56 protein-coding genes and 1 tRNA gene (2 of these 57 running past the window's edge) are annotated in these 55,877 nt (G+C 57.6%); 35 read left to right on the top strand and 22 right to left on the bottom strand.

Going from position 1 to position 55,877, the window contains the following annotated elements; translation table 11 throughout:
* The 7 genes from ABUK73_RS03130 to sufA form a co-directional block, all read left to right on the top strand.
* Positions 1-187, top strand: partial view of a GIY-YIG nuclease family protein gene (locus ABUK73_RS03130; RefSeq protein WP_353575977.1) — the 3' portion only. Its footprint begins 155 nt before the window's first position; 187 of the gene's 342 nt are visible here — the last part of the coding sequence; the start codon falls outside the window, past its left edge; it ends in the stop codon at positions 185-187.
* A gap of 111 nt (positions 188-298) precedes the next feature.
* Positions 299-1,054 carry a Fe-S cluster assembly ATPase SufC gene (gene sufC / locus ABUK73_RS03125; protein WP_353575976.1) on the top strand — a complete coding sequence of 252 codons (756 nt, stop codon included), beginning with the start codon at positions 299-301 and terminating at the stop codon, positions 1,052-1,054.
* 21 nt (positions 1,055-1,075) lie between these two features.
* On the top strand, positions 1,076-2,347 hold the full coding sequence (sufD, locus tag ABUK73_RS03120) for a Fe-S cluster assembly protein SufD (protein ID WP_353575975.1): 1,272 nt from the start codon (positions 1,076-1,078) through the stop codon (positions 2,345-2,347).
* Entirely contained in the window at positions 2,340-2,732 is a 393-nt protein-coding gene (locus tag ABUK73_RS03115; RefSeq protein WP_353575974.1) for a VOC family protein, read from the top strand. Before sufD ends, ABUK73_RS03115 begins: the two co-directional genes overlap by 8 nt.
* Positions 2,722-3,969 carry a cysteine desulfurase gene (locus ABUK73_RS03110; RefSeq protein ID WP_353575973.1) on the top strand — a complete coding sequence of 416 codons (1,248 nt, stop codon included), beginning with the start codon at positions 2,722-2,724 and terminating at the stop codon, positions 3,967-3,969. The genes ABUK73_RS03115 and ABUK73_RS03110 overlap by 11 nt, the downstream gene beginning before the upstream one ends.
* A 12-nt stretch (positions 3,970-3,981) precedes the next feature.
* A complete protein-coding gene (locus ABUK73_RS03105) occupies positions 3,982-4,365 on the top strand; it encodes an SUF system Fe-S cluster assembly protein (RefSeq protein ID WP_353575972.1) in 384 nt (127 codons plus the stop codon).
* Positions 4,366-4,476: 111 nt separating this feature from the next.
* The gene (gene sufA / locus ABUK73_RS03100) at positions 4,477-4,869 is read left to right on the top strand and encodes a Fe-S cluster assembly scaffold SufA (protein ID WP_353575971.1); all 393 of its coding nucleotides are present in this window, start codon (positions 4,477-4,479) and stop codon (positions 4,867-4,869) included.
* Positions 4,870-5,188: 319 nt separating this feature from the next.
* Here sufA and ABUK73_RS03095 read toward each other — a convergent pair.
* Positions 5,189-5,264: transfer RNA gene (locus ABUK73_RS03095), tRNA-Lys, on the bottom strand.
* A 273-nt stretch (positions 5,265-5,537) separates the two neighbouring features.
* Here ABUK73_RS03095 and ABUK73_RS03090 point away from each other — a divergent pair.
* Together ABUK73_RS03090 and ABUK73_RS03085 are read left to right on the top strand one after the other, a co-directional pair.
* Complete coding sequence (locus tag ABUK73_RS03090; protein WP_353575970.1) at positions 5,538-6,284, top strand: cytochrome c biogenesis CcdA family protein; 747 nt, start codon at positions 5,538-5,540, stop codon at positions 6,282-6,284.
* Between the two features lie 35 nt (positions 6,285-6,319).
* The gene (locus ABUK73_RS03085) at positions 6,320-7,264 is read left to right on the top strand and encodes an AEC family transporter (RefSeq protein WP_353575969.1); all 945 of its coding nucleotides are present in this window, start codon (positions 6,320-6,322) and stop codon (positions 7,262-7,264) included.
* Here ABUK73_RS03085 and ABUK73_RS03080 read toward each other — a convergent pair.
* The gene (locus ABUK73_RS03080) at positions 7,242-8,456 is read right to left on the bottom strand and encodes a UbiH/UbiF family hydroxylase (RefSeq protein ID WP_353575968.1); all 1,215 of its coding nucleotides are present in this window, start codon (positions 8,454-8,456) and stop codon (positions 7,242-7,244) included. The two genes, ABUK73_RS03085 and ABUK73_RS03080, sit on opposite strands and share 23 nt — an antisense overlap.
* 211 nt (positions 8,457-8,667) lie before the next feature.
* Here ABUK73_RS03080 and pcsA point away from each other — a divergent pair, with 211 nt between their 5' ends.
* The 9 genes from pcsA (at position 8,668) to ABUK73_RS03035 (ending at position 20,521) form a co-directional block, all read left to right on the top strand.
* Complete coding sequence (gene pcsA / locus ABUK73_RS03075) at positions 8,668-9,393, top strand: phosphatidylcholine synthase (protein WP_062449926.1); 726 nt, start codon at positions 8,668-8,670, stop codon at positions 9,391-9,393.
* 180 nt (positions 9,394-9,573) lie between these two features.
* Positions 9,574-11,133, top strand: a complete 1,560-nt coding sequence (locus tag ABUK73_RS03070) for an ABC transporter ATP-binding protein (RefSeq protein ID WP_353575967.1) — start codon at positions 9,574-9,576, stop codon at positions 11,131-11,133.
* Positions 11,123-12,211, top strand: a complete 1,089-nt coding sequence (locus tag ABUK73_RS03065; protein ID WP_353575966.1) for an ABC transporter permease — start codon at positions 11,123-11,125, stop codon at positions 12,209-12,211. Before ABUK73_RS03070 ends, ABUK73_RS03065 begins: the two co-directional genes overlap by 11 nt.
* Entirely contained in the window at positions 12,211-13,131 is a 921-nt protein-coding gene (locus ABUK73_RS03060; protein ID WP_062449927.1) for an ABC transporter permease, read from the top strand. The genes ABUK73_RS03065 and ABUK73_RS03060 overlap by 1 nt, the downstream gene beginning before the upstream one ends.
* A gap of 37 nt (positions 13,132-13,168) precedes the next feature.
* A complete protein-coding gene (locus ABUK73_RS03055) occupies positions 13,169-14,242 on the top strand; it encodes a BMP family ABC transporter substrate-binding protein (RefSeq protein ID WP_353575965.1) in 1,074 nt (357 codons plus the stop codon).
* Positions 14,243-14,573: 331 nt separating this feature from the next.
* Entirely contained in the window at positions 14,574-15,932 is a 1,359-nt protein-coding gene (gene glmU / locus ABUK73_RS03050; protein WP_353575964.1) for a bifunctional UDP-N-acetylglucosamine diphosphorylase/glucosamine-1-phosphate N-acetyltransferase GlmU, read from the top strand.
* Between the two features lie 264 nt (positions 15,933-16,196).
* Positions 16,197-18,023, top strand: coding sequence for a glutamine--fructose-6-phosphate transaminase (isomerizing) (glmS, locus tag ABUK73_RS03045; RefSeq protein ID WP_353575963.1), 1,827 nt, complete (start codon positions 16,197-16,199; stop codon positions 18,021-18,023).
* A 189-nt stretch (positions 18,024-18,212) separates the two neighbouring features.
* Positions 18,213-18,896: a DUF502 domain-containing protein gene (locus ABUK73_RS03040; RefSeq protein ID WP_353575962.1), complete on the top strand. Its 684-nt coding sequence runs from the start codon at positions 18,213-18,215 to the stop codon at positions 18,894-18,896.
* Positions 18,897-19,033: 137 nt separating this feature from the next.
* A complete protein-coding gene (locus ABUK73_RS03035) occupies positions 19,034-20,521 on the top strand; it encodes an esterase-like activity of phytase family protein (RefSeq protein WP_353575961.1) in 1,488 nt (495 codons plus the stop codon).
* Between the two features lie 71 nt (positions 20,522-20,592).
* Here the strand turns inward: ABUK73_RS03035 and ABUK73_RS03030 are convergent, their stop codons facing one another.
* Positions 20,593-20,853: a hypothetical protein gene (locus tag ABUK73_RS03030; RefSeq protein ID WP_353575960.1), complete on the bottom strand. Its 261-nt coding sequence runs from the start codon at positions 20,851-20,853 to the stop codon at positions 20,593-20,595.
* A gap of 5 nt (positions 20,854-20,858) precedes the next feature.
* Entirely contained in the window at positions 20,859-22,964 is a 2,106-nt protein-coding gene (gene recG, locus ABUK73_RS03025) for an ATP-dependent DNA helicase RecG (protein ID WP_353576009.1), read from the bottom strand.
* Positions 22,965-23,134: 170 nt separating this feature from the next.
* Here recG and ABUK73_RS03020 point away from each other — a divergent pair, with 170 nt between their 5' ends.
* From ABUK73_RS03020 to ABUK73_RS03010, 3 genes are all read left to right on the top strand, one after another.
* Complete coding sequence (locus tag ABUK73_RS03020; RefSeq protein WP_353575959.1) at positions 23,135-23,452, top strand: FAD assembly factor SdhE; 318 nt, start codon at positions 23,135-23,137, stop codon at positions 23,450-23,452.
* Complete coding sequence (mfd, locus tag ABUK73_RS03015; RefSeq protein ID WP_353575958.1) at positions 23,449-26,946, top strand: transcription-repair coupling factor; 3,498 nt, start codon at positions 23,449-23,451, stop codon at positions 26,944-26,946. The genes ABUK73_RS03020 and mfd overlap by 4 nt, the downstream gene beginning before the upstream one ends.
* A 353-nt stretch (positions 26,947-27,299) precedes the next feature.
* Positions 27,300-27,620, top strand: coding sequence for a hypothetical protein (locus tag ABUK73_RS03010; protein WP_353575957.1), 321 nt, complete (start codon positions 27,300-27,302; stop codon positions 27,618-27,620).
* Positions 27,621-27,642: 22 nt separating this feature from the next.
* Here ABUK73_RS03010 and ABUK73_RS03005 read toward each other — a convergent pair whose 3' ends face one another.
* The 3 genes from ABUK73_RS03005 to ABUK73_RS02995 all read right to left on the bottom strand — a co-directional run bounded on the left by ABUK73_RS03005 (position 27,643) and on the right by ABUK73_RS02995 (position 31,237).
* Positions 27,643-28,587 carry a DMT family transporter gene (locus ABUK73_RS03005; RefSeq protein ID WP_353575956.1) on the bottom strand — a complete coding sequence of 315 codons (945 nt, stop codon included), beginning with the start codon at positions 28,585-28,587 and terminating at the stop codon, positions 27,643-27,645.
* 55 nt (positions 28,588-28,642) lie between these two features.
* On the bottom strand, positions 28,643-29,314 hold the full coding sequence (locus tag ABUK73_RS03000; RefSeq protein WP_113087727.1) for a DsbA family oxidoreductase: 672 nt from the start codon (positions 29,312-29,314) through the stop codon (positions 28,643-28,645).
* Positions 29,315-29,410: 96 nt separating this feature from the next.
* Positions 29,411-31,237, bottom strand: a complete 1,827-nt coding sequence (locus tag ABUK73_RS02995; protein ID WP_353575955.1) for an extracellular solute-binding protein — start codon at positions 31,235-31,237, stop codon at positions 29,411-29,413.
* Positions 31,238-31,551: 314 nt separating this feature from the next.
* Here ABUK73_RS02995 and ABUK73_RS02990 point away from each other — a divergent pair, with 314 nt between their 5' ends.
* Positions 31,552-32,208, top strand: a complete 657-nt coding sequence (locus tag ABUK73_RS02990; RefSeq protein ID WP_113087724.1) for an invasion associated locus B family protein — start codon at positions 31,552-31,554, stop codon at positions 32,206-32,208.
* A 77-nt stretch (positions 32,209-32,285) separates the two neighbouring features.
* On the opposite strand, the gene hspQ is transcribed toward ABUK73_RS02990, so the two are convergent.
* From hspQ to ABUK73_RS02970, 4 genes are all read right to left on the bottom strand, one after another.
* Positions 32,286-32,615: a heat shock protein HspQ gene (gene hspQ, locus ABUK73_RS02985; RefSeq protein WP_062449487.1), complete on the bottom strand. Its 330-nt coding sequence runs from the start codon at positions 32,613-32,615 to the stop codon at positions 32,286-32,288.
* A gap of 64 nt (positions 32,616-32,679) precedes the next feature.
* Positions 32,680-33,612: a DMT family transporter gene (locus ABUK73_RS02980; RefSeq protein ID WP_353575954.1), complete on the bottom strand. Its 933-nt coding sequence runs from the start codon at positions 33,610-33,612 to the stop codon at positions 32,680-32,682.
* Positions 33,613-33,911: 299 nt separating this feature from the next.
* Entirely contained in the window at positions 33,912-35,321 is a 1,410-nt protein-coding gene (glnA, locus tag ABUK73_RS02975; RefSeq protein ID WP_062449491.1) for a type I glutamate--ammonia ligase, read from the bottom strand.
* 69 nt (positions 35,322-35,390) lie between these two features.
* Positions 35,391-35,729: a P-II family nitrogen regulator gene (locus tag ABUK73_RS02970; RefSeq protein WP_007753933.1), complete on the bottom strand. Its 339-nt coding sequence runs from the start codon at positions 35,727-35,729 to the stop codon at positions 35,391-35,393.
* A 348-nt stretch (positions 35,730-36,077) separates the two neighbouring features.
* On the opposite strand from ABUK73_RS02970, the gene ABUK73_RS02965 reads away from it, so the two are divergent.
* Complete coding sequence (locus ABUK73_RS02965) at positions 36,078-37,547, top strand: NAD(P)H-hydrate dehydratase (protein ID WP_353575953.1); 1,470 nt, start codon at positions 36,078-36,080, stop codon at positions 37,545-37,547.
* Between the two features lie 2 nt (positions 37,548-37,549).
* Here the strand turns inward: ABUK73_RS02965 and ABUK73_RS02960 are convergent, their stop codons facing one another.
* Positions 37,550-38,590, bottom strand: coding sequence for a GlxA family transcriptional regulator (locus tag ABUK73_RS02960; protein ID WP_353575952.1), 1,041 nt, complete (start codon positions 38,588-38,590; stop codon positions 37,550-37,552).
* 403 nt (positions 38,591-38,993) lie between these two features.
* Here ABUK73_RS02960 and ABUK73_RS02955 point away from each other — a divergent pair, with 403 nt between their 5' ends.
* A complete protein-coding gene (locus ABUK73_RS02955) occupies positions 38,994-39,422 on the top strand; it encodes a response regulator (protein ID WP_353575951.1) in 429 nt (142 codons plus the stop codon).
* Positions 39,423-39,473: 51 nt separating this feature from the next.
* Here ABUK73_RS02955 and glgX read toward each other — a convergent pair whose 3' ends face one another.
* Together glgX and ABUK73_RS02945 are read right to left on the bottom strand one after the other, a co-directional pair.
* Positions 39,474-41,549, bottom strand: a complete 2,076-nt coding sequence (glgX, locus tag ABUK73_RS02950; protein WP_353575950.1) for a glycogen debranching protein GlgX — start codon at positions 41,547-41,549, stop codon at positions 39,474-39,476.
* 125 nt (positions 41,550-41,674) lie between these two features.
* A complete protein-coding gene (locus ABUK73_RS02945; protein ID WP_113087947.1) occupies positions 41,675-41,890 on the bottom strand; it encodes a DUF1127 domain-containing protein in 216 nt (71 codons plus the stop codon).
* A gap of 176 nt (positions 41,891-42,066) precedes the next feature.
* Here ABUK73_RS02945 and ABUK73_RS02940 point away from each other — a divergent pair, with 176 nt between their 5' ends.
* The 3 genes from ABUK73_RS02940 (at position 42,067) to ABUK73_RS02930 (ending at position 44,221) form a co-directional block, all read left to right on the top strand.
* The gene (locus ABUK73_RS02940; RefSeq protein ID WP_353575949.1) at positions 42,067-43,005 is read left to right on the top strand and encodes a LysR family transcriptional regulator; all 939 of its coding nucleotides are present in this window, start codon (positions 42,067-42,069) and stop codon (positions 43,003-43,005) included.
* A 116-nt stretch (positions 43,006-43,121) separates the two neighbouring features.
* A complete protein-coding gene (locus tag ABUK73_RS02935; protein WP_113087718.1) occupies positions 43,122-43,283 on the top strand; it encodes an entericidin domain-containing protein in 162 nt (53 codons plus the stop codon).
* Between the two features lie 185 nt (positions 43,284-43,468).
* The gene (locus ABUK73_RS02930) at positions 43,469-44,221 is read left to right on the top strand and encodes a phosphodiester glycosidase family protein (RefSeq protein ID WP_353575948.1); all 753 of its coding nucleotides are present in this window, start codon (positions 43,469-43,471) and stop codon (positions 44,219-44,221) included.
* A 12-nt stretch (positions 44,222-44,233) separates the two neighbouring features.
* On the opposite strand, the gene ABUK73_RS02925 is transcribed toward ABUK73_RS02930, so the two are convergent.
* Together ABUK73_RS02925 and ABUK73_RS02920 are read right to left on the bottom strand one after the other, a co-directional pair.
* Positions 44,234-44,587 (bottom strand): hypothetical protein, encoded by a 354-nt coding sequence (locus tag ABUK73_RS02925; RefSeq protein WP_353575947.1) that lies wholly within the window; start codon positions 44,585-44,587, stop codon positions 44,234-44,236.
* Positions 44,588-44,911: 324 nt separating this feature from the next.
* A complete protein-coding gene (locus tag ABUK73_RS02920; protein ID WP_162727756.1) occupies positions 44,912-45,214 on the bottom strand; it encodes a hypothetical protein in 303 nt (100 codons plus the stop codon).
* A gap of 54 nt (positions 45,215-45,268) precedes the next feature.
* Between ABUK73_RS02920 and ABUK73_RS02915 the strand changes: the two genes are divergently transcribed.
* On the top strand, positions 45,269-46,672 hold the full coding sequence (locus ABUK73_RS02915; RefSeq protein ID WP_113087715.1) for an L-serine ammonia-lyase: 1,404 nt from the start codon (positions 45,269-45,271) through the stop codon (positions 46,670-46,672).
* 54 nt (positions 46,673-46,726) lie between these two features.
* The gene (locus ABUK73_RS02910; RefSeq protein ID WP_113087714.1) at positions 46,727-47,161 is read left to right on the top strand and encodes a DUF1489 family protein; all 435 of its coding nucleotides are present in this window, start codon (positions 46,727-46,729) and stop codon (positions 47,159-47,161) included.
* Positions 47,162-47,299: 138 nt separating this feature from the next.
* Here the strand turns inward: ABUK73_RS02910 and ABUK73_RS02905 are convergent, their stop codons facing one another.
* From ABUK73_RS02905 to ABUK73_RS02895, 3 genes are all read right to left on the bottom strand, one after another.
* A complete protein-coding gene (locus ABUK73_RS02905; RefSeq protein WP_113087713.1) occupies positions 47,300-47,911 on the bottom strand; it encodes a transglutaminase-like cysteine peptidase in 612 nt (203 codons plus the stop codon).
* Positions 47,912-48,479: 568 nt separating this feature from the next.
* Entirely contained in the window at positions 48,480-49,091 is a 612-nt protein-coding gene (locus ABUK73_RS02900) for a PilZ domain-containing protein (RefSeq protein ID WP_353575946.1), read from the bottom strand.
* Positions 49,092-49,184: 93 nt separating this feature from the next.
* Positions 49,185-49,739, bottom strand: a complete 555-nt coding sequence (locus ABUK73_RS02895; protein WP_353575945.1) for a PAS domain-containing protein — start codon at positions 49,737-49,739, stop codon at positions 49,185-49,187.
* Positions 49,740-49,971: 232 nt separating this feature from the next.
* On the opposite strand from ABUK73_RS02895, the gene ABUK73_RS02890 reads away from it, so the two are divergent.
* Together ABUK73_RS02890 and ABUK73_RS02885 are read left to right on the top strand one after the other, a co-directional pair.
* Positions 49,972-50,721, top strand: coding sequence for a rhomboid family intramembrane serine protease (locus tag ABUK73_RS02890; RefSeq protein ID WP_353575944.1), 750 nt, complete (start codon positions 49,972-49,974; stop codon positions 50,719-50,721).
* A gap of 158 nt (positions 50,722-50,879) precedes the next feature.
* Positions 50,880-51,314 (top strand): CBS domain-containing protein, encoded by a 435-nt coding sequence (locus ABUK73_RS02885; RefSeq protein ID WP_353575943.1) that lies wholly within the window; start codon positions 50,880-50,882, stop codon positions 51,312-51,314.
* Positions 51,315-51,339: 25 nt separating this feature from the next.
* On the opposite strand, the gene ABUK73_RS02880 is transcribed toward ABUK73_RS02885, so the two are convergent.
* The 3 genes from ABUK73_RS02880 to folE all read right to left on the bottom strand — a co-directional run bounded on the left by ABUK73_RS02880 (position 51,340) and on the right by folE (position 53,616).
* A complete protein-coding gene (locus ABUK73_RS02880; protein ID WP_353575942.1) occupies positions 51,340-52,293 on the bottom strand; it encodes a patatin-like phospholipase family protein in 954 nt (317 codons plus the stop codon).
* A gap of 133 nt (positions 52,294-52,426) precedes the next feature.
* Entirely contained in the window at positions 52,427-52,903 is a 477-nt protein-coding gene (gene hisI, locus ABUK73_RS02875; protein WP_353575941.1) for a phosphoribosyl-AMP cyclohydrolase, read from the bottom strand.
* A gap of 86 nt (positions 52,904-52,989) precedes the next feature.
* Positions 52,990-53,616, bottom strand: a complete 627-nt coding sequence (folE, locus tag ABUK73_RS02870) for a GTP cyclohydrolase I FolE (RefSeq protein WP_113087706.1) — start codon at positions 53,614-53,616, stop codon at positions 52,990-52,992.
* A gap of 261 nt (positions 53,617-53,877) precedes the next feature.
* On the opposite strand from folE, the gene ABUK73_RS02865 reads away from it, so the two are divergent.
* The 4 genes from ABUK73_RS02865 to thrS all read left to right on the top strand — a co-directional run.
* On the top strand, positions 53,878-54,318 hold the full coding sequence (locus ABUK73_RS02865; protein ID WP_353575940.1) for an iron-sulfur cluster assembly scaffold protein: 441 nt from the start codon (positions 53,878-53,880) through the stop codon (positions 54,316-54,318).
* Positions 54,319-54,321: 3 nt separating this feature from the next.
* Complete coding sequence (yidD, locus tag ABUK73_RS02860) at positions 54,322-54,693, top strand: membrane protein insertion efficiency factor YidD (protein ID WP_353575939.1); 372 nt, start codon at positions 54,322-54,324, stop codon at positions 54,691-54,693.
* Complete coding sequence (locus ABUK73_RS02855; protein WP_353575938.1) at positions 54,690-55,130, top strand: DUF2267 domain-containing protein; 441 nt, start codon at positions 54,690-54,692, stop codon at positions 55,128-55,130. Before yidD ends, ABUK73_RS02855 begins: the two co-directional genes overlap by 4 nt.
* 110 nt (positions 55,131-55,240) lie before the next feature.
* Positions 55,241-55,877, top strand: the 5' end (the start) of a protein-coding gene (gene thrS / locus ABUK73_RS02850) for a threonine--tRNA ligase (RefSeq protein ID WP_353575937.1). Its footprint extends 1,376 nt past the window's final position; the window shows 637 of its 2,013 coding nt (coding positions 1-637); its start codon is at positions 55,241-55,243; its stop codon lies beyond the right edge, outside the window.

The raw sequence follows: 55,877 nt of genomic DNA, 5'->3' as shown, positions 1-55,877 counted from the left end.
GACCCACCCGAATATCGTGCTGGCGATCCAGCGGGAGAAATCGTTGAAGCGCTATCTGCGTGAATGGAAGATCAAATTGGTCGAGGGACTTAATCCAACTTGGGTCGACCTTTTCGAGCGAATTGACGAGATCGAAAATGCCTATTTGCCGCATGAAAATACGCTGGCGTCGGGTGACTATAATTGACGTGATTAGATCCTCGGGACAAGCCCGAGGATGACGGACAAAGAGTTGAGAGCGGGCCGTAGTACGGCCAAACAGCGGTCCTTGAAACCGCACTACGGATAGGAAACAAACATGCTTGAAATCATCGACCTGCACGCAAAGATCGCCGATACCGAAACCGAGATCATCAAGGGCTTGAACCTGAAGGTGGCGGCTGGTGAAGTGGCGGCTATAATGGGGCCGAATGGCTCTGGCAAGTCCACGCTGTCCTACATTCTGTCGGGCCGTGAAGATTACGAAGTCACCTCCGGTGACATTCTCTATAACGGCGAAAGCATTCTGGAACTGGACGCTGCCGAGCGTGCGGCCAAGGGCATTTTCCTGGCCTTTCAGTACCCGGTGGAAATTCCCGGTGTTGCCACCATGCAGTTCCTGAAGGTTGCGATGAACGAGCAGCGCAAGGCACGCGGCGAGGCTGAGCTTTCCACGCCTGATTTCATCAAGAAGGTGAAGGAAGCCGCTGGCGATCTGAAGATCGACATGGACATGCTGAAGCGTCCGCTCAACGTCGGCTTCTCCGGCGGTGAGAAGAAGCGCGCTGAAATTCTGCAGATGGCGCTGCTGGAGCCGAAGCTTTGTGTGCTTGATGAGACTGACTCCGGTCTCGACATCGATGCGCTGAAGATCGTTGCCGATGGCGTCAACGCGCTGAAGTCCCCGGACCGCGCCACCATCGTCATCACCCACTATCAGCGCCTGTTGGACTACATCGTGCCTGACAGTGTTCACGTTCTCTACAAGGGCAAGATCATCCGTTCCGGCGACAAGAGCCTGGCGCTCGATCTGGAATCCAACGGTTACGCCGACATCATCGGTGAAGCAGCCTGATTGGCTGGGAAAGGTGATGTGATGAACATGCAAACCACAAACCGGCAGACGCCAGCGGAATTGGCGCTGGTTGAAGCCTTTACCGCCAAGTTCAGCGAACTGCCGGGTGACGGCAATGTCGTTGCTGCGCGCGATGTGCTGTTCGACGATCTGAAGACCGCCGGTCTTCCGACGCGCCGGATCGAAGCCTGGCATTATACCGACCTGAAGACGCTGCTGCGCGGCCTGCCGGAAGATGCGCCTGCTCCGGTCATCGAGAAGCGGGCTGGCCTCGTGGCCGGTGCACCCGTTGCCTATGTCCTGCACGGCAAGGCAATCGATTCACAGATCGAAGGCTTCCAGATCGAAAGCTACGCCGAGAGCCTTTCCGATGGCACGGCTGCCGCAGCTCTCGTTGCCGCCAGCAAGGATGATGCGATTGGCCGCATCAATGGCAGCTTCGTGCGCGATGGCGTCTCCGTCGTCGTTCCCGATGAAGCCGATCTCGAGCAGCCGCTGGAACTTCAGGCGATTCACGGGGCAGGACAGGTTCACACCCGCTTCCCGGTTCGCTTCGGCAAGGGCTCCAAGGCAACCGTTATCGAGCGTCACCTGTCGGTGACGTCTGAGGCCGCTCTCGTATCTTCGGTCAGCGAGATCGAGGTTCAGGACGGCGCGGAAGCGACCTACGTCATTCTCCAGCAACAGGGTGCAGCCGATACGCATCTCGGGCAGTTGCGGATCGTCATGGGTGCGGATGCCAAGCTGCGTCTGTTCGTCATCAATGCCGGTGGTAAGTTGGTGCGTCAGGAACTGCGGGTCGATGTGAACGGCGAGAACTCCGATCTTTCCATCCGTGGCGTCAACCTGCTGGGTGGCGAAACGCATACCGACGTGACCATGGTTCTCGGCCACAATGTGCCGAACACCAGCTCCACGGAAGTCTTCCGTAACGTGGTGTTCGACCGCGCCAAGGGCATCTTCCAGGGCATGATCCGGGTTGCGCCCGATGCCCAGAAGACCGATGCCAAGATGGCCTGCAACACGCTGTTGATGTCTGACGATGGCGAGTTCTCGGCCAAGCCCGAGCTTGAAATCTTCGCGGATGACGTTCAGTGCGGTCACGGTGCGACCGTTGCCGATATCAGCGACAATCACCTCTATTATCTGATGGCGCGTGGCGTGCCACGGGCAAAGGCGCGGGCCATGCTGGTCAATGCTTTTGTCGATGAGATCATCGAAGAGCTGGAAGACGAACACCTGGTCGAAGCGCTGGAAGATATCATCGCCAGCTGGCTGGAACACCATGCCTGATCGCGCTGTCAGCCTCGACCATTCCGTCATCCACGTTTTCGATTGGGAACGGGCGCGTGATTTCTACACGCGGGTGATCGGGGCCGAGGCTATCGCGCGCGATGGCGGTGCATATGTCTTTCGGCTGGGCGAGCAGCAGCTTAATGTACATGGCCCTGGTGCCATGGCAACGCCGGTGGCCCGTATTCCCGTGGCACCCGGCAATAGCGATCTCTGCTTTCGCTGGCACGGGCCGATAGCCGGTGCCAAGGCGCATCTGGAGGCTGAGGGCGTGGAGATCGAACTGGGGCCAGTGCGCCGCTTCGGCGCAAAAGGTCCAGGCACCAGCCTTTATTTCCGTGATCCGGACGGCTCTCTCATGGAGTTTATGAGCTATGACGATTAAGCCGACGATTGGGTCTGGGCATTATGATGTCGAAACAATCAGAAGGGATTTTCCGATCCTTTCGCGCGAGGTCTATGGCAAGCCGCTGGTCTATCTGGACAACGGCGCGTCCGCGCAAAAGCCGCAGGTCGTCATCGATGCGATCTCGAACGCCTATTCGAACGAATATGCAAACGTGCATCGTGGCCTGCATTTTCTCTCCAATGCCGCAACCGATGCTTACGAAGCGTCGCGCGAAAAGGTGCGTCGGTTTCTGAATGCCGGTTCGGTAGACGAGATCGTCTTCACCAAATCCTCGACCGAGGCCATCAACACGGTGGCCTATGGTTATGGTATGCCGAAGATCGGCGAGGGTGATGAAATCGTTCTTTCGATCATGGAACATCACTCCAATATCGTGCCATGGCATTTCATTCGCGAACGGCAGGGCGCAAAGCTCGTCTGGGTGCCGGTGGATGATGAGGGCGCTTTTCACATCGAAGACTTTGAAAAGAGCCTGACGGAAAAGACCAAGCTCGTCGCCATCACCCATATGTCGAATGCGCTCGGAACGGTCGTTCCGGTCAAGGAAATCTGCCGCATTGCGCATGAGCGCGGCATTCCGGTGTTGGTCGATGGCAGCCAGGGTGCGGTTCACATGCCGGTCGATGTGCGCGATATCGAGTGCGACTGGTATGTGATGACCGGCCACAAGCTTTATGGCCCCTCCGGCATCGGCGTGCTCTATGGCAAGGCCGACCGCTTGAAAGAGATGCGTCCATTCCAAGGCGGCGGCGAGATGATTCTCGACGTGTCCGAGGACGAAATCACCTATAACGAGCCACCGCATCGTTTCGAAGCGGGCACCCCACCCATCGTGCAGGCCATCGGTCTCGGTTACGCGCTGGATTATATGGACGGCATCGGCCGTGCGGCGATTGCGGCGCATGAGGCGGATTTGGCGGCTTATGCGGGGGAACGTCTGCGCGAGATCAACTCGCTGCGCATCATCGGCAATGCGCCGGGCAAGGGCGGAATTTTCTCCTTTGAGCTTGAGGGCATTCACGCGCATGATGTGTCGATGGTGATCGACCGTCGCGGCGTTGCCGTGCGTGCAGGCACCCATTGCGCCATGCCGCTCTTGAAACGCTTCGGTGTCACCTCCACATGCCGTGCATCGTTCGGCCTCTACAATACGCGCGCGGAAGTGGACGCTCTGGCCGAAGCGCTGGATTACGCCCGCAACTTTTTCGCCTGAAGGATCAGGATCATGACGACCGACATCACAGAACAGACAGACGCCGTTACCGAGGCACCGGCCAAAGTTTCCGCCATCGCCCCGGATGAGCTGGCGCGCATCAGCGATGATGTTATCGCGGCTTTGAAGACCGTCTACGATCCTGAAATTCCAGCCGATATTTTCGAACTCGGCCTGATCTACAAGATCGATGTCGAAGACGACCGGATGGTGAAGATCGCAATGACACTGACCGCACCCGGTTGCCCGGTTGCCGGTGAAATGCCGGGCTGGGTTGAGAACGCCGTGGGTGCCGTCGAGGGCGTATCCGGCGTCACCGTCGAAATGACCTTCGATCCGCCATGGACACCGGAACGCATGTCGGAAGAAGCGCAGGTCGCTGTCGGCTGGTATTGATGCAGTCGCGTCTTTAACGGACGCGCCTATTGATACCGCGTCGCGGTAGGACTAGATTCAAGACCATGAAGCATCGGGCCTTGAACCCGATTGTCGAAGGAGAATGGGCCCATGGGCTTTGCCATTATGACCGTAACCGAGGCTGCCGCCTCCCGCGTCAAAGCAATCGTCGCAAATTCCGGCCCCGAGGCAAAAGGCCTTCGCGTCGGCATCAAGAAGGGCGGCTGCGCGGGCATGGAATACACCATTGACCTCGTGACGGAGCCGAATGCCAAAGACGATCTGGTAGAGTTCCAGGACGCAAAGGTCTGGGTAGAGCCTTCCGCCGTGCTTTACCTGCTGGGCACCCAGATGGACTTCGAAACCACCAAACTCCGCTCCGGCTTCACCTTCAGCAACCCCAACCAGACATCTGCCTGCGGCTGCGGTGAGTCCGTCGAGCTAAAACCGGCAGACTTGGCCGCTCTTGCCAAGCAGCGGGAAGAGGCTGGCGCGAGCGCTTGAGCACGCGGGTGATCCAGGAGCCCATTTTAGAGGGTTCTGGTCCGTGCGTCATCTAGCTATCAATTGATCGCTGTCTGGAGCTTTGTCCAGCGTGGGCGCTGGCAGTTCCGTGCTGTTCCCACAGAGCATACGTTTGGACCGTTGGTGCGCTGTTGGTGTTGTGTCCACCTTCAGTATGCGGCGAGGAGCGCTTAGAGGGCACTGCTAACAACTACGCACAGCCTAAGGCTTGCGCCATCTGAAGTCCGTTTTGCCTGAATGATCAGCGACTGATAACGATAAAGCGATGCGAAAAAATAAGTGTCGATTGGGAGGGGAGTGGTGAGAGGCGTGGGACTCGAACCCACGACCCGCGCATTAAAAGTGCGCTGCTCTACCAGCTGAGCTAGCCTCTCTCACCATTTTCGTCCTGCGCGTTTCCCTGACGTATCAACACACAGCATGTGTTTCGGTTCAGTTGCCGTATTGGCAGAATTGCGCTTGTCCCGGTTGGCGGCGAAGCGCCCTTCGGAAGTGGGCGGAACATAGGGAGGGGCAGGTCTGCGGTCAACCCATAAAAACAGGAATATTTCACCTTCCCGCGTTTTTTTGTCGCTGATACAAAAAGGTGATTGGTCGCAAGGGGTTGGCGGCGTTAAATGCGTTTCGAAATGTAGCGGAGTCCTGCCTTGTCCATCGCCGATATATCCCTTTTCACAGCGCTTCTGGCGGGAGCCCTGTCGTTTCTGTCGCCTTGCGTGCTGCCGCTGGTGCCGCCTTATCTGTGTTACATGGCAGGCATTTCCGTCGAGCAGTTTCGTGATGAGCGCTACGAGGCAAAGCCGCAGGTTCGCAAAGCCGTCATGCTGGCGGCGCTGTTTTTCACGTTGGGCTTTGCCACGGTTTTCGTGGCGCTGGGGGCTGGTGCATCCAGCATCGGCATGGTGCTGCGCCAAAATCTCGATATTCTGGCCAAGATCGGCGGCTTCATCATCATTCTGATGGGCTTGAATTTTCTCGGCGTGTTCCGAATCGGCCTGTTTTCGCGCGAGGCGCGGTTTCAGAGCGGTGGTAAGCCTGCGACGCTTTCCGGCGCTTATGTGATGGGTCTTGCCTTCGCCTTCGGCTGGACGCCCTGCATTGGGCCGGTGCTGGGTGCCATTCTGGGCGTTGCCGCATCGCGCGAAACCGTGGGTGAGGGGGCGATGCTGCTGGCGGTCTATTCCGCAGGACTTGCGATTCCGTTCTGGATTGCGGCTGCGTTTTCGGGAAGCTTTATGCGGTTTCTGACGCGCTTTCGCCGCCATCTTGGTGTCGTGGAAAAGGCCATGGGCGTGCTTCTCATTCTCACCGGCATCGCCTTCATGTCCGGTTTCATCACCAATGTGGCGATCTGGTTTCAGGAAAGCTTTCCAATCCTCATGCAAATCGGCTAAATCCGCCCAGGCATCGCATAGGGCGAGGGGGAGCCATGGCTGAGATCGCCGGATTGCTGTTTCCGTTTTTCGGACTAATTTTCGTGGGCTATCTGGCCGGGCGCATCACGAAACAGCCTGCCGAAGCGATGGGGTGGCTGAACACCTTCATCATCTATGCCGCTTTGCCCACATTGTTCTTCAAGCTGGTGTCCAAGACGCCGGTGGAGCAACTGGCGCGGGTGGATTTCGTGGGCCTCAGCCTGCTGGCGACCTATTCCATTTTCGCGCTTTTGTTCGTCATCGGTTACGTCATTCGCCGCAATAGCCTTGCGGATTCCACCATTCAGAGCTTTGCCGGAAGCTACGGCAACATCGGTTACATGGGGCCGGGGCTGGCGCTGCTGGCCTTCGGAGAGCGGGCGGCGGTGCCGGTTGCGCTGATCGTCTGTCTGGAAAACGCCATGCACTTCGTCACCGCACCGGCGCTGATGGCAGTGGCGGGTGGAGATAAGCGTTCACCGCTAAGGCTGGCGGGAGATGTGGGGAAGAAGGTGCTGACGCATCCGTTCATTCTCTCGGTGATTGCCGGGTTTCTGGCCGCTGTCATCGCGTGGCAACCACCGCAGCCGGTGCAGCAACTGGTGGATTATCTGGCGCAATCGGCAGCACCTTGCGCGCTGTTTGCCATGGGGGTGACGCTGGCTCTGCGGCCTTTGAAGCGCGTGCCGGTGGAGATCAGCTATATCGTTCCGGCTAAGCTTCTTCTGCACCCGCTGCTGGCCTACGCCATTCTGTCGTCGTTCGGTTCGTTCGACCCGATCTGGGTCTCGACGGCGGTCCTGCTCGCCGCCTTGCCCACGGCAACGAATGTGTTCGTCATCGGCCAGCAATATCAGGTCTGGCAGGAGAGGGCGTCAGCCACGATCCTGATCTCGACCGTGCTTTCGGTTTTCACCGTTTCGCTGGTGCTTTACGTCATCCGTTCCATGAGCGTCTGAGGCTGCCGACCAGAAGCGAAGGCAGCGCCTTCAGTCCACGACCGGGCTCGATGCCTTCGCGCATGACCAGTCCGCGCAACGGCGCGACGTTAGAGAGTACATGGAGGCCAGCGGCGCGCGCTACCTGCATCGGCAGGAAGCCTGACAGAAGCGAGCGGTTCAGAAGATCGACGCTCAGGGTGCGGCTCACCACATCGGCGCGGCGACGGCGGTCGAACCGATTTCCTGCATCGGCGGGAATAGGCCCGCCCGTCAGCGTGCCCAGAAGCTCGGTCAGCACAATAATATCACGCAGGCTGAGATTGAGGCCCTGCGCGCCGATGGGCGGAAAGCCATGGCCTGCTTCGCCAATCAGCGCCACGCGACCCTTGCCGAAACGATGCGCCGTCATGCTGGACAGCGGCCATGTCTGGACGCTGTCTTCGACGGTGACGGAGCCGAGCATGGATTGCATGCGCTCTTCCACGCGTTGGCTCAGTTCCTCCAGCGGCAGTGCGGCGAAGTCAGCTGCCTGCTCGGGCGTCACCACCCAGACGAGGCTGGAGCGGTTGCCGTTCAGCGGAACCTGCGTGAAGGGGCCGGTCGGCGTGTGAAACTCAGTCGAGACATTGCCATGCGGGAGGGTGTGGGCGAAGTTCAACACCAGCGCCGTCTGCGGATAGGACCATGAGCGCACGCCGATATTGGCGACATCGCGCACCTTGGATTTGCGACCATCAGCGCCAATCAGGAAGTTTGCGGAAATCTGCTCGCCATGATCAAGCGTGATGGTGGCGTCATGTTCGCCGATGTCGATGGTTTCGGCCACGCCATCGATGAGGGTGATGTTGTTTTCCTGCGATACAGCTTCGCCAAGCGCCTTCAGCAGTGCTTCATTCGGCATGTTCCAGCCGAATGCGGGGAGGCCGATTTCAGACGAGCGGAACGCGACGGTCGGTGCGCGCAGCAGGCGGTCGGTGCCATCGATGATCTGCATGGTGGAGAGCTTTGCGGCGGAAGGCTCGATCTTCGACCAGAGTCCGAGGCGGTCCAGAAAGCGGATGGATTGGTCCATCAGTGCCGTGGTGCGCTTGTCCACCTTGTCGGTTTTCGGGGCAATTAGCGCGACGCTGCGGCCCGAGCGCGCAAGGGCAATGGCGGCAATCTGGCCGGCAAGGCCTGCACCAACGATAGCGATCTCGACGTTTTTCATCGTTCCATTCCACTTCACGCGCAAATCTGACTGCAAACATAGGCGTTTAGCTCGGCCAAATCCAGAAGGCAGATGTGTCGTGCTGGCCATGATGCTGATGTAAAATCAATATTAGTCCTAGGATAAGCCCTGAGGAATGGTTGCAAACAGCGGTGAATGGTCGCATACCGGAGGGACTGACCAGATAAAGAGTGAGGCGTCTGCGCTGCTTATGAAAATATTCAAATACAAGCGCGTGCCCTATGCCGAAATGCGGGCCTTTTCGGTCCACATTCTCACTGCCTCTGGCTCTTTTCTTGCCTTTCTGGGCGTCGTGGCTGCGGCAGAACATCGCTTTGTCGATATGTTCTGGTGGCTGGGTTTGGCGCTCGCCGTCGATGGTATCGATGGACCGATTGCGCGCAAGGTGCGGGTGAAGGAAGTGCTGCCGAACTGGTCTGGCGATACGCTCGACAACATCATCGATTATGTGACCTACGTCCTCTTACCAGCCTTTGCGCTGTACCAGAGCGGCATGATTGGCGAGCCGTGGTCTTTCGTGGCCGCAGGCATGATCGTGGTGTCCAGCGCCATTTATTATGCCGATATGGGAATGAAGACGGATGAGTATTTCTTCTCGGGCTTTCCAGTGGTGTGGAACATGGTGGTCTTCACCCTCTTCGTTATCGATGCCAGCGCGACGACCGCGATGATCGTCGTGACGATTTCGGTGGTCCTGACCTTCCTGAATATCAATTTTCTGCATCCGGTGCGCGTCAAGCGCCTGCGGTGGTTGAATATGGCTGTATTCCTGGCTTGGTGCGTGTTGAGTGGATATGCGCTGCTGCTGCACTTTGCCTCGCCGGATTGGGTCGTTGCGGGCGTCGTGATCACCGGCATCTATCTCTATTGCATCGGTGGCATCATGCAGCTTTTCCCGTCCCTTGGTGCGCGTTAACGTCAGTCGTTCAAAACCGTCGTTCGAACGTCTTTTAGAGTTGTGCGCGGCAATAAAACCGGTATTTAGTATCGATTAAGGGCACTGCCCAAATTTAGTGCATCGTTATCGATCCAGTCGTTCAACACTTCGAAGAAAGTGCGGCGGCGGGTTGGAAAAGGGGAACAGGTGACGGGATCGGTGACGTCTGGGGCCACGCCTCTATTGTCCGTTCGCCAGCTGACCAAGCTGTTTGGAACATTCGGCGCTTGCAATGCGATCGATCTCGACATTGCGCCCGGTGAAATTCATGCGCTGCTGGGTGAGAACGGTGCTGGAAAATCCACGCTGGTCAAAATGCTGTTTGGCGTGCTGGAACCATCGGCAGGAGATATCCTGTGGAAGGGTGAGCCGGTTCGCATCGCTTCGCCGGGTGAAGCGCGCAAGCTTGGCATCGGAATGGTGTTCCAGCATTTTTCGCTGTTCGAAGCGCTGACGGTTGCCGAAAACATCGCGCTATCGCTGGACCCGAACATTTCTTTGAAAGAAATTGCCCGCGAAGCCGAAGCGCTTTCCAAGGCTTACGGCCTGCCGCTCGATCCTTATGCCCACGTGGCCGACCTTTCGGTGGGCGAGCGCCAGCGCATCGAAATCGTGCGCGCGCTGCTGCAAAATCCACAGCTTATCATTCTGGACGAGCCGACCTCCGTGCTGACGCCGCAGGAAGCGGATCGCCTGTTCGAAACGCTGGCGAAGCTGAAGTCCGAGGGACGTTCCGTTCTCTATATCAGCCACCGTCTGGAAGAGGTGCAGCGGATCTGCGACCGCGCAACCGTGCTGCGCCATGGCGAAGTGACGGGCGCATGCGATCCGCGCAAGGAGACGCCGTCCTCGCTGGCGCGGATGATGGTGGGTTCGGATGTCGCGGGCATTCAGCGGGATGACACCTGCACTATCGGTGATGTCAGCGTGGAAATGATCGGTCTTTCCGTTGCGGCCCGCACACCCTTTGCCGTTTCTCTCAAAGACATCTCCATGAAGGTTCGCTCGGGCGAGGTTCTGGCGATTGCCGGTGTTGCCGGTAACGGGCAGGGGGAATTGTTCGATGCTCTCTCCGGCGAATATCCGGTGACGAAAGACGACTCGATTTTCCTGCGCGGTAAGCCGGTGGGGCGCATGGGCATCAATGGCCGGCGCCTGCTGGGTGCCGGTTTCGTGCCGGAAGAGCGCCACGGTCACGCCGCCGTGCCGACCATGACACTGTCCGACAATCTTCTTCTGGCCCGTTGTCGCTCTGATAGAAAAGCCTTCCTTAGCGGCGGTTTCCTGAAGGTCATTCGCAGTTCCACCATCAAAAATGCAGCCAAGCGCATTTCCGCCTCCATGGATGTTCGCAAAAGCGGGGATGATCCGCTGGCCGGATCGCTTTCGGGCGGAAACCTGCAAAAATTCATCGTCGGTCGGGAGCTGGATCGCCAGCCATCCGTGCTGGTCGTCAACCAGCCGACATGGGGCGTGGATGCTGGCGCCGCAAGCCGCATTCGCCAAGCGCTGGTCGACCTTGCAAAGGCTGGTTCGGCGGTTATCGTCATCAGTCAGGATCTGGATGAAATTTTTGAAGTGGCCTCCAGCATTGCTGTCATCTCCGACGGGCGTCTGTCGCAATCCTATCCGGCTGGTGACATGAATCGTGAAAAGATCGGACTTTTGATGGGCGGTGTTCACGCGGGACATGCGGAGGCCGTTGCCCATGCGCATTGAGCTCGAAAAACGCACCGGCGTTTCCAACCTCTTCGCCATTCTGTCGCCCTTGCTGGCGCTGTTCCTGACGCTGGTCTTCGGTGCCATCATGTTTGCGCTGTTGGGCAAGAACCCGTTCAGCGCGCTCTACAGCTTCTTCATCGATCCGCTGCTGGAAGTCTGGTCGCTGCATGAACTGGCGATCAAGGCGGCACCGCTGATCCTCATCGCGGTTGGTCTGTCGATCTGCTATCGCTCCAACAACTGGAATATCGGGGCCGAAGGGCAGTTCACCATCGGCGCGATCACCGGTTCCATTCTGCCGGTGCTCTATCCGCAGTGGCAATCGCCAATGATCCTGCCGCTGATGCTCCTCATGGGGGCTGCGGGTGGTGCGCTGTATGCGGGCATTCCGGCGCTGCTCAAAACGCGTTTCAACACCAACGAAATTCTGACCAGCCTGATGCTGGTCTATGTTGCGCAACTGTTTCTGGACTGGCTGACGCGTGGCATCTGGCGTGATCCAGCGGGCTATAATTTCCCGCAGACGACAGCCTTCAACGAAAGCGCTGTGCTGCCGGAAATTCTCGAATCCGGTCGCGCCCATTGGGGCATCGTCTTTGCCATCATCGCCGCCATTGCGCTGTGGTTCATGATGCGTTTTATGCTCAAGGGGTTTGAAGTCACGGTGTTGGGCCAGTCACCAAGGGCAGGGCGCTTTGCCGGTTTCTCCTCACGCGGCATGGTGTGGTTTTCGCTGGTGCTGTCTGGCGCTTTGGCCGGTCTTGCCGGTATTTCGGAGGTCTCGGGCTCCATCGGCCATTTGCAGCCGTCGATCTCGCCCGGCTACGGCTTCACCGCCATCATCGTTGCCTTTCTGGGCCGCTTGAACCCGCTCGGCATCATCGCCTCCGGCTTCGTACTGGCGCTGACCTATCTGGGTGGCGAGGCGGCGCAACTTTCCATCGGTGTGTCCGATAAGGTCACGCGCGTGTTTCAGGGGTTGATGCTGTTCTTCGTGCTCTCCTGCGATACGCTGATAATCTACAAAATCCGCATCCGTTTCGGGCGCGGCAACAGCAGTGAAGGAGCCGCATGATGGATATGTTTCAGGCGATCCTCCTCACCGTCATCACCGCTGCAACACCGCTGGTCATCGCCGCTCTGGGCGAACTGGTCACGGAACGTGCAGGCGTGCTGAACCTCGGTGTCGAGGGCATGATGATCATGGGTGCGGTCTGCGCCTTTGCCGCCGCGCATATCACCGGTTCGCCTTATATCGGCATCGTCGCGGGCATCGCGGCTGGAGCCGTCTTCTCGCTGCTCTTCGGCTTTCTGACGTTGACGCTCGTCACCAATCAGGTGGCTACGGGGCTGGCGCTGACCATTCTCGGGCTTGGCGTGTCCGGCATGCTGGGCGAGAGCTTCGTCGGCCTGCCTGGCGTCAAGCTGCCGCCCATTGTCTTTCCGGTCCTCTCCGAAATTCCGGTCATCGGGCCTGCGCTTTTCCGGCAGGATCTGATTTTCTACATGTCGATTGCGCTCGTCATCGGCATCGGCTGGTTTCTGTTCAAGAGCCGCACGGGCCTGAAAATCCGCGCTATTGGCGATAACCACGGCTCGGCCCATGCGCTGGGCATCAACGTCATCCGCACGCGCTATCTCGCCGTCATGTTCGGCGGTGCCTGCGCGGGGCTTGCCGGGGCGCAGCTTTCGTTGGTCTATACGCCGCAATGGGTGGAAAACATGTCTGCCGGGCGCGGCTGGATTGCGCTGGCGCTGGTGGTGTTTGCCTCATGGCGGCCATGGCGGGTTCTGGCGGGCGGATATCTCTTCGGGGCCGTCACCATCGGTCAGCTGCATGCGCAGGCTCTCGGCATCGGTGTACCGTCCCAACTTCTTTCAGCAATGCCTTACATAGCGACTATTGTGGTCCTCATCATCATCTCCCATAATCGTCGCACAACGCTGATCAATACACCGGCATCGCTCGGAAAACCGTTCGTGCCGGACCGCTAAAAAAACCAGGTTCACGCCTAACCAAGCAGGGGTAAAAATGAAGAAACTCATCATCGCACTGGCCGCCTCGGCCGCCGCAATCATCGGCGTGGTTCCCGCCGCGCAGGCCGCAGACGCCAAGAAGGTCTGCTTCGTCTATGTCGGCACCAAGACCGATGGCGGCTGGACGCAGGCGCACGACATCGGCCGTCAGGAATTGCAGAAGCATTTCGGCGACAAGATCGAAACACCTTACCTCGAAAGCGTTCCCGAGGGCCCGGATGCCGAGCGTGCCATCGAGCGCATGGCCCGGTCCGGCTGCGAACTGATTTACACGACATCGTTCGGTTTCATGGATGCGACCGTCAAGGTTGCCCAGAAATTCCCGAAGGTGAAGTTCGAACACGCGACCGGCTTCAAGACTGCCGACAACCTCGCGACCTACAATTCGCGCTTCTATGAAGGCCGCTATATTCAGGGCCAGATCGCAGCCAAGATGTCGAAGAAGGGCGTTGCCGGTTACATCGCGTCCTTCCCGATCCCTGAAGTTGTGATGGGCATCGACGCCTTCGTTCTTGGTGCACAGTCCGTCAACCCTGAATTCAAGGTCAAGGTCGTCTGGGCCAACACATGGTTCGACCCCGGCAAGGAAGCCGATGCCGCCAAGGCGCTGATCGACCAGGGCGTTGATATTCTGACCCAGCACACCGACACCACAGCGCCGATGCAGGTTGCTGCCGAACGCGGCATCAAGGCTTTCGGTCAGGCTTCCGACATGATCAAGGCGGGTCCGAACACGCAGATGACGGCCATCGTCGATACCTGGGGCGCTTATTACATCAAGCGCACACAGGCGCTTCTGGATGGCACATGGAAGTCCGAATCGATCTGGGACGGCCTGAAAGACGGCATCCTGACAATGGCTCCCTACACCAACATGCCTGACGACGTGAAGAAGATGGCTGAAGAAACCGAAGCCAAGATCAAGTCCGGCGAACTGCACCCCTTCACTGGCCCGATCAAGAAGCAGGACGGTTCCGATTGGCTGAAGGCTGGCGAAAAGGCTGAAGACAAGGTTCTTCTCGGCCTGAACTTCTACGTCGCAGGCGTAGACGACAAGCTGCCGCAGTAACTTGGTTTTACTTCCGTCATCCCGGCCTTGAGCCGGGGGGACGGAGACCAGTGCTCTCTATCGTCATCCTTCGGGCTTGTCCCGAGGATCTAATCACGCTTCTGCGGATGCTACGTAGCAGATGCCCGGGACAAGCCCGAGCATGACGACAGTGAAGTTTCAATAACTAAGCCGCGCCCGGAAACAGGCGCGGCTTTTCCTTGCTCCGCTCACGGCAGGTTTCCAACATTCACGCAATTTCCATGGTTTCTTTATTCCCGAGCGTTTATAGCGGGAAAATGAGCCTGCCCATCGATTTGCGGGCAAAGGAACGATCAAGTCGGAGATACCAATGGAACGCAGTTGCCTTGCCGTCATTCTCGCCGCTGGTGAAAGCACACGCATGAAGTCATCCATGTCGAAGGTGCTGCATCCGGTGGCTGGCCGGGCGATGATTGCGCATGTGATGCAGGCTGTCGCAGGCGCTGGCGTCAGCGCTGCCGCGCTTGTGGTGGGCCGTGATGCGGACAAGGTCGCGGACGCGGCGCGCGGTGCGGGCGTCAGCGTCGAGCCCTATCTTCAGAAAGAGCGTCTTGGCACCGGCAACGCCGTGCTGGCAGCGCGTGCGGCCATCGAAAGCGGTTACGACGATGTTCTGATTGCCTATGGCGACGTGCCGCTGCTGACATCCGAAACGCTGAACAAGGCGCGTCAAGCGCTGAGCGAAAATGTCGATGTCGTCGTCATTGGTTTCCACACCGACAAGCCGACCGGCTACGGTCGCCTGCTGGTGGAGAACGGTGAACTCGTTGCTATCAGAGAAGAAAAGGATGCGACGGAGGAGGAGCGCAAGGTCACTTGGTGCAACAGCGGCTTGATGGCGATCAATGGTCGCCGCGCGCTCGATCTGCTCACTCGCATCGGCAACGATAATGCCAAGGGCGAATATTATCTCACGGACGTAGTGGAAATTGCCCGTACGCTGGGCGGCAAGGCCATTGCCATCGATGCGCCTGAGACAGAACTGACCGGCTGTAACAACCGCGCCGAACTCGCTTACATCGAAAAGCTGTGGCAGGAGCGCGCGCGCCATCAGTTCATGATCGATGGTGTCTCGATGATTGCGCCGGAGACCGTGTTTCTGTCCTGGGACACCAGGATCGGGCAGGATGCCTTGATCGAGCCGAATGTGGTGATCGGGCCGGGCGTAACCATCGAATCGGGTGCCGTCATTCATGCCTTTTCGCATCTGGAAGGCGCCCATGTCAGCGGCGGCGCGACGGTTGGGCCCTATGCGCGGCTGCGTCCCGGTGCAAACCTCGCTGCCAATTCCAAGGTCGGCAATTTCTGCGAGGTCAAGAAGGCCGAGATCGGCGAGGGTGCCAAGGTCAATCACCTGACCTATATCGGCGATGCCTTCGTGGGCGCTGGCAGCAATATCGGGGCAGGGACGATTACCTGCAATTATGATGGCATCAACAAGCACGAAACCCGCATCGGTAAAAACGCCTTTGTCGGCTCCAACTCCTCGTTGGTGGCTCCGGTGACGATTGGCGACGACGCCTATGTCGCCTCCGGCAGCGTGATTACGGATGATGTGCCCGCCGATGCGCTGGCCTTCGGTCGTGCCCGTCAAGAGGTGAAGGAGGGACGCGCAACCGCTCTTCGCGCCCGTGCGCAGGCCATCAAGGACGCCAAGAAGAAGGCGTGACAATCGTAACGGATAGACATTGAAAGTGACCGCGGTTGCAATTGCGATTTTTGCGGAAATCGCTAGAGCGTTTCCGGGTTAGATTGAAGTGTTCTAGCGGAGCAGATTTTCGTCAGGGCGGCGGCAATTGTCGAAGGGCATACCAAAAGGTACGGTCGAGACAATTGTTGCTGATCCTGATGGAAATATGTCCGCCAGAACACTTCAATATAACCCGGAAACGCTCTAGGACTTCGGTCAACATAAAATACCTCGGAGAATTGCATGTGCGGCATTGTTGGAATCGTTGGAACGCAGCCGGTTGCGGAGCGCCTTGTTGATGCGCTCAAGCGTCTGGAATATCGGGGTTATGACTCCGCTGGCGTTGCAACCATCCATGATGGCGCACTGGCTCGCCGCCGCGCGGAAGGCAAGCTTTTCAATCTGGAAAAGAAGCTGTCGGAAGAACCGCTTCCTGGCCTAACCGGCATTGCCCACACCCGCTGGGCAACCCACGGCGTGCCGAACGAAACCAACGCCCATCCGCATTTCGTGGATGGCGTCGCCGTCGTCCACAACGGCATCATCGAGAACTTCTCGGAGTTGCGCGACGAGCTGGCGGCAGAAGGTGCCACCTTCACCACGCAGACGGATACGGAAGTCGTGGCCCAGCTTCTGGCCAAGTTCACCCGCGAAGGGCTGGACCACCGCGCGGCCATGCTGGCCATGCTGAACCGTGTCACCGGTGCATACGCGCTGGGCGTCATGTTCCAGGATGATCCTAGCACGCTTCTGTCTGCGCGCTCCGGCCCGCCGCTCGCCATCGGTTACGGACGCGGTGAAATGTTCCTCGGTTCGGATGCCATTGCACTGTCGCCCTTCACCAATGAAATCACCTATCTAGTGGATGGCGACTGCGCCATTCTCACCGCCAAGGGTGCCGAAATCATCGATTTCTCTGGCAATCCCGTCCAGCGCCAGCGACAAATCTCGCAGGCGACGGCCTATGTGGTGGACAAGGGCAACCACCGCCACTTCATGGAAAAGGAAATCTACGAGCAGCCGGAAGTCATTTCCCATGCGCTGAGCCACTATGTGGATTTCGCTGAAAAGCGCGTGAAGGACGCCGATCCCGCCATCGACTTCTCCAAGCTGACGGGCCTTGCCATTTCCGCCTGCGGCACGGCCTATCTGTCCGGCCTCATCGGTAAATACTGGTTCGAGCGTTATGCGCGCCTGCCGGTGGAAATCGATGTTGCCTCGGAATTCCGCTACCGCGAAATGCCGCTTCTGCCGACGCAGGCAGCGCTGTTCATTTCGCAATCCGGCGAAACAGCGGATACGCTGGCATCGCTGCGCTATTGCCAGGAAAACGGCCTGAAGATCGGTACGGTCGTCAACGTCCGCGAATCGACCATGGCGCGCGAATCGGATGCGGTCTTCCCAATTCTCGCCGGCCCTGAAATCGGCGTCGCCTCCACCAAGGCTTTCACTTGTCAGCTCGCCGTGCTGGCCTCGCTTGCCATTGCCGCAGGCAAGGCGCGTGGCACCTTGACAGTAGAACAGGAAACGGACCTCGTCCGTCACCTGATCGAAATGCCTCGCGTGATGAGCGAAGTCCTGAACGCCATCCAGCCGCAGATCGAAACCCTGTCGCGCGATCTCTCCCGCTTCAAGGACGTGCTTTATCTCGGTCGCGGCACCAGCTTCCCGCTGGCGCTGGAAGGCGCGCTAAAACTCAAGGAAATCTCCTACATCCACGCCGAAGGTTATGCCGCAGGCGAGTTGAAGCATGGGCCCATCGCGCTGATCGACGAAAACATGCCAGTCATCGTCATCGCCCCGCATGACCGTTTCTTCGAAAAGACCGTGTCCAACATGCAGGAAGTCGCAGCCCGTGGTGGCCGGATCATCTTCATCACTGACGAGAAGGGTGCGGCTGCCTCCAAGCTAGAAACCATGGCGACCATCGTTCTTCCGAACGTGGACGAAATCATCGCGCCGATGGTCTTTTCACTGCCCATCCAGCTTCTCGCCTACCACACCGCCGTCTTCATGGGCACGGATGTGGACCAGCCGCGCAATCTGGCGAAGTCCGTGACGGTGGAGTGACCTGATAGGGCGGGCGAGGGCGCAAAATCCGCCGTTGCCCGTTTGTCCGGTTTAAAATAGCTGCGCGGCGGCGGCCAATCATGACGAATATTTCATGATAGCCGGCCTTGCGGGGAGGAACCCCCTCCTGCATTGTCCGTTATCATCCAACCTTCTTTGGTGATACCGAACAACAGCCCCACGGATTGTATGACAGATCACCCACTCAAAGTTTCCTTTGCCACGCGGTTGCGTAATAATTTTCTGACTGGCATCCTCATTCTGGCGCCGGTCACGATTACCATGTGGCTGGTCTGGACATTCCTGCAATGGGTCGATAGCTGGGTTAAGCCTTATATTCCAGCACGTTACGATCCCGAGCAGTATTTCGATGTCGCCATTCCCGGCTTCGGCCTTCTGGTCGCCGTCATCGGCATCACGCTCATCGGTTTTCTCGGCAACAACCTCATCGGAAAATGGATCGTGGGCTTTGGTGAGTCCATTCTCAACCACATGCCGTTTGTCCGGCCCATCTACAAAAGCATCAAGCAGCTTTTCGAATCGGTTCTGAAAGAACATTCCAGCTCGTTCAAAAAAGTCGGCCTCATCGAGTTTCCATCGCCCGGCACATGGGCCATGGTTTTCGTGGCGTCGGATGCCAAAGGCGAAATGGCTTACCGCTTCAACGAAATTGGTCAGGAAATGGTCGCCGTCTTCCTGCCACCGACGCCGGTTCCCACCGCAGGCTTCCTGCTGTTCGTACCAAAAGACAAGATCATCATGCTGGATATGACCCCGGAGGATGGCGCCAAGCTGCTCATTTCCGGTGGTCTTGTTGCGCCGGATTGGTCTCTTCCTTCCCGACCTCCTCTGGCGCCGCCCGAAGGCGTATGAGCGTCATCCGGCTTTCATATCCCTGTCATAGAGACATGTGCGAGAGGTCTATTCCGGCGTACAAAAGCTGAGCATCTATTGGCTTTTGCCCATGGTCGGAAAGCTCATCGTCTCTCTTTCCTGAAGGATATGGATTCATGGCTCATTCTGGTTTCAGTGTTTCACGCCGACTGGCGGCGGTGCTTGCGACTTCCATCTTCGTTATTCCCGTTGCAGCAATGGCCGATGGTGCCGTTGCCGCAAACGGCGTCACATATGCCAGCAAGGGGCTTGTGGCGATCGGGCGCATTCCCGCCACCCAGCGAGACAAGTTCGGCGAGACCTTTGGCTCGGGATCCGGCATGGCACTCGATCCAACGAGCTGGAAGAAAGACGGTGAAGCTTATCGCGGTTCGCTGTGGCTGTTGCCAGACCGTGGATACAATGTTGAAGGCACAACGGATTACAACGCGCGCATCAACAAAATCGATGTAATGCTTACGCCCGCAGCACCGGGTACGGTGCCTGCTGACAAGCAGCAGACAGCGCTGGATGCAAAGCTGGCGGATACGCTGCTGCTGACCGACGACGAGGGCAAGAACATGACGGGTCTCGACCCGGAATCCGGCACGCGTCCGGCAATTGGCAAGTTTCCCGTCCTGCCCCTTGCCAGCACGGGCAAGGTCTCGCTGGATGCGGAGGCGGTTGTGCGTCTCTCTGACGGTTCGTTGTTGATCAGTGACGAGTATGGTCCCAATATCTATCACTTCTCGGCGGCCGGAAAGTTGATTTCAGCGACCCAGCCCCCGAAGGCTCTGCTGCCGATGCGCAAGGGAGAGATCAACTTCTCGTCTAACAATGTTGGTGAGGGCGGCAAGAAGCCTGATCCGAAGGACCCGGAAACGGGCCGCCAGAACAATCAGGGTCTTGAAGGCATGTCGCTGACGCCGGATGGCAAGTATCTGATTGCCGTTTTGCAATCGGCAACCCGTCAGGACGGCGGGGATAGTTCGTCGACCCGCAATAATACCCGCGCGCTTGTTTACGACGCAGCCGATGTCGACAATCTTAAATTGGTCCATGAATATGTCGTGCCGTTGCCAATGTTTGAAAGTAAGGACAAGAAAGTGGTTGCCGCGCAAAGCGAAATTCTGGCTTTGTCCGAAACGGCATTTCTGATGCTTGCCCGCGATAGCAACAACGGGCAGGGGATGAAGGGCGACACATCCATCTACCGCAAGATCAGTCTGGTCGATCTATCGACAGCGACCGATATTGCCGGTGGTGAGTTTGATGCTCTCAAGCCTGTGGCTCCGAAGGGCGTTCTCGATCCTTCCGTCAAACCGGCATCCTTGCACGATTTTATCGATCTCAATAACAACGGCGAACTTGCTCGCTTCGGTCTGCACAATGGTGCACCCAACGACAGGAACAACCTGTCGGAGAAGTGGGAGGCCATGTCGATTGCAAGTGTGCTGGATGCGTCAGCGCCGGACGACTATTTTCTTTTCGTTGCCAATGACAACGACTTCCTGACGCAGGACGGCTTTCAGGTTGGGGCCGCTTACAAGGCGGAAGGCGGAGCAGACGTGGACACCATGTTTCAGATATTCCGCGTAACGCTGCCCGGCATGATGAAGAAATAAGACGCTTTATCGGGTCGCGTGAACCATATCACGCGGCCCGGTCCTAACCTTGCTGACTGCGGTAGATTATTTCACTCATCGTCCTCGTAGAGTTCTGTCGATGCCGCTGTAGAGTGAAACACCGGGACGAACAGGCGCATATAAACGAAGCGCACGCTCCAGCCTTCTTCCTGCGCTTTTGCCCAGGCCTTCTTGCGGCCGGGTTTCTTGAAATTTTTCGCTATGGCTTTCTTTTCGCTTTTGCCGAAGGTTTCAGGCTTCAGCAGGTTGTCGGGCGAGCAGAGTGCATAGCCCTTGCAGAAAGCCGGTGGCGGCAGAGGGGTCTCATTCATGATCGTTAGCCTGCATGGAGGAAACGGATCGCCTCGTCACGACGATGGAGATAGAGGAGAGTTCTGAGGTTCTTTCCGCGCTCGCTGGCAAGTTCCGGGTCGCGCTCGATGATATAGGCGGCGTCCTTGCGGGCGATTTCGAGGAGGTCGGCGTGAGCTTCGAGGCTGGCGATGCGGAAGCCCGGCGTGCCGGACTGGCGGGTGCCGAGAAGCTCGCCTTCGCCGCGCAGTTTCAAGTCCTCTTCTGCAATCAGGAAGCCGTCTTCGCTGTCGCGCAGAATGGAAAGGCGTGCCTTTCCGTTTTCGCTGAGCGGCCCCTTGTAGAGCAGAATGCAGGTGGAGGCCTCATCGCCACGCCCCACACGTCCGCGCAACTGGTGAAGCTGGGCAAGGCCGAAGTTTTCTGCGTGTTCGATAACCATGATCGTCGCATCCGGCACGTCCACACCCACTTCCACCACAGTCGTTGCCACTAGCAGGCGCGTTTCGCCACTCTTAAAGGCCAGCATCGCCGCATCCTTCTCCGGTCCCGTCATGCGGCCGTGGATGAGGCCGATGTCTGCGCCCAGTGACTTCGCGAGAACGGCATGGCGTTCTTCAGCGGACATGAGGTCGGACTCTTCCGACTCTTCCACCAGCGGGCAAATCCAGTAGGCTTTCTTGCCTTCGGAAAGCGCGCTTTTCAGCCTTGCGACGATATCGCCGATGCGCTCGGTTGGGATAGTTACGGTGGTGATCGGCTTGCGGCCAGCAGGCTTCTCCGTCAGCTTGGAAACATCCATGTCGCCGAAGGCGGCCAGAACCAGCGTGCGGGGAATGGGCGTTGCCGTCATGACCAGCATATGCGGCGAGATGCCTTTGGCGGTTAGTCGCAGGCGTTGGTGCACGCCGAAGCGATGCTGCTCGTCCACGACAGCCAGTACGAGGTTCTTGTAGCTCACACTATCCTGAAACAGCGCATGGGTGCCGATCACGATCTGCGCCTCACCCGAAGCGATGCGCTCCTCGATCTCGCGGCGCTCCTTGCCCTTGGTGCGACCGGTCAGAACCGCGCAGGAAATACCGGCGGCAGAGGCGAATTTCGAGATCGTCGCGAAATGCTGGCGGGCGAGGATTTCCGTCGGTGCCATCAGCACAGCCTGACCGCTAGCCTCGACGGCGGTGGCCATGGCCATCAACGCCACCAGGGTCTTGCCCGCGCCGACATCGCCCTGCAACAGGCGCAACATGCGGTCTTCGCTCGCCATGTCGGTCAGAATGTCTTTCACCGCAGCACTTTGGCTTGCGGTGAGTGAAAACGGCAGATTGGCCAGAATTTTGGCCGCAAAATCGCCCTTGGCACGGATGGGCTGGCCGGTGACCTTGCGCAATCTCTGCCGCACCAGTGCCAGCGAAAGCTGACCCGCCAGAAACTCATCATAAGCGAGGCGGCGGCGGGCAGGGGCCTGCGGATCGATATCAGTCTCATCGCGTGGGTCGTGAAGCTCGCGGAACGCATCTCCCACGTGCGGAAAGCTTTGGCGTGCGGCTAGCGTCTCGTCGATCCATTCTGGAAAGACCGGCAGCTTGGTCAGTGCGCCATCGATGGCCCGTCTCAATACCTTGGGCGAAAGCCCAGCGGTCAAGGGATAGACCGGTTCTACCAGCGGCAGATTGTCGGCCTCGGAAACCTTCACCATGAAGTCGGGATGCACCATGGAGGCGCGACCGTTGAACCAGTCTACCTTGCCGCTGACCATTACCTCTTCATCGATGGGAAGCGCTTTTGAAAGCCAGTCGCCCCTGGCACGGAAGAAGGTCAGCGCGATCTCGCCGGTCTCGTCATGGACGAACACGCGGTAGGGTGCGGAACGATTACCCGGCGGAGCTGGCTGGTGGCGATCCACACGTCCCTGAATGGTGACAATGGAGCCCTGCGGCGCATGCGCGATGCCGGGGCGGTTGCGTCTGTCGATGATGTTGTAGGGTGCGTGAAACAGAAGGTCGACAACGCGACTTTCCTCGACGCTTTCCCGGCCCAAAAGCTTCACCAGCAAATCGGCAAGCTTCGGGCCTACGCCGGTCAGCGTGGCGACGGTAGCAAACAGCGGATCGAGGAGGGCGGGGCGCATGGCGAGCAAAATCGTGGAACGTTCCGCGCAATGCAAGAGCGTCGGGACGATAAACACGGTTTATCACCGGCAGATTTTCTGCAACGCGGCATTATTTCCGCAAAAACCGGTTCCCAAGCGTTCCTGTCCTGTTCTATAGGAAAGGCCAAGTCAACAAACGGGTGAATGCGATGACAGGACTGGTGCGCACGAGTGCCGACCTCGACACGAGACGCAGGCGAATTCTCTATCGGTGCTGGCATCGTGGCATCCGGGAGATGGACCTCGTTCTGGGGCAGTTTGCCGAAGAGAACATCACTGACCTTTCCGAAGAACAGCTGGATGAGCTGGAAATCATCATGGATGAAGAGGACCAGGACCTCATTCAGATGGTAACGGGTGCCTCAGTCATCCCGGAAAAATTCCAGACGCCGCTGTTTGAAAAGATCATTTCCTACCGCCCGGATTTCGATCTGGTCACCGCCCAGAACGGACACAGCCCAAAATGATAGCCGGATTCGATGTCAGGCTGGTGGCATCGGCCGATACGCCGTTGACCATCGGCAACGTGCCCTCGGGCACGGAAGCCTTCTTGCTCGCGGATATGGCGCGGCAAGGCACGCCTGTCGCCTACGTTCTGTCAGATGGCCAGCGCGTGGCCGATCTGGAGCAGATGCTGGGCTTTGTTGCGCCTGACATTCCGGTTCTGACACTGCCTGCCTGGGATTGCCTGCCTTACGACCGCGTCTCGCCCAGCGCGCATGTGTCGGCTCGCCGCCTTGCCACCCTGTCCGGCCTCATTCACCATCAGAAAAAGCCGCATCCGGCCATCGTGCTGGTCACCGTCAACGCCATGCTGCAGAAGATGGCCCCGCGCGATGTCATTGAGAGCCTTGCGTTCTCGGCTAAGCCCGGCAACCAGATCCGCATGGACGACATCGCGGCACGGCTGGAGCGTAACGGCTTCGACCGCGTGGCAACGGTCCGCGAAGTGGGCGAGTTCGCCGTGCGCGGCGGCATTCTCGATGTCTTCGTGCCCGGAACGGAAGAGCCGGTGCGGCTGGATTTCTTCGGCGATACGCTCGAGAGCATCCGCACCTTCGATCCTGCCAGCCAGCGCACCATCGGTCAGGCCCGGTCGCTTGATCTTAACCCGATGAGCGAGGTGACGCTGACGCCGGATACGATCAGCCGTTTCCGCAAGAATTACCTATCGCTGTTCGGTGCCGCGACGCGGGATGACGCGCTGTATCAAGCCGTGTCCGAGGGCCGCCGTTACGCAGGCATGGAACATTGGCTGCCGCTGTTTTACGAGCATTTGGAAACGGCCTTCGATTACCTCAAGGGCTTCCGTATCGTCACGGATCATACGGCGCGGGAAGCAGCCGTCGAGCGGTCCAAGCTGGTGCATGATTATTTCGAGGCGCGGCAGCAATCCGGCCAGACTAAGGGCTCCACACAGGGTGCGCCTTACAAGCCCGTCTCGCCCAGCCAGATTTACCTCGGCGGCAAGAGCTTCGATGAGGCGTTGAACGCCGTCAACGCCGTGCGCCTGACGCCGTTCAACGAGCAGGATTCCAAGGACAAGCCCGTGGCAACGCTGGACGCTCATGTCGGTCCGCGCTGGGCGAAGTCGCAGACGGAGACCGAAAGCGAAGACCGCGTGAATGTCTTCACGCTGGCGGTCAAGCACATTGCCGAGCGCCGCTCCAAGGGCTGGAAGGTTCTCATCACCTGCTGGTCAGAGGGTTCTCTCGATCGGCTGTTGCAGGTGCTGAACGAGCATGGGCTTGAGAATATCAAGACCATCCAGTCGTTCAAAGAAGTCGAGAAGCTTGGCAAGGGCGAGGCTGCTGCGGCGGTTCTTAGCCTTGAGGCGGGGTTTGAAACCGGCAATCTCGCCGTTATCGGTGAGCAGGATATTCTGGGCGACCGCATGGTCCGCCGCTCCAAGCGCCGCAAACGCGGTGCGGACTTCATCTCGGAAGTCGCCGGTCTGGACGAGGGCTCGCTCGTCGTCCATGCCGAACACGGTATCGGGCGTTTCGTTGGCCTACGCACAATCGAGGCGGCGGGTGCGCCGCGCGATTGTCTGGAACTGCATTATGCCGATGAGGCCAAACTGTTCCTGCCGGTCGAAAACATCGATCTTCTGTCACGCTACGGCTCGGATGCGGCGGAAGCCAATCTCGACAAGCTGGGTGGCGGCGCATGGCAGATGCGCAAGGCCAAGCTCAAGAAGCGCCTGCTGGATATGGCGGGCGATCTCATCCGCATCGCGGCTGCGCGCATGGTGCGTCACGCACCGGTGCTGGCCGCGCCGGATGGTCTCTACGACGAGTTCGCGGCGCGCTTCCCCTATGACGAGACCGAAGACCAACTGACCGCCATCGAATCCATCCGCGACGACCTCGGCGCGGGCAGGCCGATGGACCGCCTGATCTGCGGTGACGTCGGCTTCGGCAAGACGGAAGTGGCGCTGCGCGCCGCATTCCTTGCCGCCATGAATGGTGTGCAGGTGGCTGTCGTCGTGCCGACGACGCTCTTGGCGCGCCAGCATTTCCGCACATTCTCCGAACGTTTCCGTGGCCTGCCGATCCGCGTGCAGCAGGCATCGCGCCTCGTTGGCACGAAGGAACTGGCGCTGACGAAGAAGGAAGTGGCCGAGGGCAAGACGGATATCGTCGTCGGCACCCATGCGCTGCTGGGCGCTGGTATCAACTTCGCCAATCTCGGCCTTCTCATCATCGATGAGGAGCAGCACTTCGGTGTGAAGCATAAGGAACGGCTGAAGGAGCTGAAGAGCGATGTGCATGTGCTGACGCTGTCGGCCACGCCCATTCCGCGCACCTTGCAGCTTGCCATGACGGGCGTTCGCGAACTGTCGCTGATCACCACGCCACCGGTGGACCGCATGGCGGTGCGCACCTTCATCTCGCCGTTCGATGCGCTGGTCATCCGCGAAACGCTGATGCGCGAGCATTATCGTGGCGGCCAGAGCTTTTATGTCTGCCCGCGTCTCGCCGACCTTGCCGATATTCACGCTTTCCTGCAATCCGACGTGCCGGAGTTGAAGGTTGCCGTGGCCCATGGCCAGATGGCGGCGGGTGAGCTGGAAGACATCATGAACGCCTTCTATGACGGCAAATATGATGTGCTGCTGTCCACCACCATCGTCGAATCCGGTCTGGATGTGCCGACTGCCAATACGCTGATCGTCCACCGTGCCGATATGTTCGGCCTCGCGCAGCTCTACCAGCTTCGTGGCCGCGTGGGACGCTCCAAGGTTCGTGCCTTCGCGCTGTTCACGCTGCCGGTCAACAAGGTGCTGACGACCATGGCGGAGCGCCGCCTGAAAGTTCTGCAATCGCTCGATACGCTGGGCGCTGGCTTCCAGCTCGCCAGCCATGACCTCGATATTCGCGGCGCGGGCAACCTGCTGGGCGAAGAACAGTCCGGCCATATCAAGGAAGTCGGTTTCGAGCTTTACCAGCAGATGCTGGAAGAGGCCGTGGCCGAAGTGAAGGGTGAGGACGAGGTCATCGACAGCGGCTGGTCGCCGCAGATTTCCGTCGGCACCTCGGTCATGATCCCCGAGGCTTACGTGCCGGACCTGCACCTGCGCATGGGTCTCTATCGTCGTCTCGGCGAGTTGACCGATCTCGGCGAAATCGATGGCTTCGGTGTCGAAATGATCGACCGCTTCGGCCCGCTGCCGAAGGAAGTGCAGCACCTGCTCAAGATCGTCTACGTCAAGTCGCTCTGCCGCACGGCCAATGTCGAGAAGCTGGATGCCGGTCCAAAGGGCGTCGTCGTCCAGTTCCGCAACAAGCAATTCCCGAACCCGGCAGCACTGGTCGGCTATATCGCCAAACAGGGCTCCATGGCCAAGATCAGACCTGACCACAGCGTGTTCCTGACACGCGATCTGCCAACACCGGAGAAGCGTCTGGCGGGTGCGGCCATGGTGATGACGCAGCTTGCGGAGCTTGCGAAGACTTAATATCGAGGTTGTAGCAGTTTCTCCCCGTCACCCCGCACTTGCTGCGGGGTCCAGCCGACGCGCGTCTGCGCGGCGAGAAACGTTCTTTCTGCCCAAGGACTTGGGCTGACTGGATACCGGCTCAAGGCCGGTATGACGGAAGCAAGCGGCGTCTCGAATGGCTAAGGTTGGTCTTAACCGGATCACACGGGACGAGCGCGTTGGCGAAACATTCGGCAGGCCAGCTTGAGAACACACTCCCATTCCTTACCGAGATTTAATGAAACGGACATGTGGCGGTAGCCGTTAGAAGCATAGTCTCACCGTGTCGGCGGCATTGGTTTGCTGCCCTCACACACTTAAGGAGCAGGACTATGTGGACGATGAATAGATTTGTCACCGCTGGTCTGGTCGCCTTGACAATTGCGGGTACCACAATTGCCACCACCAGCCAGGCAGAAGCACGCAATAATTTCGGACGCGGATTAGGCGCAGGTATCGCCGGAGCAGTCGTCGGAGGTGCCCTGATTGCCGGAGCATCTCACCATTATTATGGATCTCCCGGCTATTATGGCTACGGCTACGGACCGTACTACGGCCCACCCGTTGTGTATCAACCCGTCTATCACCGCTGCCATTTGGCATGGCGTCAGGATGGATACGGCGACATGTACCGCGTACGTGTCTGCAATTGACGGTAAGTTGAAGACGGGCTGATTAGTCCGTCTTCGCCCCATCACCTTCGGGTGTCATCGCGACGGCAACATTCTGGTCTGCCGCCGCGACCGATGTGGGAAGCGCAACTTGCCTCTGCCGCTCACGGATGAGTGTGATCAGTCCGGAGCCGATGATGAGCGCGATGCCAACGAACATCCAGCCATCGATGTGATCTCCGAAAATCAGATAGCCGAACAGAATAGCCCATAGCATCTGGCTATATTGCGTTGGCCCGATGACGGCTGCGGGCGCATATTTGGCCGCGTACATCACCAGCACGTTGGCGAGCGCACCAAGCAATCCGTAACCGGCGAGGAACATCCATTGTTCCAGATTCGGCGGCGTGAAAGACTTGACCATGGCAATGCCGCAGATGGTGAGCGTTCCCAGCAAGCCAGCGCCATAGAGTGAAATGTTTTTTTCCGACGGCCCCATGGCGCGGAAGATGACGATGGAAATCGCGCCGCAGAGACCCGCGACGATGGCCGCGAAATGTCCGGTCGACAGCTCGCGGAAACCGGGTCGCAAAATCACCAGAACACCGGCAAAGCCGATGATGACCGCTGACCAACGCTTGATGCCGACCTGTTCCTTCAGGAACAGAACCGACATGATCGTGACGAATGCGGGCAGCAGAAAGATCAGCGCGAAGGCTTCCGCCATCGACAGATAGGTGAAGGCGGTTACAGAAGTAATTGCGCCGAGACCCGAGGAGACGAAACGTAAAATCCACAGTGGGCGATTGGTCGTGCGGACGATATCGCGCCAGTCGTCATTGCGCTTGCGAATGAAGGGCAGGGCGCAGAGACCGAAGAGTGCGCCGAAAAATGCGGACTGGAAGGGCGACAATTGCCCTTCGATGAGCTTCACGCTCGCATCGCTCCAAGCGTAGGCGGCAAAGGCTGCGAATGCGAGCAGAATGCCCTTCAACGTGCTATCGGACACGGAAACACCTGAAAATATTAGGGGCCGGAAATCGACAGCGGGGAGGCGCTGACGATCAGTTCATTGCCCTATGCTCTTCCAGCTTCATTCTGGCAATATCCCGCAGTGCATTAATCAGCACTTCCTTGCTTTGCGCACCGCTGACGGCGTATTTCTGGTCGAGGATGAAGAAGGGTACGCCCGCAACGCCCATCTGCTGAGCGGCATCGATTTCGGCAATGACGGTATCCTTGTCGGCGTCGGATGCCAGTAGCTTCTCAACGACCTCGCGGTTCATACCAGCCTTCTCGCCGATATCTGCCAGAACCTTGTGGTCGCCAATGTTAAGGCCTTCCTCGAAATTGGCGCGGAAGAGTTCTGTCACGACCTTGTCCTGAAACTCGCGTCCCTCTGCATGCGCCCAGAGCGACAGGCGGTGGGCATCCAGCGTATTCGGGCCAACCTTGATAGCGTCAAAATCGAAGTTGATGCCAACTTCCTTGCCGAGTTGAGTCAGCATCTCATGTGCCTGCTCGACTTTATCCTTGCCGCCCAGCTTTTTTTCCAGCTCGGCCTTCTGGTCCACACCCTCAGGCGGGTAATCCGGGTTGAGGCGGTAGGGACGCCAATTCACGTCCACGCTGACCTCATCCAGCACTTCGGCCAGCGCCAGATCGAGCCGCGCCTTGCCGAGATAGCACCAGGGGCAGACCATGTCCGAGACGACGTCGATAACAATGCGTTGCATGGTGCTTCCCTTTCGGACCTGAAAATCTGTGCCCCATCTAGGGGCGTTGCTGCGCTTGCGCAAGGCGTTACCTGAAGAGAACCATGTCCCGCAGCGTTACTGAACGCGCCTGTCCCACCACGTCGTTTTCTGGTTGCCCAGAAGCGGTGTGGTTTCTGGCCGCTCGATGTATTTCCAGCGGGCCACCCACTGCGCGCCGATGTAGTAAAGCGGAATGATGTAATGCCCGCCAGTCAGCAGGCGGTCATAGGCTCGCACAGCCGCTTGAAAATCTTCCGTGGAGCGCGCCTGCAACAGCGCCTCCAGCATGCGGTCCACATCAGGATCGGCAACGCCCGCATAGTTGAAACTGCCATTGGCATCGCGCGAATCCGAGCCCCAGCGGTTGAGCTGTTCCGCACCCGGCGAAAGCGAGGAGGGCAGTGAGCGGATGATCATGTCGTAGTCGAAACTGTTGGAGCGTGCCTGATATTGCCCGTCATCGACGGAGCGAATGGCCATATCGACGCCGATCAGTTTCAGCGAGCGTTGATAGGCAAGCGCAATCCGCTCCTGCGCCGGGTTCTGGGTCATGATCTCGAAGGTCAGCGCCCGGCCATTGACGTCCGACATCTTGCCCTTCTTGATCGTGTAACCGGCTTCCTTCAGCCTATCGACGGCAAGCTTCAGCACCTTGCGGTCTGCGCCCGAACCATCGGTGACAGGCATGGCATAGGTGCCAGCCAGAAGTGCCGGTGGTAGTTTCTTGGCAGCATCGCCCAACAAGGCGAGTTCGCGCGCATCGGCTGCATTGCCGAAGGCACCGAGCGCGGAGTTCTGCCAGTAGCTTTGCGTGCGCTTGAAAGCACCACCTAGAATATTGCGGTTCATCCATTCGAAATCGAGTGCGAAAGACAGGCCTTCGCGGACTTTTTCATCCGCAAACATGGCGCGTCTTGTGTTGAAGACTAGGCCGAACATGCCCGAGGGCAGGCGGGATTCGAAAACATCCCGAGCAATTTCACCGCGATGAACGGCGGGGAAGTTGTAGGCCTGACCCCAATGGGATGTGTCGGACGTGCCGTTGATGGCGTCGCCTTCCGGGTAGATGTCGATATCGCCCTTCTTGAAGGCCTCGAACATGGTCGTGACCTGAAGGAAATAGATGATGCTGATTTCGTCGTAATTATCGAAGCCAACCTTGGCGGGAACATCCTTGCCCCAGTAATTCGGATCGCGTTCCCACACAATCCGCTCTCCGGGTCGCAAGGATTTGATTCGGTAAGGGCCGGAGCCAACAACCGGGCCAAGGCCGCTTTGTTCAAACGTGGCCTGATCGATTGCGTGCTTGGGCAGAATCGGCGTCGAAGAGGCGAGGATGAGCGGCGTTTCGCGATTCGCATTCTCGTTGAAGGTGAAGCGAACGCCATGTTCACCAACCTTCTCCATTTTCGCCACGCCATTCAGGCGGCTGTTGAAGGGCGGGCGGCCTTTTTCCTTCAAGAGATTGAACGTAAAGATCACATCATCTGGCGTGACCGGCTGACCATCCTGCCATTTGGCTTTCGGGTTGATGTTGAACTGGATGTAGGTGCGGTCGTCGTCCCACTCGGCGCTTTCAGCCAGCAGGCCGTAAAGCGAGAATGGTTCATCCCCTGAGCGCTGCATCAATGGTTCATAGAGAAGATTGCCGAATTCCGGATCCCATACGCCACGGGCGGTGGTACGCATGCCCTTCAGAACAAAGGGATTGAGGCTGTCGAAGGTGCCGACGACGCCATAGGAGACGCGTCCGCCTTTTTTGACATCAGGGTTCACATAGGTGAAATTCTTGTAGTCTTCGGGCAGGGCAACAGTCCCATGCATCGAAATTCCATGGAGGGGTTCCGCCAACGCCAGACCGGAAAAAAGAAGGGCGGGGATGAACGCCAAAAGGCTTCGCATGGTCATGTCCTGTCGCATTCTGGCCGTCTAATAGACCCATAGGCACGGGCGGCCCATCTTGTATTGATTCCCGCGGGAATGTATCACACCCAACTATGGCAGACATCCGACGAGAGAAAATCTGTCGGCGCTCAAGAAAAGTTCAAAGAAGTGCTGGATATCGCGCCCAACGGGATGTAACAGGGTTGCCGAAACAGTCGGGTCACGCATTTGCCTCATTTAAACGACAGTGGAACGGGCAGACGGATACCGGTGATGTTGAGCAGTTCGATCCGTTCTGCTTCGCATAAAAAATTTTAGGAGACGGAACTCTTATGATGCAAAACGCAAACACATTCACCCGCGCAGCCCTGGCTGCTGTCGTTGCTTCTCTGGGTGCCGTGTCTGCACCTGCCGTGTCGCAGGCTCAGCAGGCAGCTCCTGCCGCCGGTGGTGCTGGTGCACCTCCACTCGGTTGGTTCAAGACATGCAGCAAGCAGGAAGACAATGATGTTTGCGTCGTGCAGAACGTTGTTCTTGCCCAGAACGGCCAGATGATCACGGCTGTCGGCCTCATCAGCGTCGAAGGCAAGGTTAACCGCAAGCTTCTTCAGGTTTCGGTTCCAACCGCACGCCTGCTGCCTCCCGGCGTTATGATGCAGATCGATGGTGCCAAGGGCCAGAAGCTTGACTACGCCGTCTGCCTTCCAGACAAGTGCACAGCTGAAGTGCCGCTTACGGATGCGATGATTGCCAGCATGAAGAAGGGCACGGAAATCGTGTTCACCTCCATCAACTTCCGCCGCGCACCAAACCCGATCAAGATCGCTCTCAGCGGCTTCACGGGCGCTTATGACGGCCAGCCAATCACGCAGTCCCAGCTCGCTGAAAGCCAGCGTTCGCTGCAGGAAGGCATGCAGAAGAAGGCAGAAGAAGCTCGCAAGAAGCTGGAAGCTGCTCAGGACGCTGCAAAGACCAAGCCTGCAAACTAATATCGTTATTCACGACATTAAAAAAACCGGCCTGTCATCAGGCCGGTTTTTTGTTGGGTGACGTTCTGTTTGGGAGATCAGTGCGTCATGGCCGCTTTCGCGCGTAGCTCGCCGGTTGGCGTGGTGTCGAATATTCGGGTAATATTCGGATTTCGCAGCGGCTGGTCGCTCTCGTCATGGATCAGGTTCTGCTCCGAGACATAGGCGACATATTCGGTTTCATCGTTTTCCGCCAACAGGTGGTAAAATGGCTGGTCGCGATCCGGACGGATTTCCGCAGGAATTGCGTTCCACCATTCTTCGGTATTGGCATATTCCGGGTCTACGTCGAATACCACGCCGCGGAACGGAAACACCTTGTGGCGAACAACCTCGCCAATCGTAAATTTTGCGTCTCTTTGTTTCATGGCATGCACATCCTTTCCCCATACAATTTGGGGTCCGGATAAAAAATATCAAGATATTTAGTGGTCAAGCGCGATTTTGTGACTTCAGCTTGCCAAAGGGTGCCGTGGCCAGCACCACGCCGCCGGTGACCAGGACAATGCCGAGCGCATGATAATGCTCGAAACGCTCTCCCAAAAACACCACGGCCATGACGATCGATACCGGTGGCATCATATAAAGCGTAATGCCTGCAGTGGCCGGGCCGAAGACGCGCACCGTGTGGGTGAAGCAGTAAAAAGCAGCAATGGAGGCGAACAGAATGATGCCGCCGATCTTTGCCCATGCCACGACTGATGAAGGCAACATGCCACCATGGGCAAGCTCGATAGCAGCCGGTGGCAGCAGCACCAGCGCGCCTGACAGTGCGATGACTGCAAACAGGCTAAGCGACGCCATGTCTCTGGCGGCTGGGTTTCGCAGCAGTAGAGAGTAGATCGCAAAGGAGATCGACGCGACGAGAATGGCAAGATCGCCGAGATTGAAATCGAGCCGCAGTAATTGCGCCACATCGCCCTTCAGCACGATTGCCGCCACACCAGCAAAGGCGATGACCATGCCCACCACTTCCAGCCGCCGGATCGCACGACCGTAAAGCGCCCGCTGAAACAGGATGATGAAGAGAGACGATGTTGTGTAGATCAGCGTGCCATTGGCTGCCGAGGTCATGGTGAGACCCCAATAAACCACGCCGCCGCAGATGCCCATTCCGAGAAAGCCGAGGATCAGCCAGAGCGCTGTTTTCGTTTGGATGAAGCGCAGGCAGGCTCGCCCATCGTGGATGATGAAGGGTGCCACGAACACCACCGAAAAGGACCAGCGCAGAAATGCGGTGACGAATGGCGAGACTTCGCCAATGACGCCGCGACCGAAAATGACGTTGCTGGAAAAGAAGAAGGGTACGGCGAGGAATATCAGCCAGTCACGCAGGCGAGGGGTGGTGTCGGTGGCTGGGGGCATGGGGCTTTCCGGTATGCGTTGATTTATTATGTGCGGGTTGAGGGGCTGTGCCAAAATAGATTTCGGTGGGTGTGGCTTACCCCCCTCTGTCCTGCCGGACATCTCCCCCTCAGGTGGGGAGATCGACTCGTTGAGGCCTCTCGCCCATCTTGAAAGCTGCGGATAGAGCGGGGAGCATACGCCCAGCTGATCTCCCCCCTTGAGGGGGAGATGTCCGGCAGGACAGAGGGGGGTAAGCCGCACCCGCTGTCATAACAACAAAACAAAAAAGGCGCCCCGAAGAGCGCCTTTTCCGGCAATTACGCCGAGTAGTACATGTCGAATTCGACCGGGTGCGGGGTCATTTCGAAACGCATGACTTCGTGCATCTTCAGTTCAATGAAGGCATCGATCTGGTCGTCATCGAACACGCCGCCAGCGGTGAGGAACTTGCGATCCTTGTCGAGGCTGTCGAGGGCTTCACGCAGCGAACCGCACACCGTTGGGATCTTCTTCAGTTCCTTGGCGGGCAAGTCGTAGAGATCCTTGTCCATCGGCTTGCCGGGGTGGATCTTGTTCTTGATGCCGTCGAGGCCAGCCATCAGCATGGCTGCAAAGCCGAGATACGGGTTCTGGGCTGGATCAGGGAAGCGGACTTCGACGCGCTTTGCCTTCGGGTTGGAGCCGAATGGAATGCGGCATGAGGCGGAACGGTTGCGGGCGGAGTAGGCCAGCAGAACCGGTGCTTCATAACCTGGGACCAGACGCTTGTAAGAGTTGGTCGTTGGGTTGGTGAAAGCGTTGATCGCCTTGGCATGCTTGATGATGCCGCCGATATAGTAGAGGCAGGTCTCGGAAAGGCCAGCATATTCGTCGCCAGCGAAGGTCGGCTTGCCGCCCTTCCAGATGGACTGGTGAACGTGCATGCCCGAGCCGTTGTCGCCAAAGATTGGCTTCGGCATGAAGGTTGCTGTCTTGCCGTAAGCGTTTGCGACCTGATGCACGACGTATTTGTAGATCTGCATCTTGTCGGCGCTGGATACCATCGTGTCGAACTTCACGCCCAGCTCGTGCTGTGCAGACGCGACTTCATGGTGGTGCTTTTCTACGACAACGCCCATTTCGCCGAGGACGGTCAGCATTTCGGAACGCATGTCCTGAAGGCTGTCAACCGGAGGAACTGGGAAGTAGCCGCCCTTGACGCGCGGACGGTGGCCGAGGTTGCCGGTCTCGTAGTCTGTGTCGTCGTTGGACGGCAGTTCGGACGAGTCGAGCTTGAAGCCCGTGTTGTATGGGTCGGCCTTGTACTTCACGTCGTCGAAGACGAAGAATTCAGGCTCTGGGCCAACGAAAATCGTGTCGCCGATACCGGAAGCCTTCAGGTAGGCTTCAGCCTTCTTGGCCGTGCCGCGTGGGTCGCGGTTATAGGATTCGCCCGAGACAGGGTCGAGAATGTCACAGATGATGACCATGGTGGACTGCGCGAAGAACGGGTCCATGTGAACCGTGCCCGTGTCGGGCATCAGGACCATGTCGGACTCGTTGATGGCCTTCCAGCCGCCGATGGAGGAACCGTCGAACATAACGCCATCGGCGAACATGTCTTCGTCCACGCAGGCCACATCCATGGTGACGTGCTGCAGCTTGCCCTTGGGGTCGGTAAAGCGCAGGTCAACGAACTTCACGTCGTTGTCCTTGATCTGCTTGAGAATATCGTTTGCGGTCGTCATTTGAAACTTTTCCTTGAGTGTAATGATAACAAGGTGAAGCCCCAGCTTTTCCTGCTGGGTTCAGTCTTTTTATATGGCGTCTACGCCTGTCTCACCCGTGCGGATACGAATAACCTCTTCCACATTCGAGACAAAAATCTTTCCGTCGCCAATGCGGCCTGTCTGTGCAGCGTTGCGAATGGCCTCGATCACGGCATCCGCATTTTCATCCGCAAGCACGACTTCGACTTTTACCTTGGGCAAAAAGTCGACGACATACTCTGCGCCGCGATAGAGTTCCGTATGGCCTTTTTGACGACCAAAGCCCTTAGCTTCCGTAACCGTTATTCCCTGAAGCCCGACTTCCTGAAGGGCTTCCTTCACTTCGTCGAGCTTGAAAGGCTTAATGATCGCTTCGATCTTTTTCATGAGAAAATATCTCTCCGCTTCTCCCGTTAAAGCGGTCTTTCCGCTCTGCCACAAGAATGCACGTATCGTGCCAGATCGGAAGCGGGTTTGAATAAAAAATCTTCAAAAAATGGCTGGACAAGGCGAAATTTGGCGCAACTTGCCTGTTTTTACGGGTGAAAATACCGTCCATCGCCAGCTATAGAGCGGTTTTTTCACGATTTTGCCAAATTTCGAACGTGTTACGCAAAGGTAAATGCACGATGTGGTCTGGGTAAATTTTGCGCAAATGAATATATTTTATGCAAGTGAATTTGCCTAATTTTGCGCCGATTGCCTTTTGCAAGATTTTGCGCTGAATATGCCCGCATGATGTTTTCAGCCAGCCATGCTTTGATCGACCCAGCCGCCATGGCGCGTATTGATGCGAGTGCGGAAAGAAGCGGCATATCCGTCTCCGCGCTGATGGAACTGGCAGGGCAGGCCGTTGCCGCATGCGCGCTCAAATACTATCCGCAAGCGCTCCGTTATGTCGTCCTTTGCGGCATTGGTAACAATGGCGGCGATGGCTTCGTGGCAGCGCGCGCATTGAGCGAAAGCGGTTCCGAGGTGGCTGTCTTTGTCTTCGGCGATATTGGCAAGTTGAAGGGAGCGGCGAAGCAGGCGTTCGATGGCATGGCACAGTCTTTCGAACCGCTCGATGATTACAAGCCCCGATCCGGCGATGTGGTGATCGACGCGATTTTCGGCGCGGGACTTTCCCGTAATGTCCCTGTTGAGGTGGCTACCCTCATCGATAAGGTCGAGACAGCCGCCATACCCGTTATCGCCATCGATCTGCCATCCGGATTGTGTGGACGGCGGGGCGTGCCGTTGGGACGAGCGTTTCAGGCTGCGCGAACAGTCACTTTCATGGCGCGCAAGCCTGGCCATGTGCTGATGCCTGGACGGTCGCTGTGTGGTGAGCTTGAGGTCTTCGATATCGGCATTCCGCATCGAATTCTGCGGGAACATAGCGGCTTGATCTATGAAAACCATCCCTCGCTTTGGATGAGTGCGTTCCCGAAGGCGGACGAGGATACGCATAAGTTCAAGCGCGGGCATCTCACCGTCTTCTCTGGCCCCTCCCATGCCACCGGCGCTGCCCGCATGACGGCTATGGCGGGTTTTCGTGCCGGTGCAGGCATTGTTACTGTTGCCGCGCCACATGAGGCGATGGGCGTGCTTTCTGCGACGCTGACGGCGGTAATGGTGTCAGGCATCGAAAGCGATGAGGAGCTTGAAGCGTGGGCTGGCGACAAGCGCCACAATACCTATGTTCTCGGCCCGGGATTTGGAGACCTCGAGAAAGCGCGCCGCTTCGTCTCCCTGTTGAAGGACAAGGCGCTTGTACTGGATGCCGATGGCATCACGGCGTTCAAGCAAGAGCCGAAGCGGCTCTTCGATCTCTTCGCTGCGGACGCGCCCCGGATTCTGACGCCACATGAGGGTGAGTTTGGTCGTCTGTTTCCTGACATTGCGGCGGACGACAGTCTCAGCAAGATCGAGAAAGCGCAGGCGGCTGCGGCGCTCAGCAATTCAGTCATTGTCTATAAGGGCGCAGATACGGTGGTTGCGGCTCCGGATGGTCGTGCGCTGGTCAACACCAATGCACCGCCCTATCTGGCCACGGCAGGGTCGGGAGATGTGCTGGCGGGAATAGCGGGTGGTTTTCTGGCCCAGCAGGTTCCGGCTTTTGAGGCCGCGGCTGCCGCCGTTTGGCTGCATGGTGAAACGGCCCAACGTCTGGGCCCGGGTCTCACCGCCGAGGATTTGGCCGCGGCGGTTCGTCCTTTTTAAGGCTAGTGGGCTGGCTTGCCCTGGCTGGCGGCTGCGGCCATGCGAGATGCGCTCATGACCAGCTTGCGCTCTGCACGTTCCTGCTGCGGCGTGCGATTGTAGATTTCGCGATAACACTTGGAAAAATGTGACGCGGAGACGAAGCCGCAGGCAACGGCCACCTCCACCACCGGCATTGCCGATTGCACCAGCAGGTGACGTGCGCGATCCAGCCTGATTTCCAGGTAGTAGCGGGCAGGGGAACGCCCCATTTCCTGCCGGAACAGACGCTCCACCTGTCTGCGTGACAGATCGGCATCATCTGCAATATCCAGCAGGGATAGCGGCTCGGACAGGTTGCTTTCCATGAGTTCGATGATCGATAGAACCTTGTCGTTCTGTACGCCAAGGCGAGCGCGCAACGGCAGGCGCTGGCGGTCATGCGGGTTGCGCACGCGGTCCGTCAGCTGCTGTTCGCAGACTCGGTTGACGAGGTTTTCACCGAAATCCTGACCGATCAGGTTTAGCATCATGTCCAGAGATGCCGTGCCGCCCGCGCAGGTGTAGATGTTGCCATCCACCTCGTAGAGGTCGGCATAGACCTCCACCTGCGGAAAGGCTTCGGAAAAGCCGGGCAGGTTTTCCCAATGGATCGCACAGCGCTTGCCGTTCAACAGGCCAGCCTGGGCTAGCACATGTGCGCCCGTACAGAGGCTACCGACAGCGATGCCGCGATTGTTCGCCTCGCGCAGCCACGCGTTGACAGATTTGTTGTTGTATTGCTCGATATCGATGCCGGAACAGATCAGCACCATGTTCGGGCGGTTTTCACCGCTCACCGATTTGCGCTCTTCAGCCAGTGATGTGTTGGCTTCCAGTGCGATGCCGCTGGAGGAGGCGACCTTCTGCCCATCCGCCGAGGCAAGGCGCCACTCATAGGCTGCGTAACCCAGCATACGGTTGGCAATGCGCAACGTCTCCACCGCTGCCGTGAATGGCAGCATGGTGAATTGCGGAACCATAAAAAAGACGACTGAGCGTTTCTTGGGAGGAGTTTTGCTCATTATGACCATGCTCCATTGCGGAAACGCAATTCCTTGCTTGGAAACCGTCCGCTGTATATCTCATTTGCGACACTCTCGGCGCAAGATACGACGCCGCTGTTTCGCTGTCAAAAAAACTGTGGGTGACCGGGGTTTTGACGGACGTCAAGCCGGGGCTTGCCGAGGAGCCGAGGCCGAACCGCTAATTTAGCCTTAAGCCGATATTTTGCATTTTATTAATATTGTTTTCAATTTTTCGGCGCAGCCTTTCAACACTATCGCCACGTTGCGCGTTCTATCGACGTGAGGAAACGGCGGATCGAGAAAAGACAGAAGACCGCCGCTTCATCTGGTGTTTCAGTGTCGGGTTGCCCAAGAACGACTGTGCCGTTCCTGCCCGATGCCTTCGAGCGGAGTATTGCGTATGCATGAAGCTGGCCTGACCGTTCTGGTCGTAGACGACGAACCGATCCTGAGATTCACTCTTGCCGATGCGCTGGAAGAGGCGGGTTATACCGTTCTGGAAGCGTCCAACGTTCTGGAGGCCGTGGCCGTCATCGGCAAGGTGCCCCAGATTTCTGCCGTCATCACCGACATCGATATGCCCGGCGGCCTGTCCGGTCTGGATCTGGTGCGGATGCTCGAAACCTGCCAGGAGCATATTTCGATCATTGTCACCTCCGGGGGGCATGCACCGGACGCGCTGGATTTGCCGTCCGACGTTCGCTTCTTCAGTAAGCCCTACCATTTCGACGACATCTTCTTTGCGCTCCGCGCTGCCATCTCCAGCAAGGCGAAGTCCAAAAAAAAGCGTAGCGTCCGCGTTGCCGGGTTGCAGTTCACACATCCCTGAACGCAAAAACGCCGAAGTTTCCTCCGGCGTTCAATGAGATCAAGCGCTTTATCAGGCCGCGCGCAACAAGATCAGGCTGCGGCCTTCGGCGGTGTAAGTCTCGCCATTGGCAATGGCGTTGCTTGGTGCATCCGGGTCTGCGGTCGTCAGCTCCGTCATCCAGCCGTGATCGGCATCCGGCAGTTTGAACTCCACCGCGCCATCATGCGGATTGAACAGAACCAGCACGTCCTGCCATCCGTCTGCTTCGTCCTGATCGTCACGCGTCAGGCGAAGACCGAGCGAGGTGCAGCCGAGATCGTCCCACTGTTCCTGCGTCTGTTCCCCGCCACCCGGGTTCAGCCATGTGGCGTGGGTGCTGTCGCGCCAGCTTTCGCGTCTGAGGATCGAATGGGACTGTCGCAATTCGATCAGGCGCGATGTGAAGCTGCGCAGGGCTTCAGCGCTTTCCGGCAGGTTTTCCCAGTGAACCCAGCTGACTTCGCTGTCCTGGCAATAGCCGTTGTTGTTGCCCATCTGACTACGACCGAATTCATCGCCCGCCAACAGCATCGGTGTCCCGTGTGAGAGAAGAAGGGTGGCAAGGAAGTTGCGCTTTTGCCGGTCGCGAACGGCGTTGATATCCTGATCGTCCGTCGGACCTTCGACACCATAGTTGAAGCTGCGGTTGTCGCCGTGGCCATCCTTGTTGTCCTCGCCATTCGCGTCATTGTGCTTCTCGTTGTAGGACACGAGGTCGTTCAGCGTGAAGCCGTCATGCGCGGTGATGAAGTTGACGCTGGACCACGGTCTGCGGCCACGAAGGTCGTAGACATCGCTGGAGCCGAGGACGCGGGCGGCAAAATCACCAGCGGTGCCGTCTTCGTCCTTCCAATATTCACGCACCGTATCGCGGTACTTGTCGTTCCATTCCGCCCAGCCGGGAGGAAAACCGCCGACCTGATAGCCGCCAGGGCCGATGTCCCAAGGCTCGCCAACCAGTTTCAGCTTGGAAAGAACCGGGTCCTGACCCACGGCATCGAAAAAGCCGCTGCGCTGGTCGAAACCTTCAGGCTCGCGGCCAAGAATAGTGCCGAGATCGAAGCGGAAGCCATCGATATGCATGTCTTCGGCCCAGTAGCGCAGCGAATCCGTGACCAGTTGCAGCACACGCGGGTGCGAGGTGTTGACGGTGTTACCGGTGCCGGTGTCGTTGATGTAAAAACGCGGCTGGTCAGGCATAGTGCGGTAGTATGAGAAATTGTCGATGCCCTTGAAGGAAAGGGTCGGTCCAAGCTCGTTGCCTTCAGCGGTGTGGTTATAGACCACGTCGAGAATGACCTCGATGCCGCCATCATGAAACGCCCTGACCATATCGCGGAAGCCAGCCATGCCACGCGGGCCATAATAACGCGATGCGGGGGAGAAGAAGCCGAGGGAATTGTAGCCCCAGAAATTCTTCAGCCCTTTTTCCAGGAGATGCGAGTCATCCGGAAAGGAATGGATCGGCAACAGTTCGACGGAGGTTACGCCGAGGCTCTTGATGTAATCGACGATCTGCTTGTCGCCCAGACCCTCATAGGTTCCGCGCAGGTTTTCCGGCACGCCGGGGTGTAGCTGGGTAAAGCCCTTGACGTGGGTTTCGTAGAAAATCGTCTTCGACCAAGGGACGTTGGGCTTCTTGTCGTTGGCCCAGTCATAATCATTGGGATCGATGACGCGGCACTTCGGCATCTTGCCGGCGCTGTCGCTCTCATCGAAGGAAAGGTCCTTGTCTTCGGCGTCCAGCTTGTAGCCGAACTGCTCGGTGCCCCATTCGATATCGCCCACCAGTTCACGGGCGTATGGGTCGACCAGCAGCTTGTTGGGATTGAAGCGATGGCCCTTTTCCGGGTCGTATGCGCCATGCACGCGGTAACCATAGAGCGCGCCGGGCTTCAGGCCGGGAATATAGCCGTGCCAGATTTCGTTGGTGAATTCCGGCAACGTGATGCGGTCGATCTCGTTTTTACCGCTCTCATCGAAGAGGCACAATTCAACCCGTTCGGCATGGGCGCTGAAGATTGCGAAATTGACACCATCACCATCGAAATTGGCGCCAAGGCGGGTGAAGTCGCCGGGCAAAATGCTGGAACCGAACTGGGCCATAGATATCCTCTTAGCTGATTGGGGCAGTGGGAAATGTGGTGGCCTGTCATTTGTTCCGCAGCGCAAAAAAATGGCTCGCGAGATCCAAGTCTTGCGAGCCATTCAGTTCGTCTTATGCGCTGCTTTTACTTGGAAACAATCCGCATGCGCTTGTTGTCCGTCGTTGGCCATCCGATATCCTTCAATGTGTCTGCAGGCAGGGCTTCAAGGGCACGCAGGTTCTGTCTGCGGCGCCATAATGCGTGCAGTGCACGGCCTGTTTCTACAAGGCGGGATAACCAGTGGAATGACTGCAGCGAAGCCCGTGATGGGCGCCTGGCGTGGGTGGTGATCATGGTCATGTCGTATCTCCTTTCATGCTCCATGTTTGGTTTCAGACGAGAGTGATATGCGCTCAGTGCGATCATCAATCAATTGAATGATTGTCATGCCATCCATGACTTATTGTGATGCTTTTCGGCGCCACCGTCTGGCTTGGATTTGAGGATGAGACATTGTTGACATTCAATCAAACGAAATGATATCGTCTTATCGATCAGAAAAATTGAAGGCATCCGCCATGACAGTTTCCTTCCGCCAGCCGCTGCCTTTGTTGGACAACGACATCCTGCGCACCTTTGTCGCGATTGCCGAAACCGGCAATTTCTCCACTGCTGCCGAGGTGGTGTTTCGAACACCGTCGGCGGTATCCATGCAGATCAAGAAGCTAGAAGAGCAGTTGAAGACGACGCTGTTCCTGCGCGATGCGCGCTCGGTCACATTGACCGCTCATGGCGAGACGCTTTTGACCTATGCGCGCCGCATGATCGCCCTGTCCAATGAGGCGGTGTCACGTTTCGTGATGCCGGAACTATCAGGTGTCGTCAGGCTGGGTGCACCGGAAGACATCGGTGAGCGTGGGCTGCTGCCTGGCATTCTCAAGCGGTTTGCGGAAGCCTTTCCGGCCATCATGGTGGATGTAACCATCGATTCCAGCTCGCAGCTTTACAAGCGCATGGATGAGCATCGGCTAGATCTGGCGCTGGTCAATTGCGCGTCGCTGCCTATGCGCAATACCGGTGAGGTGCTGATGCGCGAGCGGCTGGTGTGGACGGGCGCGAAGTGCGGCACGGCCCATCTGCGTGATCCCCTGCCGATTTCGATCTGGGAAGATGGCTGCATCTGGCGCTCGGAAGCCATCAATTCGCTGGAAAAGCAAAATCGCCGTTTCCGCGTCGCTTATCTCAGCGGCCACACCATGGCGCAAAAGGCGGCCATCGAGGCCGATCTTGCGATCGCGCCTTTGCCGCGTTCCTACGTGCAGAATGACATGGTTATTCTGGGCGAAAAAGATGGGCTGCCGGAGCTTGGCTGCTTCGATATCCGCCTCATTCTGGCGGATAAGCCGTCGCGTCCGGTTCAGGCGGTGGCAGACAGCATCCGCAATGCCTTCCGCGATGTGGCACAGCCGCTTTGAGATCGATAACTTATTTTTGAACGACCGCGGAACCCGTTTGGATTTCCTGCGTTTTATGTGCGCAATTTAGATCATCGTCTGCATTATTGACGCAGACACAAGGGGAGTTTCCACGCATGTCGACACGTTTCTTCGCAAGCATTGCTGCTGTTTTTATCGCTCTCATTTCCCTCAGCTCCTGCGGTAACACGATCCGCGGCGTTGGCAAGGATGTAGCAGGCACCGTAGACGGCACGCAGGCTGCCGGACGAAGCGTAGATCGCGCAGCGCGCCGCTAAACAAAATATTTGGCATCTGCCAAGATCAAAAAGAAGCTGGCGAATCTTTCGCCGGCTTTTTTGTTGTAACGAGATTTTCATGCGGGCATTTGTAAAAACAGCACACTGTGAAATGTGAGCCATATTCTCGTCGCCCTCCGGCAGTTTATCTTGCCAGACAGAATCTCGCTGATTCACGAGGACCGATGAGAAAATTCATTCGATATCTGCTGCCGTTTTTGTTTTCCACCGCAGCCAATGCGTCTGAACTGCCGAGCTATTGTCAGGCGCTCGACCATATGGGCGGCCGCTATACGGTGTGCAGTTTTGATCCGAAGAAAAACGATATCAGGCTTTATCAGTGGGATTATATTGCCGGAAAGCCTTACGGCTCCTTCGAGGCGCTTTCTTCGTCGCTCTGGCGCCAGCACAGCTTCGTCATCTTCGCCATGAATGGCGGCATGTATCACCGCGATCTGTCGCCGGTGGGACTGCATATAGAGAATGGCGTGGAAAAGAATGCCATCAGCACCGGCGGCGGGTGGGGCAATTTCCACATGCAGCCCAATGGCGTCTTCTTTCTGAAGGGCCAGACGGCAGGCGTGCTGGAAACCAGCGCTTATCTCAACGCTAATCTCAGACCGGATTTGGCCACGCAATCAGGTCCGATGCTGGTGATAGACGGCGAATTGCATCCGCGGTTTCTGCCGCAGAGCGACAGCCTCAACACCCGCAACGGTGTCGGCGTCTCTGACGATGGTGTCGTGCATTTCGCGATCTCGGAAAATGCGGTGCGCTTCTACGATTTTGCCACGCTGTTCCGTGATCGGCTGCATGTGAAGAATGCGCTTTATCTGGATGGCAGCATTTCCAGCGTGGATATTCCCGCTGCCAAACGCCGCGACTCCTGGCACCCCATGGGGCCAATCATCGCGGTGGTCGAGCGTGTGCCGGATTAAAGCAGGCGATCCTTAGATCGGTGCTTTCGGATAGGCCTTTTCCAGACCGCCGGACTTCATCAGGCCGTTGCGAAATGCGTTGAAGGCCGCATGCTGGCTGCTCTTGGAGACTTCGTGCAGGCGGATCTGCATGCGGGCCGGGGCATGTTCGCCAAACCACTCACCGCATTTTTCCAGCTTCAGCGTGTTGAGAAACCGTGCCTGCGACTGTTGATCCAGAAACAGATGCAGTCCTTCCAGCAGGTTTTCGTCCTGAAGGGCGTTTTCCAGCAGCAGGGTCAGCCAGGACTGATCCTCGGCATTCAAGGATGCGATCTTGGTCGCGACCGTTTCGCGGTCAGGGAAGGAAGAAGCATTTGCCTGCATGATATCTCACCGCTCTAGCGTGTTGGTTTTCGCCCGATAATGCAGATGCGAGACACGTTCAAGACGGTGAAAAGCCCGTCTACCAAAAACTGTGAAATTGCGGGCGTTTATACACATCTCAGGCACTTATGGTGAACCAAATCTAACCACGTTTACACTTTGGTCCAAATTGAGACGGAGCCTGTGGATAGCCTGTCCCGATATGGTCATCTAACCTATTGTTTTTTATTGCACCTATGCACGCAGTGAATGGCAGGTGGGCGAATACGCCTTGCTTTAGCCGTTTTTAGCAATTGCCTTTGTCACGAGTTTTTAATAAATGGTTCACCCACTGGGCCGACGGAAGAGCGGCCTGGAGAGTGAACACGCTGGAGTAATCATGGAAGAAACCGCACAGAAATCCTGCTGGGCAGTAACAATACGCGCTCTTGCAGGCTTTGCCGCTTTTCTCGCTTTGACATACATTTTTGGCAGCCCGTAAAAATCTCTCTTAAAAGTTTTCAGATATGGCAGCACGGTTTCCCCAAGAAACCGTGCTGTTTTCATTTGCGCCTGAAATATGCCCAGAAAAGGCTTTGCCGCATGTCGCAGTCGGCGTAATTCATGCCCATATTTGATATGGCGCATTTGCGCCTTTCAGATAAACTGGCGCCATAAGTCTATACATAGGGCAGGATACACATGTTTCTTTCGGTCTTCGACGTCTTCAAGATCGGTATCGGACCTTCCAGTTCGCACACGATGGGACCGATGTCCGCGGCGAACCGCTTTCTCGAAACCATCCTGTCAGACGAATGGCCACGGCCTTCCGGTGCTGCGGTTTCCGCCATCAAGGTCAGCCTGCATGGCTCGCTTGCTTTCACCGGCATTGGCCACGGCTCTGGCCGTGCGGTTATCCTCGGTTTGACGGGCGAGCGCCCTGACCGTGTCGATCCCGATGCGATGGACGGCCTTGTTGCCGATGTCGAAGCCTCGGGCCGCGTAACACCGCCCGGCCACCCGACGTACATTTTCCGCCCCGCAGAAGATTTGATCTTCGACAAAAAGAACCCGCTGCCGGGCCATGCCAATGGCATGACCTTCTCTGCTTATGACAATCAGGGACGCATGCTGCTCAAGCGCATCTATTATTCTGTCGGCGGCGGTTTTGTCGTGACCGATACCGAGCTCGAGGCGATGAAACAGCGCGGCAAGACCGTGGATAACGGACCGAAGGTTCCTTATCCCTTCGCCAGCGCCAAGCAGATGCTGGAGATGGCAAACAGTTCTGGGCGCACCATTTCGCAAATGAAGCGCGCCAATGAAGAAACCGTCATGTCACGGCAGGAACTGGATGACCGGTTGGACCAGATTTGGGATGCGATGAATGGCTGCATCGAGCGTGGACTGAAAGGCGAGGGTATCATGCCCGGTGGCCTCAAGGTCAAACGCCGTGCGCGCTCCATACATGACAAGCTGAATGCCGAATGGCGCAGCAACCGGCTCAACCCGGTTCTGGCGAATGACTGGCTGAGCGTTTACGCCATGGCCGTGAACGAAGAAAATGCTTCTGGCGGCCGTGTCGTGACTGCGCCTACCAATGGTGCGGCGGGCGTCGTGCCTGCCACCGTTCGTTATTTCCGCCATTTCCATGAGGATGCGTCGGTTGACGATATCAGGGACTTCCTGCTGACGGCGGCAGCCATTGGCGGCATCATCAAGCACAATGCCTCCATCTCCGGCGCCGAAGTCGGCTGTCAGGGCGAAGTCGGATCTGCTGCTGCCATGGCGGCGGCGGGTCTTGCCGCTGTGATGGGCGGTTCCCCGGCACAGGTGGAAAACGCGGCTGAAATCGCACTTGAGCATCACCTTGGCATGACCTGCGATCCCATTGCCGGTCTGGTTCAGGTACCGTGCATCGAGCGGAATGCTCTTGGTGCCGTCAAGGCCGTTACCGCAGCGTCGCTGGCGCTGAAGGGTGATGGTGAGCATTTCGTGCCGCTCGATGCCTGCATCGAAACTATGCGCCAGACCGGCAACGACATGAGCGAGAAATACAAGGAAACCTCCACCGGCGGTCTTGCCGTGAATGTGGTGGAGTGTTGAACAGCGCAACTTATCCACGCTTGACGGAAGAGCCAAAACGGCCTTGATAGCGCCATGGCTCTTCATCTTATCAAGCTTTGTGTTGGCGCTGACTCCATCGAGGATTTGCGCGAGTGGGTTTCCAACCGGTGCCTGACCGCCATTGCGGCAGGGCTGGAGCCGCACAGTGTGCACACCACGCGCATGTTTCCCAAACGGACGGAGGAGTTGCTGGATGGCGGCTCGCTCTATTGGGTCATCAAAGGCCAGGTGCAGGCCCGCCAGTCGCTTCTCGATATTCGCTCGTTCAAAGGTGAAGACGGCATCAGCCGCTGCGATCTGGTGCTTGGGCCGGAGGTCATCGAAACCTCGCCTGCGCCCAAGAGACCGTTTCAGGGATGGCGTTACCTGAACGCGGAAGAAGCCCCGCGTGATCTCGGTGGCAACGGCCTGTCCGACGACATGCCATCAGACCTTCGCCGCGAACTCGCCGAACTTGGCCTGCTCTAACCAGCAAAACTCCAGACAAAAAAAGAGCCGGTTCCGGGGCAACGGAACCGGCCCGTGGCACGGTCAACATCGGGGACGGGGTGACCTGACCGGCCAATAACTCGGTAGAGAGGGGCGGGGGAGACGCCGCCCGCCTGATTATTCCTTGATACCTGCAACGGCGCTGACGTTACGGCCATCCTGAATTTTGACCCAGCGACCCGGATTGGCGCTGTCCTGACGCTTGAGGTAGGTATATTCGGTCTCGGACCAGTCCATGACCTTGTTGCGCAGGTTGTCGAGAATGAAGTCGCCGCGATCAGTACGCACGGTCAGAACCGCGTGGCCGGAACCGTTTGGCTGAAGAACGACCGTGATCAGCAGGTCGGATGGCGAGATGCCCTTGTTCATCAACATCTTGCGCTTCAGGAGAACATAGTCCTCACAATCGCCAACCGTCGTTGGGTATGCCCAGCGTTCTTCAACGCCGTAGATTTCCATATCTGTCATTGGCGTGATCGTGGTGTTGACCGTGTAGTTCACGTCCAGGATCATCTTCCAGTTTTCTTCCGTCAGTCTCAGTGGGCCACGGTCGCCGGATGTCGGCTGGCATTCGCTCTGATAGGTCTGGCAGAATTCGTAGTGACCAATCGGTGGATTGGCTTTACCCATGATGCGCATGGCTGCTGCTGGAGATGCTTCTGCTTGGCCCGCAAATGCACCTGCGATCATTGCTGCAATCATAAATCCGAAACGGCTGATGTTTTTCATTTCTTGTCTCCCCGTTGTGAGGAGAAGAATGCCATCGATATTTTGAGCGGCGGCAAATAACGGCGCTCAAATTCGAGGTAAAATTTAGGAAAAACAACGCTTTATTTGAGTTTGTTTTGATCTGTATTTGAAGAAAATTTGATTAGAATTTTATCGTTTCGATTATGATTTCTCGGGGTTATAGGTGTTCAAGTTGCTGTTTTTAATTGGTTATGTCGGCGCTTTGGTTAATGCGTGAGGCCGCTTTTGGTGGGTGCGTACTAGTTTAAACTATTCTTTGACTATACTTAAGTTCATCGAACCCGGCCTACTGTAGTCCTAACTCAACCAAAGAGTGCTGAAATCTATCTGTGATTGTGTGTATTTGATCTTTTTAGGGCGATTTTTTTTCGTCATTTTTCTGAAATTTCTTCGTTTTCCCAAGATGGCACAGGTTTTTTCTGTGATTTTTCTGCGGGAGACGAGCGAAATCGGGAAGCGAGCGGTGCCCAAGGTGAATTTCGGGCACAAAAAAACCGGCTAACGCGAGGCGCTGCCGGTTGTCGGTGGCGAAGTCAGAATGACGGTATCAGAGAAACTCGATCAGCGCATCGCGAGACTGCACGGCATCGAATTCGATGGCCACGCCTTCCATGAAGTGACGCACGATGCGACCGGCCATGTTGCCGAGACGCACATTGCTGCCCATGGCAGGGCGGATTTCCGTTTCGACGGCTGCGCCAGATAGCGAAAGGTCGATGATGCGGCATGGCACGATATTGCCATCGCTCAACATCAGATCGGCGAGTGGATTGCGCGGCGTCAGACGGTCATGGCGGCGGTCTTCGGGAAGGCCGAGCGCGTGACGCTTGGCAATCCAGGCCAGCTGTGCAGCCAGTTTCTCACGCTTGCGCTCCGTCGCCATGATGGCGATGGTGAAGCCATCGGCGGTCAGCGCTTTGACGACGCCTTCGACACGACCGATATGCTGCAGATAGGCAATGATGCGGTCGCCATTTCTGGGACGCACGAAGCAGGTGATGCGGGCTGTTTCCGCTGTCATTTCATGTGCTGCGCAATCATACTCATCCTGCGACGGCACCATCAACCTGCCACTCAAAGCTACGGGCAAAACCTCCGCAGGAGGTGTCTCCACGGAACGAGCGGCAAAAGCGACGGTGGTCGAGCGAGATGAGAACATGGGCGGCACAATAAAGAGGAATAATCGCTCTTCTTTACAGCGCCCGAGTTAACAGACCGTTCCGCCGAAAGCTGCGAATATTCACACTTGATCTCATAACGATACGTGCGATGCCGATGGGCGGTTTGTCGCTATTCCATTGACCGCATCATCGCAAGGTTCTTCCAGCAACTGACTGCGTGTCAGTGCCAGCGGCTTGAAGGGCTGGCCGAAGTCCGCAAGCGGCGGATCGGAGACGAGAGCGCCCAGAAGCCGCGGCGGAAAATGCGGCTCGGCCTCCAGCGGCAGAAGCAGCATTTCGAATTCCTGCGCGGCATGGCCGCTCTCGCTTTCCGCCCATAGATCGAAGATGACGGGGCGTTCATGCTGCATCACCCCATGGGCGATGCGACAGGCATAATGGGCTGCATCCGGTTGCCAGATCATTGAAAAGGCCGTGTCGCGCAGCTCGCAGCCGAAAAGATTGTAGAGCCGCGTTCCCGTCAGGCGAAACACCGGCGCGTCTTCGCCGGTGTCAGTCAGCACGAAAAGGTCGGGCAGGACGTGGCGAATATGCGAAGGATCGATCTCACTGCGCAAAGGGGCTGCGCGATTGCCGCGTAAATCGTTCCAGTAGGAGTAAATCTCCAGGCTTGCGTTTGTCTTCATGACACGGTCTCCGAGCCCGCAGGGGTTATGTATCATTTCGATACAGAGCCACGTTCATTTGCGGTGCTTAAAGATATCCATGCGATTTCCATGCCACGCGCTTGCGCAATGACAATCCGTAAGGGCCTGTTAAGTTGCAGCAGCAGTCACGTCTCGGCGCTTCTTTTTCGCGCAACGTTACTATATTGCTCACAGCATACATGCGGAACGCTACGGGAAGGAAAGCTTGCTTATGACGCACAATGAAGGCGGATTGCCGGAAGCCGAAGAGGAAGCCCGTCCCGAGGTTGCGCAGAAATCGCCGGTTTTCAACCTGCCTGGCGCACTTGTTGCCGTTCTCGGCTTCATGATCGTTGTGCACCTCGTTGCGACCTATGTGCTCTCAGATGATGGTTATGGCTGGTTTATCTTCACTTTCGGCTTCATTCCGCTGCGTTACGCCACCGCCCTTTCCGAGCAGGGGCTGGAATGGCTTTGGACGCCCGTTACCTACTCGTTTTTGCATGGTGGCATCGAACATATTCTGTTTAACGGTCTGTGGCTGATGGCCTTTGGCGCGCCGGTGCTGCGTCGAATCGGGACGATGCGTTTCAGTTTGCTCTGGTGCATTTCAGCCGCCGTTGCCGCATTCGGCCATGCATTCCTGCATTGGGGCGATGTCACGGTGCTGATCGGCGCGTCCGGCGTGGTCTCCGCGCTCATGGGTGCGGCCTGCCGCTTTGTGTTTCCATCGCAGGGCGGTCGATATCATCCCGCCGTGGGGCATCTTCTGCCACGCCAGAGCATTCTTCAATCCCTGTCGAACCGCACCGTCCTCATCTTCACGCTGATGTGGCTGCTGGGCAATGTGCTGATTGCCTTCGGCATTCCGCTGGTGGGTGATGTGGGCGGCGAAGTGGCGTGGGACGCGCATATTTTCGGCTTCCTGCTGGGCTTTCTGTTCTTCGCACTCTTCGACCGCAACCCGGTCGGGCGCCGATAGGTTTTCGCGAAGCTACTCAATCGATTGAAGTATTTGGGCGGTCGGAAACATATTGCTTTCCGCTGAGCGCTGGAGCACCATTGCCTTCCAGATTGATCGCGCACCCGTGGAGGAGACATGGCGCGGGATCAAAAGACCAGTCTGACACGGAGGGAAATATGCCGATATTTGTGAAAGAACTGCTCGATCTCAAGGGCCGCGATGTCGTAACCGTCGGGCCTGATATGTCGCTGGGAGATGCGGCAATAACGCTGCACGAAAACCGAATCGGTGCTGTCGTGGTGACCGATGACAAGGGTGCTATTCTCGGCATCTTTACAGAACGCGATCTCGTCAAAGCCATCGCGGCGCAAGCCGCCGCAGCCTTGCAGGCCAAAGTGTCTGACGTCATGACCAAGAATGTCACCCGCTGTCACGAGGGTTCCAGCACGGATGATCTGATGGAACTCATGACTGGTGGCCGCTTCCGCCATCTGCCGGTGGAAGCAGATGGCCGTTTGGTCGGCATCATCTCAATTGGTGACGTGGTGAAAGCGCGCATCAGCGAAGTAGAGGCTGAAGCGGAGCATATCAAGGCTTATATCGCGGGGTAGGGTTGCCCCTGACGTGGCGGAGCAATTACGCCTCAAAAACCTGCTGCATCCGCTTCAATTCCGGAATCCGCGACCGGGTTTCCTCATATCCGCGCTCGATGGATTCAGCCGCACGGTGGAATTCCGACAGGCCGATGTGGTTGATACGAGGGTGCAGCGTCAAATCCGGTGGGTCGCCTGCGAGGCGTGAGCGGGAAATTCTGTCCTGAATGATGTTGAAAGCCTGCACCATCACACCCGGAAGTCCAACGCGTGAGGATGCTTCTGTTGGAGCCTTTGCTGTCGTGTCGAGGCTAGCGGTGCCTGCGCCATGCTTGACCACGGCGGAGCGCCCAAAAATATCGTAGTTGAGGTTCACGGCCACCACCAGCGCCTGTTCATAGGCACGGCAGACGGAGACGGGAACGGGGTTGACCAGCGCGCCATCGATCAGGGTTCTGCCGTTGCAGCGCACGGGTTCGAAAATTCCGGGCAGAGCGTAGGACGAGCGAAGGGCGGTAATCAGATCGCCCTGATGCACCCATACCTCATGGCCGGTTTTGAGTTCGGTCGCGACGGCGATGAAGGGGTGTTCCAGGTCTTCGATATTGAGGCCGACGAGGTGTTCCTGCATGCGCTTGGTCAGCCGCATTCCGCCAAACAAGCCGCCACCGCCAATCGTCAGGTCCAGCAGCCCGGCAATGCGGCGCATGGTAAGCGAGCGGGCGAAATCTTCGAGTTCATCCAGCTTGCCAGCGAGATAGCAGCCCCCGACCAGCGCGCCGATGGAGGTGCCCGCGATCATGCCGATCTTGACGCCTGCCTCATCCAGAGCGCGCAAAACGCCGATGTGAGCCCATCCACGGGCAGCCCCGCCGCCCAGCGCCAGCGCAATTCGGTTCGAAGCGATTTTCGGCATGGGAGATGGCGCCTGCTGTTCGACCTTCTCCAAAGTCGTTGCCGTCGCCGGATTTTCGCGGTTCAGTCCCCAACCCAACATTCTTCTGCTCCCAAGTGCTATGCGGACATTCAAGGAGAGATTCTGCCTTTTTAAGGCATGCATCGCTCCAAGGTGTCAGTCGACCTCCCGACCCCTGTCATATTGGTAGCAAAAGGATAAAGAACCGGAAAGATCAGTCTTTCGGGTGCGAGTGCCCGGCATCCGCCCCGTAGGTCTCGGCAGGATTGAAATGCCTGAAGTCATCGGTAATCGTCGTCACTGCCTTGCCGTCTTCAAGCGAAACGGTGCGGTAGAAGCAGGAGCGACGCCCGGTGTGGCAGGTCGCATCATGGCCCGCTACCGATACTTTGAGCCAGATGGCGTCCTGATCGCAATCGGTGCGGATTTCCCGCACGGTCTGGAGATTGCCAGAGGTTTCGCCCTTCTTCCAAATCTTGTCGCGTGAGCGGCTGTAATAATGCGCAATGCCTGTTTCCAGCGTCAGTGTCAGCGCCTGCGCATTCATATGCGCGATCATCAACAACTCGCCGTCCTTGATGTCGGTCACGACTGCGGTGACGAGGCCGTGCGCATCGAATTTGGGCGTAAACAGACCGGCAGATTCAAGCTCTTCCTTGTCCGCAGGGACGGGCGGAAATGTCGAAGACATGGAAACCTCTGATGAGACGGGCAAAGCACTGCCGTGGCTAAAATCAAAAAGAGCGGCTAGCGCCGCCCTGTCAGACCGGTCTGATCTCAGCGATTGTAGACCATGGTCATGAAGCGGGCCTGCTGGGCAGGCTCGGACTTGAAGGTGCCGGAGAAGCTGGTGGTCAAGGTGGTGGAACCCTGCTTCTGTACACCGCGCATGGACATGCACATATGCTCGGCATCGATCATGACAGCCACGCCACGCGGCTTCAGCGTCGTTTCGATGGCCTGTGCGATCTGCGCGGTCATGGTTTCCTGCGTTTGCAGGCGGCGACCATAGATTTCGACTACGCGGGCGATCTTGGAAAGGCCTAGAACGCGGCCAGCTGGCAGGTAGGCAACATGTGCCTTGCCAACGATTGGGACCATGTGGTGTTCGCAATGGGAGTAGAACGGAATGTCACGCACGAGAATGATGTCGTCATAGCCGCCGACTTCCTCGAACGTCGTGCCGAGAACGTCGCTGGCATTCAGCTCGTATCCGCCGAAGAGTTCGCGGTAGGATTTGGCAACGCGTTTGGGCGTATCGAGCAGGCCTTCGCGTTCGGGATTGTCACCCGCCCAGCGAAGCAGTACGCGCACGGCGTCTTCGGCTTCAGCCTGCGTAGGGCGCTGGTCTGCTGCACCGTTGGGTGTGCCTGCACCGGGGAAATTCTTCACGATTGCATCCATCTCTTGGGTCTCCCGATGCGGTTGAAATGCCGCATCTGAACTTGGTTACGGCATGACTTATAAAGATGCCGCGCCTGCTATCTGGTTGTTTTCAGGCAATTTGGCAAGTCTGTCATCACTTTTTCAACGCGCCATGATTAAATTTGCCGCACCTTGATGACGTCGGTGTCTCATAACATATAATGATGATAGCGCTCAGAAAAGCTTTGCCACTGATGACGCAGTGTTTGAAAATTCAATCCTGCGCGGACGGACGATCACATGGATGACATCTACAACAACCGCATTCTGGAATTCGCAGGCAACATTCCCCTGACCGGCGCCATGCCGGATGCGGATGCCAGCGTGCAGAAACATTCCAAGCTCTGCGGCTCCAAGGTCAAGGTCTACATCAAGCTGCGCGACGGCGTGGTGACGGATTTCTCTCACGAAGTTCGCGCCTGCGCGCTTGGGCAGGCCTCCTCATCTATCATGGCCCATCATGTCATCGGCGCGACCGCCGGCGAAGTGCGTCAGGCGCGCTCCGATATGCTGGCGATGCTGACGGCGGGAGGCGAGGGGCCGGAAGGACGCTTCGAGGACATGCGCATTCTCAAGCCCGTCAAGGACTACAAGGCCCGCCACGCCTCCACCATGCTGACCTTCGACGCCATCTGCGACTGTCTCGACCAGATCGAGGCAGACCAGCCGCTTTCGGCTTGAGCCGTGTGTAACGACCCGAACTGCCACCATTCCGATAAGACTCCGAAAACCCGCAACTGGTCCGGTCCCTTTGCCAAGACACCGGGCCGTCTTCTCGGCATGGGTTTGATCCGCTTCTATCAACTCGCCTTTTCCGGCTTCGTCGGCAATTCCTGCCGCCATATTCCCACCTGTTCCGAATATGGCTATGAGGCCTTTGCACGACATGGCTTCTGGGCAGGCGGCTGGCTGACCCTATTTCGCGTCGCACGCTGCGGACCGGGTGGCACCAGCGGGCTTGATCCGGTCGTGGAAAAGTTGGACGATACATATGTCTGGTGGGCACCATGGTCCTACTGGAGGCGGGCCAGAAAACAAGCTGACACAGGGGGATGAACCACATGCCTATGCCGATGGAGTACCGTCAGGCGTCGGTGGATTTCGACCGGTTCATGGAAGACCTGAAAGAGGTTTCCATGCTGAGCACATCGCATCAGGCCTACACGATGTTACAGGCAGTGCTTCAGGTGTTTCGCCGCAGATTGACGGTGCAACAGGCATTGGACTTTGCGAACGTATTGCCGCCAGTTCTGCGGGCTATCTTCGTCAGCGATTGGGACGTCAGCGAAGATACGCGTGCATTCGGCTCCGAAACCGGAATGATGATCGAAGTTCGAGAGCTGCGCTACAACCATAATCTCTCGACCGATTCTGCCATTCAGGATGTAGCAGAAGCGTTGGGTCGGAACGTAGACCCGGATGCTTTCAATCGAACCCTGTCGAAGCTGCCGCAGGAAGCCCGGGCGTTCTGGCGGGTGCCTGCGCTTTCTTAAAATTCTTTACTCAGCGCGGATTCCGCATTATCACCCGCGCGTTCACATTCCGGCTTTCGCCGGTCAACACACCACCCGCATTCGTTGGCGGGACTGGACAGGAGATTATTATGTCAGACGCTGTTTCCCTTACATTTCCCGATGGCTCCGTTCGCCAGTATGCCCCCGGCACGACTGGACGCGATGTTGCCGAATCCATTTCCAAGTCGCTTGCAAAGAAGGCCGTCGCGATTGCGCTGGATGGCACTGTGCGCGACCTTTCTGACACTATCGTCGATGGCAAGATCGAGATCGTCACCCGTGACGACAGCAGAGCTCTGGAACTGATCCGCCACGATGCCGCTCACGTCATGGCCGAGGCCGTGCAGGAATTGTGGCCCGGCACACAGGTCACCATCGGCCCGGTCATCGAAAACGGTTTCTATTACGATTTCGCCAAGAACGAGCCCTTCACGCCGGAAGATCTGCCGAAGATCGAAAAGAAGATGAAGGAGATCATCGGTCGGTCCAAGCCATTCACGCGCGAAATCTGGTCGCGCGAAAAAGCCAAGGAAGTTTTTGCCGCCAAGGGTGAGAACTACAAGGTCGAACTCGTGGATGCCATTCCCGAGGGGCAGGACCTTAAGATTTATTATCAGGGCGATTGGTTCGACCTTTGCCGTGGCCCGCATATGGCGAACACCGGACAGATCGGCACGGCCTTCAAGCTGATGAAGGTTGCCGGTGCCTATTGGCGTGGCGATAGCA

Origin of the sequence: Agrobacterium vacciniicorymbosi (assembly GCF_040427045.1) — a bacterium.
Lineage (GTDB): Bacteria > Pseudomonadota > Alphaproteobacteria > Rhizobiales > Rhizobiaceae > Agrobacterium.
The sequence above is the reverse complement of the archived record's forward strand: the minus strand, read 5'-3'. Positions and strand labels throughout refer to the sequence as shown.

Bases quoted from the DNA above. Each gene is read 5' to 3' on its own strand.
- ABUK73_RS03035 (WP_353575961.1), top strand. From the start codon at position 19,034: ATGGCTCATTCTGGTTTCAGTGTTTCACGCCGACTGGCGGCGGTGCTT.
- ABUK73_RS02890 (WP_353575944.1), top strand. From the start codon at position 49,972: ATGACGCACAATGAAGGCGGATTGCCGGAAGCCGAAGAGGAAGCCCGT.
- ABUK73_RS02925 (WP_353575947.1), bottom strand. From the start codon at position 44,587: ATGCAGGCAAATGCTTCTTCCTTCCCTGACCGCGAAACGGTCGCGACC.
- ABUK73_RS02935 (WP_113087718.1), top strand. From the start codon at position 43,122: ATGTCGACACGTTTCTTCGCAAGCATTGCTGCTGTTTTTATCGCTCTC.
- ABUK73_RS02955 (WP_353575951.1), top strand. From the start codon at position 38,994: ATGCATGAAGCTGGCCTGACCGTTCTGGTCGTAGACGACGAACCGATC.
- hspQ (WP_062449487.1), bottom strand. From the start codon at position 32,615: ATGAAACAAAGAGACGCAAAATTTACGATTGGCGAGGTTGTTCGCCAC.
- ABUK73_RS03065 (WP_353575966.1), top strand. From the start codon at position 11,123: ATGCGCATTGAGCTCGAAAAACGCACCGGCGTTTCCAACCTCTTCGCC.
- ABUK73_RS02895 (WP_353575945.1), bottom strand. From the start codon at position 49,739: ATGAAGACAAACGCAAGCCTGGAGATTTACTCCTACTGGAACGATTTA.
- ABUK73_RS02865 (WP_353575940.1), top strand. From the start codon at position 53,878: ATGGATGACATCTACAACAACCGCATTCTGGAATTCGCAGGCAACATT.
- ABUK73_RS02920 (WP_162727756.1), bottom strand. From the start codon at position 45,214: ATGCGCCATATCAAATATGGGCATGAATTACGCCGACTGCGACATGCG.
- recG (WP_353576009.1), bottom strand. From the start codon at position 22,964: ATGCGCCCCGCCCTCCTCGATCCGCTGTTTGCTACCGTCGCCACGCTG.
- ABUK73_RS02965 (WP_353575953.1), top strand. From the start codon at position 36,078: ATGATGTTTTCAGCCAGCCATGCTTTGATCGACCCAGCCGCCATGGCG.
- glmU (WP_353575964.1), top strand. From the start codon at position 14,574: ATGGAACGCAGTTGCCTTGCCGTCATTCTCGCCGCTGGTGAAAGCACA.
- ABUK73_RS03060 (WP_062449927.1), top strand. From the start codon at position 12,211: ATGGATATGTTTCAGGCGATCCTCCTCACCGTCATCACCGCTGCAACA.
- glnA (WP_062449491.1), bottom strand. From the start codon at position 35,321: ATGACGACCGCAAACGATATTCTCAAGCAGATCAAGGACAACGACGTG.
- sufA (WP_353575971.1), top strand. From the start codon at position 4,477: ATGGGCTTTGCCATTATGACCGTAACCGAGGCTGCCGCCTCCCGCGTC.
- sufD (WP_353575975.1), top strand. From the start codon at position 1,076: ATGAACATGCAAACCACAAACCGGCAGACGCCAGCGGAATTGGCGCTG.
- ABUK73_RS02945 (WP_113087947.1), bottom strand. From the start codon at position 41,890: ATGACCATGATCACCACCCACGCCAGGCGCCCATCACGGGCTTCGCTG.
- ABUK73_RS02940 (WP_353575949.1), top strand. From the start codon at position 42,067: ATGATATCGTCTTATCGATCAGAAAAATTGAAGGCATCCGCCATGACA.
- ABUK73_RS02990 (WP_113087724.1), top strand. From the start codon at position 31,552: ATGATGCAAAACGCAAACACATTCACCCGCGCAGCCCTGGCTGCTGTC.
- glmS (WP_353575963.1), top strand. From the start codon at position 16,197: ATGTGCGGCATTGTTGGAATCGTTGGAACGCAGCCGGTTGCGGAGCGC.
- ABUK73_RS03080 (WP_353575968.1), bottom strand. From the start codon at position 8,456: ATGAAAAACGTCGAGATCGCTATCGTTGGTGCAGGCCTTGCCGGCCAG.
- ABUK73_RS02905 (WP_113087713.1), bottom strand. From the start codon at position 47,911: ATGAAAAACATCAGCCGTTTCGGATTTATGATTGCAGCAATGATCGCA.
- ABUK73_RS02930 (WP_353575948.1), top strand. From the start codon at position 43,469: ATGAGAAAATTCATTCGATATCTGCTGCCGTTTTTGTTTTCCACCGCA.
- ABUK73_RS02980 (WP_353575954.1), bottom strand. From the start codon at position 33,612: ATGCCCCCAGCCACCGACACCACCCCTCGCCTGCGTGACTGGCTGATA.
- ABUK73_RS03020 (WP_353575959.1), top strand. From the start codon at position 23,135: ATGACAGGACTGGTGCGCACGAGTGCCGACCTCGACACGAGACGCAGG.
- glgX (WP_353575950.1), bottom strand. From the start codon at position 41,549: ATGGCCCAGTTCGGTTCCAGCATTTTGCCCGGCGACTTCACCCGCCTT.
- ABUK73_RS03085 (WP_353575969.1), top strand. From the start codon at position 6,320: ATGGCTGAGATCGCCGGATTGCTGTTTCCGTTTTTCGGACTAATTTTC.
- ABUK73_RS03105 (WP_353575972.1), top strand. From the start codon at position 3,982: ATGACGACCGACATCACAGAACAGACAGACGCCGTTACCGAGGCACCG.
- pcsA (WP_062449926.1), top strand. From the start codon at position 8,668: ATGAAAATATTCAAATACAAGCGCGTGCCCTATGCCGAAATGCGGGCC.
- ABUK73_RS03110 (WP_353575973.1), top strand. From the start codon at position 2,722: ATGACGATTAAGCCGACGATTGGGTCTGGGCATTATGATGTCGAAACA.
- hisI (WP_353575941.1), bottom strand. From the start codon at position 52,903: ATGTCTTCGACATTTCCGCCCGTCCCTGCGGACAAGGAAGAGCTTGAA.
- ABUK73_RS02915 (WP_113087715.1), top strand. From the start codon at position 45,269: ATGTTTCTTTCGGTCTTCGACGTCTTCAAGATCGGTATCGGACCTTCC.
- ABUK73_RS02910 (WP_113087714.1), top strand. From the start codon at position 46,727: ATGGCTCTTCATCTTATCAAGCTTTGTGTTGGCGCTGACTCCATCGAG.
- ABUK73_RS03055 (WP_353575965.1), top strand. From the start codon at position 13,169: ATGAAGAAACTCATCATCGCACTGGCCGCCTCGGCCGCCGCAATCATC.
- sufC (WP_353575976.1), top strand. From the start codon at position 299: ATGCTTGAAATCATCGACCTGCACGCAAAGATCGCCGATACCGAAACC.
- folE (WP_113087706.1), bottom strand. From the start codon at position 53,616: ATGGATGCAATCGTGAAGAATTTCCCCGGTGCAGGCACACCCAACGGT.
- ABUK73_RS02855 (WP_353575938.1), top strand. From the start codon at position 54,690: ATGAACCACATGCCTATGCCGATGGAGTACCGTCAGGCGTCGGTGGAT.
- ABUK73_RS02995 (WP_353575955.1), bottom strand. From the start codon at position 31,237: ATGCGAAGCCTTTTGGCGTTCATCCCCGCCCTTCTTTTTTCCGGTCTG.
- ABUK73_RS03040 (WP_353575962.1), top strand. From the start codon at position 18,213: ATGACAGATCACCCACTCAAAGTTTCCTTTGCCACGCGGTTGCGTAAT.
- ABUK73_RS02970 (WP_007753933.1), bottom strand. From the start codon at position 35,729: ATGAAAAAGATCGAAGCGATCATTAAGCCTTTCAAGCTCGACGAAGTG.
- ABUK73_RS03000 (WP_113087727.1), bottom strand. From the start codon at position 29,314: ATGCAACGCATTGTTATCGACGTCGTCTCGGACATGGTCTGCCCCTGG.
- ABUK73_RS02960 (WP_353575952.1), bottom strand. From the start codon at position 38,590: ATGAGCAAAACTCCTCCCAAGAAACGCTCAGTCGTCTTTTTTATGGTT.
- ABUK73_RS02900 (WP_353575946.1), bottom strand. From the start codon at position 49,091: ATGTTCTCATCTCGCTCGACCACCGTCGCTTTTGCCGCTCGTTCCGTG.
- ABUK73_RS03010 (WP_353575957.1), top strand. From the start codon at position 27,300: ATGTGGACGATGAATAGATTTGTCACCGCTGGTCTGGTCGCCTTGACA.
- ABUK73_RS02880 (WP_353575942.1), bottom strand. From the start codon at position 52,293: ATGTTGGGTTGGGGACTGAACCGCGAAAATCCGGCGACGGCAACGACT.
- ABUK73_RS03030 (WP_353575960.1), bottom strand. From the start codon at position 20,853: ATGAATGAGACCCCTCTGCCGCCACCGGCTTTCTGCAAGGGCTATGCA.
- ABUK73_RS02885 (WP_353575943.1), top strand. From the start codon at position 50,880: ATGCCGATATTTGTGAAAGAACTGCTCGATCTCAAGGGCCGCGATGTC.
- ABUK73_RS03115 (WP_353575974.1), top strand. From the start codon at position 2,340: ATGCCTGATCGCGCTGTCAGCCTCGACCATTCCGTCATCCACGTTTTC.
- mfd (WP_353575958.1), top strand. From the start codon at position 23,449: ATGATAGCCGGATTCGATGTCAGGCTGGTGGCATCGGCCGATACGCCG.